Annotated in this window: 47 protein-coding genes and 2 tRNA genes; 33 read left to right on the top strand and 16 right to left on the bottom strand. The window is 61.9% G+C overall.

The annotated features are described in order from the left end of the window. Positions 1-184 precede the first annotated feature (184 nt). The 3 genes from IAE40_RS22605 to IAE40_RS22595 all read left to right on the top strand — a co-directional run bounded on the left by IAE40_RS22605 (position 185) and on the right by IAE40_RS22595 (position 1,675). Positions 185-261, top strand: a tRNA-Val gene (locus IAE40_RS22605). Positions 262-414: 153 nt separating this feature from the next. After that, positions 415-984, top strand: a complete 570-nt coding sequence (locus IAE40_RS22600) for an SPOR domain-containing protein (RefSeq protein WP_200603903.1) — start codon at positions 415-417, stop codon at positions 982-984. A gap of 265 nt (positions 985-1,249) precedes the next feature. Continuing rightward, entirely contained in the window at positions 1,250-1,675 is a 426-nt protein-coding gene (locus tag IAE40_RS22595; protein WP_063545318.1) for a hypothetical protein, read from the top strand. 48 nt (positions 1,676-1,723) lie between these two features. On the opposite strand, the gene IAE40_RS22590 is transcribed toward IAE40_RS22595, so the two are convergent. Beyond that, a complete protein-coding gene (locus tag IAE40_RS22590; protein WP_054892065.1) occupies positions 1,724-2,182 on the bottom strand; it encodes a MarR family winged helix-turn-helix transcriptional regulator in 459 nt (152 codons plus the stop codon). Positions 2,183-2,287: 105 nt separating this feature from the next. On the opposite strand from IAE40_RS22590, the gene IAE40_RS22585 reads away from it, so the two are divergent. Further along, complete coding sequence (locus IAE40_RS22585; protein WP_200603902.1) at positions 2,288-3,271, top strand: aldo/keto reductase; 984 nt, start codon at positions 2,288-2,290, stop codon at positions 3,269-3,271. A gap of 48 nt (positions 3,272-3,319) precedes the next feature. On the opposite strand, the gene IAE40_RS22580 is transcribed toward IAE40_RS22585, so the two are convergent. From IAE40_RS22580 to IAE40_RS22570, 3 genes are all read right to left on the bottom strand, one after another. Then, positions 3,320-4,285, bottom strand: a complete 966-nt coding sequence (locus tag IAE40_RS22580) for an endonuclease (RefSeq protein ID WP_200603901.1) — start codon at positions 4,283-4,285, stop codon at positions 3,320-3,322. Between the two features lie 51 nt (positions 4,286-4,336). After that, entirely contained in the window at positions 4,337-4,576 is a 240-nt protein-coding gene (locus tag IAE40_RS22575) for a DUF1654 domain-containing protein (protein WP_054892062.1), read from the bottom strand. Positions 4,577-4,716: 140 nt separating this feature from the next. Continuing rightward, positions 4,717-5,805 carry an asparaginase gene (locus IAE40_RS22570; RefSeq protein ID WP_054892061.1) on the bottom strand — a complete coding sequence of 363 codons (1,089 nt, stop codon included), beginning with the start codon at positions 5,803-5,805 and terminating at the stop codon, positions 4,717-4,719. 399 nt (positions 5,806-6,204) lie between these two features. On the opposite strand from IAE40_RS22570, the gene IAE40_RS22565 reads away from it, so the two are divergent. The 7 genes from IAE40_RS22565 to IAE40_RS22535 all read left to right on the top strand — a co-directional run bounded on the left by IAE40_RS22565 (position 6,205) and on the right by IAE40_RS22535 (position 13,233). Beyond that, positions 6,205-7,158, top strand: a complete 954-nt coding sequence (locus IAE40_RS22565; RefSeq protein WP_054892060.1) for a sugar ABC transporter substrate-binding protein — start codon at positions 6,205-6,207, stop codon at positions 7,156-7,158. Between the two features lie 94 nt (positions 7,159-7,252). Continuing rightward, entirely contained in the window at positions 7,253-8,806 is a 1,554-nt protein-coding gene (locus IAE40_RS22560; protein WP_200603905.1) for a sugar ABC transporter ATP-binding protein, read from the top strand. Next, on the top strand, positions 8,803-9,798 hold the full coding sequence (locus tag IAE40_RS22555; protein WP_063545314.1) for an ABC transporter permease: 996 nt from the start codon (positions 8,803-8,805) through the stop codon (positions 9,796-9,798). Before IAE40_RS22560 ends, IAE40_RS22555 begins: the two co-directional genes overlap by 4 nt. Positions 9,799-9,801: 3 nt before the next feature. After that, positions 9,802-10,824, top strand: coding sequence for a LacI family DNA-binding transcriptional regulator (locus tag IAE40_RS22550; protein WP_063545313.1), 1,023 nt, complete (start codon positions 9,802-9,804; stop codon positions 10,822-10,824). A 9-nt stretch (positions 10,825-10,833) separates the two neighbouring features. Further along, a complete protein-coding gene (rbsK, locus tag IAE40_RS22545; protein WP_197891282.1) occupies positions 10,834-11,742 on the top strand; it encodes a ribokinase in 909 nt (302 codons plus the stop codon). After that, entirely contained in the window at positions 11,739-12,143 is a 405-nt protein-coding gene (rbsD, locus tag IAE40_RS22540; protein WP_200603900.1) for a D-ribose pyranase, read from the top strand. Before rbsK ends, rbsD begins: the two co-directional genes overlap by 4 nt. 115 nt (positions 12,144-12,258) lie before the next feature. Next, entirely contained in the window at positions 12,259-13,233 is a 975-nt protein-coding gene (locus IAE40_RS22535) for a nucleoside hydrolase (protein WP_234465219.1), read from the top strand. Here the strand turns inward: IAE40_RS22535 and IAE40_RS22530 are convergent. Continuing rightward, a complete protein-coding gene (locus IAE40_RS22530; protein WP_200603898.1) occupies positions 13,205-13,417 on the bottom strand; it encodes a hypothetical protein in 213 nt (70 codons plus the stop codon). The genes IAE40_RS22535 and IAE40_RS22530 overlap by 29 nt on opposite strands. 291 nt (positions 13,418-13,708) lie before the next feature. On the opposite strand from IAE40_RS22530, the gene IAE40_RS22525 reads away from it, so the two are divergent. Continuing rightward, on the top strand, positions 13,709-14,032 hold the full coding sequence (locus tag IAE40_RS22525) for an I78 family peptidase inhibitor (protein WP_200603897.1): 324 nt from the start codon (positions 13,709-13,711) through the stop codon (positions 14,030-14,032). Positions 14,033-14,121: 89 nt separating this feature from the next. Here IAE40_RS22525 and IAE40_RS22520 read toward each other — a convergent pair whose 3' ends face one another. Together IAE40_RS22520 and IAE40_RS22515 are read right to left on the bottom strand one after the other, a co-directional pair. Next, the gene (locus tag IAE40_RS22520) at positions 14,122-14,334 is read right to left on the bottom strand and encodes a cold-shock protein (RefSeq protein WP_012313861.1); all 213 of its coding nucleotides are present in this window, start codon (positions 14,332-14,334) and stop codon (positions 14,122-14,124) included. Between the two features lie 163 nt (positions 14,335-14,497). Continuing rightward, positions 14,498-14,800, bottom strand: coding sequence for a hypothetical protein (locus tag IAE40_RS22515; protein WP_054892052.1), 303 nt, complete (start codon positions 14,798-14,800; stop codon positions 14,498-14,500). A 330-nt stretch (positions 14,801-15,130) separates the two neighbouring features. On the opposite strand from IAE40_RS22515, the gene thrS reads away from it, so the two are divergent. The 9 genes from thrS (at position 15,131) to IAE40_RS22470 (ending at position 22,618) form a co-directional block, all read left to right on the top strand. Continuing rightward, positions 15,131-17,053, top strand: coding sequence for a threonine--tRNA ligase (gene thrS, locus IAE40_RS22510; protein ID WP_054892051.1), 1,923 nt, complete (start codon positions 15,131-15,133; stop codon positions 17,051-17,053). Further along, a complete protein-coding gene (gene infC / locus IAE40_RS22505) occupies positions 17,053-17,604 on the top strand; it encodes a translation initiation factor IF-3 (RefSeq protein WP_172964767.1) in 552 nt (183 codons plus the stop codon). The genes thrS and infC overlap by 1 nt, the downstream gene beginning before the upstream one ends. 61 nt (positions 17,605-17,665) lie before the next feature. Then, complete coding sequence (gene rpmI, locus IAE40_RS22500) at positions 17,666-17,860, top strand: 50S ribosomal protein L35 (protein ID WP_003250667.1); 195 nt, start codon at positions 17,666-17,668, stop codon at positions 17,858-17,860. Positions 17,861-17,888: 28 nt separating this feature from the next. Then, a complete protein-coding gene (rplT, locus tag IAE40_RS22495) occupies positions 17,889-18,245 on the top strand; it encodes a 50S ribosomal protein L20 (protein ID WP_003250671.1) in 357 nt (118 codons plus the stop codon). 110 nt (positions 18,246-18,355) lie between these two features. Continuing rightward, complete coding sequence (pheS, locus tag IAE40_RS22490) at positions 18,356-19,372, top strand: phenylalanine--tRNA ligase subunit alpha (RefSeq protein WP_054892050.1); 1,017 nt, start codon at positions 18,356-18,358, stop codon at positions 19,370-19,372. Between the two features lie 33 nt (positions 19,373-19,405). Further along, positions 19,406-21,787, top strand: a complete 2,382-nt coding sequence (gene pheT / locus IAE40_RS22485) for a phenylalanine--tRNA ligase subunit beta (RefSeq protein ID WP_200603896.1) — start codon at positions 19,406-19,408, stop codon at positions 21,785-21,787. A 4-nt stretch (positions 21,788-21,791) separates the two neighbouring features. After that, positions 21,792-22,094, top strand: a complete 303-nt coding sequence (gene ihfA, locus IAE40_RS22480) for an integration host factor subunit alpha (protein WP_003250679.1) — start codon at positions 21,792-21,794, stop codon at positions 22,092-22,094. Beyond that, positions 22,075-22,431, top strand: a complete 357-nt coding sequence (locus IAE40_RS22475; protein ID WP_054892048.1) for a MerR family transcriptional regulator — start codon at positions 22,075-22,077, stop codon at positions 22,429-22,431. Before ihfA ends, IAE40_RS22475 begins: the two co-directional genes overlap by 20 nt. A 110-nt stretch (positions 22,432-22,541) precedes the next feature. After that, positions 22,542-22,618 (top strand) — tRNA-Pro (locus IAE40_RS22470). Between the two features lie 133 nt (positions 22,619-22,751). Here IAE40_RS22470 and IAE40_RS22465 read toward each other — a convergent pair. Beyond that, positions 22,752-23,786 carry an HNH endonuclease gene (locus IAE40_RS22465; protein ID WP_200603895.1) on the bottom strand — a complete coding sequence of 345 codons (1,035 nt, stop codon included), beginning with the start codon at positions 23,784-23,786 and terminating at the stop codon, positions 22,752-22,754. Positions 23,787-23,912: 126 nt separating this feature from the next. On the opposite strand from IAE40_RS22465, the gene IAE40_RS22460 reads away from it, so the two are divergent. The 3 genes from IAE40_RS22460 to IAE40_RS22450 all read left to right on the top strand — a co-directional run bounded on the left by IAE40_RS22460 (position 23,913) and on the right by IAE40_RS22450 (position 27,179). Next, on the top strand, positions 23,913-24,821 hold the full coding sequence (locus tag IAE40_RS22460) for an NAD synthetase (protein ID WP_200603894.1): 909 nt from the start codon (positions 23,913-23,915) through the stop codon (positions 24,819-24,821). Positions 24,822-26,198: 1,377 nt separating this feature from the next. Further along, the gene (locus IAE40_RS22455; protein ID WP_200603893.1) at positions 26,199-26,549 is read left to right on the top strand and encodes a hypothetical protein; all 351 of its coding nucleotides are present in this window, start codon (positions 26,199-26,201) and stop codon (positions 26,547-26,549) included. Between the two features lie 105 nt (positions 26,550-26,654). Then, entirely contained in the window at positions 26,655-27,179 is a 525-nt protein-coding gene (locus IAE40_RS22450; protein WP_197891303.1) for a GNAT family N-acetyltransferase, read from the top strand. Between the two features lie 12 nt (positions 27,180-27,191). On the opposite strand, the gene IAE40_RS22445 is transcribed toward IAE40_RS22450, so the two are convergent. Both IAE40_RS22445 and IAE40_RS22440 read right to left on the bottom strand, forming a co-directional pair. Then, complete coding sequence (locus IAE40_RS22445) at positions 27,192-28,355, bottom strand: AAA family ATPase (RefSeq protein WP_200603892.1); 1,164 nt, start codon at positions 28,353-28,355, stop codon at positions 27,192-27,194. Between the two features lie 208 nt (positions 28,356-28,563). Beyond that, complete coding sequence (locus IAE40_RS22440; RefSeq protein ID WP_200603891.1) at positions 28,564-29,259, bottom strand: type 1 glutamine amidotransferase domain-containing protein; 696 nt, start codon at positions 29,257-29,259, stop codon at positions 28,564-28,566. 261 nt (positions 29,260-29,520) lie between these two features. On the opposite strand from IAE40_RS22440, the gene IAE40_RS22435 reads away from it, so the two are divergent. The 3 genes from IAE40_RS22435 to IAE40_RS22425 all read left to right on the top strand — a co-directional run bounded on the left by IAE40_RS22435 (position 29,521) and on the right by IAE40_RS22425 (position 34,859). Beyond that, positions 29,521-32,919, top strand: coding sequence for a type III effector HrpK domain-containing protein (locus IAE40_RS22435; protein ID WP_200603890.1), 3,399 nt, complete (start codon positions 29,521-29,523; stop codon positions 32,917-32,919). Between the two features lie 278 nt (positions 32,920-33,197). Next, entirely contained in the window at positions 33,198-33,506 is a 309-nt protein-coding gene (locus tag IAE40_RS22430; protein ID WP_153772772.1) for a DUF3077 domain-containing protein, read from the top strand. A 114-nt stretch (positions 33,507-33,620) separates the two neighbouring features. After that, positions 33,621-34,859 carry a hypothetical protein gene (locus tag IAE40_RS22425; protein WP_200603889.1) on the top strand — a complete coding sequence of 413 codons (1,239 nt, stop codon included), beginning with the start codon at positions 33,621-33,623 and terminating at the stop codon, positions 34,857-34,859. 11 nt (positions 34,860-34,870) lie between these two features. Here the strand turns inward: IAE40_RS22425 and IAE40_RS22420 are convergent, their stop codons facing one another. Continuing rightward, positions 34,871-35,878 carry a 5'-nucleotidase gene (locus IAE40_RS22420; RefSeq protein ID WP_153772770.1) on the bottom strand — a complete coding sequence of 336 codons (1,008 nt, stop codon included), beginning with the start codon at positions 35,876-35,878 and terminating at the stop codon, positions 34,871-34,873. A gap of 341 nt (positions 35,879-36,219) precedes the next feature. Between IAE40_RS22420 and codB the strand changes: the two genes are divergently transcribed. The 3 genes from codB to codA are packed head-to-tail and all read left to right on the top strand — an operon-like array spanning position 36,220 to position 39,939. After that, on the top strand, positions 36,220-37,479 hold the full coding sequence (codB, locus tag IAE40_RS22415) for a cytosine permease (RefSeq protein WP_200603888.1): 1,260 nt from the start codon (positions 36,220-36,222) through the stop codon (positions 37,477-37,479). Further along, a complete protein-coding gene (locus IAE40_RS22410) occupies positions 37,476-38,693 on the top strand; it encodes a PucR family transcriptional regulator (RefSeq protein ID WP_200603887.1) in 1,218 nt (405 codons plus the stop codon). The genes codB and IAE40_RS22410 overlap by 4 nt, the downstream gene beginning before the upstream one ends. 4 nt (positions 38,694-38,697) lie before the next feature. Then, positions 38,698-39,939, top strand: a complete 1,242-nt coding sequence (codA, locus tag IAE40_RS22405; protein WP_200603886.1) for a cytosine deaminase — start codon at positions 38,698-38,700, stop codon at positions 39,937-39,939. 35 nt (positions 39,940-39,974) lie between these two features. Here codA and IAE40_RS22400 read toward each other — a convergent pair whose 3' ends face one another. Further along, positions 39,975-40,463: an Lrp/AsnC family transcriptional regulator gene (locus IAE40_RS22400; protein ID WP_063545292.1), complete on the bottom strand. Its 489-nt coding sequence runs from the start codon at positions 40,461-40,463 to the stop codon at positions 39,975-39,977. Positions 40,464-40,609: 146 nt separating this feature from the next. Between IAE40_RS22400 and IAE40_RS22395 the strand changes: the two genes are divergently transcribed. The 3 genes from IAE40_RS22395 to IAE40_RS22385 all read left to right on the top strand — a co-directional run bounded on the left by IAE40_RS22395 (position 40,610) and on the right by IAE40_RS22385 (position 42,859). Further along, on the top strand, positions 40,610-41,245 hold the full coding sequence (locus tag IAE40_RS22395; RefSeq protein WP_197891317.1) for a LysE family translocator: 636 nt from the start codon (positions 40,610-40,612) through the stop codon (positions 41,243-41,245). 48 nt (positions 41,246-41,293) lie between these two features. Further along, positions 41,294-42,037: a sulfite exporter TauE/SafE family protein gene (locus tag IAE40_RS22390; protein WP_200603885.1), complete on the top strand. Its 744-nt coding sequence runs from the start codon at positions 41,294-41,296 to the stop codon at positions 42,035-42,037. 81 nt (positions 42,038-42,118) lie between these two features. Further along, positions 42,119-42,859, top strand: a complete 741-nt coding sequence (locus IAE40_RS22385) for a hypothetical protein (protein WP_153772765.1) — start codon at positions 42,119-42,121, stop codon at positions 42,857-42,859. 51 nt (positions 42,860-42,910) lie between these two features. On the opposite strand, the gene glcF is transcribed toward IAE40_RS22385, so the two are convergent. The 4 genes from glcF to IAE40_RS22365 form a co-directional block, all read right to left on the bottom strand. Then, positions 42,911-44,131: a glycolate oxidase subunit GlcF gene (gene glcF / locus IAE40_RS22380; protein ID WP_197891319.1), complete on the bottom strand. Its 1,221-nt coding sequence runs from the start codon at positions 44,129-44,131 to the stop codon at positions 42,911-42,913. Between the two features lie 9 nt (positions 44,132-44,140). Continuing rightward, positions 44,141-45,193, bottom strand: a complete 1,053-nt coding sequence (glcE, locus tag IAE40_RS22375) for a glycolate oxidase subunit GlcE (protein WP_197891321.1) — start codon at positions 45,191-45,193, stop codon at positions 44,141-44,143. Further along, the gene (gene glcD / locus IAE40_RS22370) at positions 45,193-46,692 is read right to left on the bottom strand and encodes a glycolate oxidase subunit GlcD (RefSeq protein WP_197891323.1); all 1,500 of its coding nucleotides are present in this window, start codon (positions 46,690-46,692) and stop codon (positions 45,193-45,195) included. Before glcD ends, glcE begins: the two co-directional genes overlap by 1 nt. A gap of 70 nt (positions 46,693-46,762) precedes the next feature. Then, positions 46,763-47,803 carry an AbrB family transcriptional regulator gene (locus IAE40_RS22365; RefSeq protein WP_200603904.1) on the bottom strand — a complete coding sequence of 347 codons (1,041 nt, stop codon included), beginning with the start codon at positions 47,801-47,803 and terminating at the stop codon, positions 46,763-46,765. Between the last annotated feature and the right edge of the window lie 31 nt (positions 47,804-47,834).

Genomic DNA, 47,834 nt, shown 5'->3' with positions numbered 1-47,834 from the left:
TTGACATGGTGGGGGTCGTTGGTTCGAGTCCAATTGTGCCTACCAAATCGAAGAAAAGGGGCGATCCGCAAGGGTCGCCCTTTTTTGCGTCCGGGCATAGCTCCAGCCTGCAAAGTTTTTGATTTTTTTGAGAAAAAACGCTTTACAGGTGTGCATTCGATCACTAATATGCGCACCACACGACAGGCACATAGCTCAGTTGGTTAGAGCACCACCTTGACATGGTGGGGGTCGTTGGTTCGAGTCCAATTGTGCCTACCAAATCGATGAGAGGGGCGATCCGCAAGGGTCGCCCCTTTTGTTTTGGCCTCAGGCAATGCCGGCTTGGCTGCGACACGCCCTGCGACAGCCTGGCCGTCGGCGCTCTGTATCCTCCATGCTAGAATCCGGTCCTTCAAATCAGGAGATAGGTGCGTGCGCAAACTGGCGGTGGTAATGGCGGTGCTGGCCCTGGCTGGCTGTGAGAACGAGGTCGAGGGCGTGCACAACCAGGTGGCCGAACACCTGCACAATCCCAAGACGGCCAAGTTCGCCAACGTGCGGATCGACACTCAGGGTTCGATCTGCGGTCAGGTCCGCGGCAAGGACGACGTCGGCCAGTATGAAGCCTATCGCAGCTATGTGGCGATCAAGCACGATGGCCAGTACGAGATCCTGGTCGACGATAGCGGCAACAATCTGCGCATCCGTGAGATCTGCGGCGGTGCCGAGCTGCAGCGCCGTGCCGATGCCCTGGCTGGCGAACCGGCGCCGGAAGGCTGGGATGTCGAAGTCGTGCAGGGGCCCAATATGGGCGCACTCACCGACATGACCGCGCGCCTGATCGAAAAAGGCATCCCTTCCTGGGTCGAATACCGCGACGGCAAGCCTGTCGTGCTGATGGGGCCTTTCCCCACCAAGGACGAGGCCGATGCGCGCAAGGCCGACGTCATGGCACGCCTGGGCACGGATTCGATCGTCATTCAGCACGGCGTCAAGCGCTGATACTCCCGCGCCCGGGCAGGGGCGTTGCATAGCCTCGGTCATAGCCTCCTGTATTGCGGCCTCTACTGCCAAGGAGGCCGATCACGCCCGCCTTACCATTCGATAGGCCACGATACAGCGACAACGAACCGGCACTGATCTTGTACAAGCGCCATGGCTTTGAAGTCGAAGGACATTTACTGGACTATGCTTTGCGTGACGGCATCCTTGTCGATGCTGTTGCAATGGCGCGTGTGCGACGACGTGCGGGATGAAAGGAGGGGTCATGTCTAGCCTGGAACGAGCAATCGTGGTGGCGACCAGAGCCCACGAAGGGCAGATCGACAAAGGCGGCGCCGCATACATCCTGCATCCGCTGCGGGTGATGGAGCGGGTCTCGACGCCCGAGCAGCGAATCGTCGCGGTGCTTCACGATGTGCTGGAGGATACGCCGCTGACCCTGTCCGACCTGGCCCGCGAGGGCTTCACTCTGAAAATCCTGGCGGCGCTGCTGGCGTTGAGTCGGCGTGAGGGTGAGCGCTACGAGGATTTCGTCGTGCGGCTGGGCAGTGATCCGCTGGCGCGCGAAGTGAAGCTGGCCGACCTCGCCGACAACAGTGACCTCTCGCGAATCGTATGTCCGGGGCCCGCCGATATCGCCCGGCTGAGCCGTTATCGAGAGGCCAGCGCCTATCTGCAGGCGCTGGCGTGATAGCGCACGCCCTTGGCGGGGGCGTCTGGTCACGATACGGGGCCGACTCTACAGGGAGTCAGCTGCTTCAGCCTCCGGGTCATTGAGCGTGGTCATGCACGCATCCATCAGTACATGCAGCGCGCTGATGCGCTCCAGCCCCAGCGCGTCCTGCAATGAGTCTTGGGCCGCCTGCCACGCCTGACTGCCTTCCTCGCGTTTTTCTATCCCGGCCTCGGTGATCTGCACCGCACGGCTGCGCGCGTCGCCGCCTGCCGAAATGGTCAGCCAGCCCTGGGCTACCAGTGGTTGCATGTTGCGCGTCAGGGTCGAAGGTTCCATCTGCATGGCCTTGGCCAACTCACCTGGACGCAACGGGCCGAGCCGCAGCACATGGGAAAGCAGGGCGTACTGGGTGTTCTTCAGGCCTATGGCAGCCAAGTGCTGGTCGTAGTGGCGGGTGACCATGCGCGTCAATTGGCGCAGTTTGAGGTTTGTGCAGCCGGAGGGCTTGATTGATGTGTTCATGTGAAATATTGTACCTGCAACATTTGTATATGCAAATGTTCTGTTGGCCGGGGGCGATCCACCCTGGCGCCTGTTGGAACGGTATTCATCGGCTCAGGAGCATCCATGCGCTACACACCCTTTGGCAAGACCGGATTACAACTGTCCCAGCTGGCATTGGGTACAGGCAACTTTGGCACCGCCTGGGGTCATGGCGCCGACCCCGATGCATGCAAGGCGATGTTTGACACCTATCTTGAGGCTGGCGGCAATCTCATCGATACGGCGGACATCTATCAGTTCGGTGAGTCTGAAACGCATCTGGGGCGCTTGCTGGCAGGGCGCCGCGATGAGGTGGTGCTGTCGACCAAGTTCACCCAGGGCGCCTCGCCCACTGCGGGCGTGCTGGCCACCGGCAATAGCCGCAAAGCCATGGTCACGTCTTTGGAGGCCAGTCTCAAGCGTTTGAACACGGACCGTGTCGATCTGTACTGGGCTCACTTCCCCGATCATGTGACCCCGACCGAAGAGCTGCTGCGTGGTCTGGAAGACCTCTCGCGATCAGGCAAGGTGCTGTATGTCGGCCTGTCCAATTTCCCTGCCTGGCGTGTGGCCCATGCGGCCACCTATGCCCAGCTTGCTCGCGCCGTGCCTATTGCTGCTGCACAGTTCGAACACAGCCTGGTGCGCCGCGAATGCGAGCTGGACCTGCTGCCGACCTGTCGAGCATTGGGGTTGGGCATGATGACTTTCTCGCCCTTGGGCGGCGGCATGCTGACCGGCAAGTACCGCCAGGGCGAGGCCGGGCGAGCACAGGGCCTGGGCGGCAAGGTGTTCCAGGCAGAGAATTCGCCGCAGCGCAGCGCGATCCTCGATGCGCTGCTAGGTGTGGCGCAGGAGCATGGCGTACCGGCAGATCAGGTGGCGATCGCCTGGGCCGCCAGTCACGACACATTGCCGCTGATAGGGCCGCGCTCGCTGGCGCAGTTGCAATCGAACCTGGCGGCGCTTGAGGTGAAGCTCAGCAGCGAGCATTTGCAGCGCCTGGATGACGTCAGCCAGCTCGTGTCGCTGCAGGTCGAGCGGACTGCTCGCATTCCGGTGGCATGACTGATCTTGCTTCTGGGGCGCCGTAAAAGCGCTCCCGGTTCATGAGGCTCAGCGGCAGTTGCCGGCCTTGCGGTAACCGGCCGCTCGGGCTTGCGACTCGGACTCGAAGCTGACCTGGTTCTTGGCCGACACCTGATTGTAGCCAGGGCAGCCGCTGGGCAGATGGTAGACGTGGCTGTTCTGGTTGCCGATGATCGTGCCCGTCATGCTGGCCTTGGCCAGGGTGGGTTGAGGTGTGGCCTTGGCGGGTTTGGCGGCAACGCCACTGACCACACCGTCGCCGACGGGCTTGTAGCCGACTGTCCAGCGCCGCTCGCCGCTCACGAACGGGTTGGCGTGCCCCATGATGCCGGCGATGCGACGGTCGCGCTCGCGCTCCCAGGGGGTGACCGGATACTGCTTGTCCCAGGCCATCAGTAGTTGTTGCTGCTGGCGAGACATGTTCAGGCCATAGCGATCGAACATATAGAAGGTGGTGCGGGCGACCAGGCCCTTGACTTCATCGCGCGGCTCGGCAGCGCGCTGGTTGAAATCGACGCGGGTCTTGCACTGGCCGTACTGCTGCCCCACACCCGACGCCATGCCATAGTTGAAGTTGCTGCGATCGCCATTCACCTCGCCCACAGCCGGGTACAGGTTGAACAGGTCGGCTTCCATGGCACGGAATACCGGGTCGTCGTCGGCGCAGTGCTCGCGGCCACCGTTCTTCCAGCATTGACGCTGATGACCCAGGGTCCAAGCCGGCACGATGTGTTCCCACTCGGTGCGGTCGGCGCGGGTCTGTTGCTTTCGGGCTTGCAGGCCGCAGGAGGCGGGGTCGATGCGCCCGCCGGACTTGCCCACCCAGGTCCATTTGCAGCCGCAGTAGAGCTCACCCATGGCGCTGCTGGCCTGGTCGAGATAGATCTTCTGTTTGGCCACGACCTTGGCTTCGGCAAAGGTGGCGGGAGGGTTGGCGAGCGCTGGAGTGGCGACGGACAGGAGCAGGGCAACGGCAGACAGCAGTTTTTTCATGGGCGAGCGCAAATCATCTTTCGGTGGAAGAGGCGGGGCGGGGAGGAAGGATCAGTCTTCTTTGGGGACGGTCCAGAAGATCTGGATGCCGCCATCGTCACGGTGGGCGAGGGTGACGTTGTCGTTCTCGGCGATTTCTTCGAGCAGGGTTTCCCAGTCGTCGGGTGACTCGTGCTCCAGGCGGAAGATCAGTGCTGCGCGGCTGCGCTGGGCGGTGGGGCTGTTGATGATCTTCTGGATGCGTACGCCCAGTTGTTCATAACTGCTGGGCGCTGCGGCGGTGCTGGCCATGGAACTTTCCTTGTTTTGCTGTATGTGCGTACAGTATTTCACTGTCAGTTTTTTCGCAACAGCATGTCAGGCAAAAAGCATCCAAAGGCTAATGCGGTTGTAGCAGGAGCGGCACAGGGCCGCTCCAACTCAAACCTGAATCAATATTCCCAGAAGATCCGCTGCAATTCTTTGCTGTCCTGGGTCTTGGTCATGGCGACCATTGCCAGGATCCGCGCCTTCTGCGGGTTCAGGTCATGGGCCACGACCCAGTCATTCTTGTCGTCCGGCTGTTCGGCGTTACGCAGCACGAAACCGCCCTGGTTGACGTGCGAGGAACGAATGATCTGCACGCCTTCCTTGCGCAGTTCCTGCAGTGCCGGGACTACGCGCGACGACACCGAGCCGTTGCCGGTGCCGGCATGGATGATCGCCTTGGCGCCACCCTGGGCCAAGGCCTTGTAAGCGGTATCGGTCACGTTGCCGTAGCCATAGGCGATGTCCACTTGGGGCAGGCTGCTGATCTGCTTGATGTCGAACTCGGAGTTGCTGGTGTGGCGCTTGGCCGGCAGGCGGAACCAGTACGATTTGCCTTCAACGACCATGCCCATCGGACCCCAGGCGCTCTTGAACGCCTCGGTCTTGATGTTGACCGACTTGCTGACGTCACGACCGGACTGGATCTCGTCGTTCATGGTCACCAGTACGCCCTTGCCACGTGACTGCTTGTCGCCAGCCACGGCCACGGCGTTGTACAGGTTGAGCATGCCGTCGGCAGACATCGCGGTGCCCGGACGCATCGAGCCGACGACCACGATCGGCTTGTCGGTCTTCTCGACCAGATTGAGGAAGTAGGCTGTCTCTTCCAGGGTGTCGGTGCCGTGGGTGATGACGATACCGTCGACATCCTTGCTGTCGGCCAGCTCTGCGACACGTTTGGCCAGCTTGAGCAGGTCGTCGTTGCTGATGCTTTCGGAGGCGATCTGCATCACCTGTTCGCCACGTACATTGGCGATGTCGGCCAGTTCCGGCACGCCGGCAATCAGCTTGTCGATGCCCAACTTGGCAGCTTGGTAGGTCGCGCTGTTGGCAGCGCTGGCGCCGGCCCCGGCAATGGTGCCGCCAGTGGCGAGGATGACCACATTGGCGAGCTTCTGCTGTTGTTCTGCTTCCTTGGCGGAAACGGTCATTGGCAGTGCAAGCAGCAGGGCGAGTGCGCCCGGTGCAAAGGTTTTCAGTGCGGTGTTCATTATTTTTTCTTCTCTCTTCCAAATGAGATGTTTATTCGCACAGGGTTGTAGGCAGGTTCCGTACCAAGGGGGCGGCAGTGGTGAGGCGCAGGGAGAATTGAGTCGGATTTTTCACGGCCAAACCCGCTCCCAGCAGTGTGTGGAGCACTCAACGACGGCGCTGCCATGTTAGGCACGGGTTTTCCCGCGAGGCGGGTTGCAGAGGGTTTTGCTATTCGGAAATCCGAACAATCTCTACAGTAGCTATTCGGTTTTCCGACTATTTGCCGGATAATCTCCGAGCAGTACGACGGGAGCTGGAACCCCGGAAAGTCATTTGACAAAACCTGTTCCTGTTCCCATAGTAAGGCAGCGCAAACGTTTGCGGTCCGATAAAAACCACAAGATTCGGAGTTATCCATGAAGCTGCCGTTCCCAGGTCGTCTGCTGGCTATTGCCATTCTCTCCTCCCTGTCTCTCGCCATCCCGCTGTCCCAGGCCCATGCCGAGGACAAGCCCAAGGTTGCGCTGGTCATGAAGTCGCTGGCTAACGAGTTCTTCCGCACCATGGAGGATGGCGCCAAGGCCTACCAGAAAGAACATCCCAACGATTTTGAACTTGTCGCCAACGGCATCAAGGACGAAACCGACACCGGCAACCAGATCCGTATCGTCGAGCAGATGATCGCCACCGGCGCCAAGGCCCTGGTCATCGCTCCGGCCGACTCCAAGGCTTTGGTGCCCGTGATCAAGAAGGCCATGGACGCGGGCATCACCGTGGTCAACATCGACAACCGCCTCGACCCCGAAGTGCTCAAGAGCAAAGGTATCAGCGTGCCGTTCGTTGGCCCCGACAACCGCAAGGGCGCGCGTCTGGTTGGCGATTACCTGGTGAAAGAGAAGCTCAAGGCCGGCGATCAGGTTGGCATCATCGAAGGTGTGCCGACCACCACCAACGCCCAGCAGCGCACCGCGGGCTTCAAGGATGCGATGGAGGCTGCCCAGATGAAGATCGTTTCGGTGCAGTCTGGCAACTGGGAGATCGACAAGGGCAACGCCGTTGCTGCCTCGATGCTCAACGAATACCCCGATCTCAAGGCGCTGCTGGCGGGTAACGACAGCATGGCCCTGGGCGCGGTCTCGGCTGTGCGTGCTGCCGGCAAGACCGGCCAGGTACAGGTGGTCGGCTACGACAACATCAACGCCATCAAGCCGATGCTCAAGGACGGCCGTGTGCTCGCCACGCTCGACCAGGCAGCCAGCCAGCAGGCCGTGTTCGGTATCCAGGCGGCGCTGAAGATGGTCAAGGGCGAGAAGCCTGATGTCGATGCCGACAATGTCATCCAGACACCGGTAGAACTGATCACCAAGTGATGCTGGCAGTGCGCTGAGTCCGATGCAGCGGTGGTTCGCCGCTCCCGCAGAGTCAGCGCCAGTTCAAGCAGTTGCAGCGCGTTCCATGAGAGAGGTGGCCATGTCGGCCCATGAATCCGTGCTCAGTGTCACCGGCCTGGGCAAGACGTACGCCCAGCCCGTGCTCGGCGATGTCACGCTAGACCTGCGCGGTGGCGAGGTGCTCGCCCTGACTGGCGAGAATGGCGCCGGCAAGAGCACCTTGTCCAAGCTCATCAGTGGCCTGGAAACCCCCACCACCGGGCAGATGACCTACCGCGGCCAGCCTTATAGCCCCGCGAGTCGCAGCGAGGCTGAGCGCCTTGGTGTGCGCATGGTGATGCAGGAGCTCAACCTGCTGCCCACGCTCACCGTTGCCGAGAACCTGTTCCTCGACAACCTGCCCAGCCGCGCCGGCTGGATCAGCCAGAAGCGCCTGCGCCAGTTGGCCACCGCGGCCATGGCCCAGGTCGGGCTGGACGCCATCGATCCGGACACCCCGGTCGGCGAGCTGGGCATTGGCCATCAGCAGATGGTCGAAATCGCCCGCAACCTGATCGGCGACTGCCACGTGCTGATCTTCGACGAGCCCACTGCGATGCTTACTGCGCGCGAAGTGGAGCTGTTGTTCACGCAGATCGAGCGCCTGCGCCAGCGCGGCGTGGCCATCGTCTATATCTCGCACCGGCTCGAAGAGCTGCAGCGTGTCTCGCAGCGCATCGCCGTGCTGCGCGACGGCAAGCTGGTGTGCGCCGAGCCGATTGCTCGCTACAGCAGCAACGAATTGGTCAACCTGATGGTCGGTCGCGAAGTCGGCGAGCATATCGACCTTGGCCGCCGCGAAATCGGTGCGCCGTTGCTCAAGGTCGAACACATGACCCGTGGCGACAAGGTGCGCGATGTGTCGTTCGAGGTCAGGGCAGGGGAGATCTTCGGTATCTCCGGGCTGATCGGTGCCGGGCGTACCGAGCTGTTGCGGCTGATCTACGGTGCCGATCGCGCCGACAGTGGCAGCATCCAGCTCGGACGCCCGCTGCAGCCGGTGGTCATCGACTCGCCCAAAGCCGCTGTGCGCGCCGGTATCGCGCTGATCACCGAGGACCGCAAAGGCGAAGGCCTGCTGCTGCCGCATTCGATCAGCGCCAATGTCGCCCTGGGCAACCTGGGTGCGGTATCGCGGGCCGGGATCCTCGACGCCACTGCCGAGCGTGAGCTTGCCGAGCGGCAGATCAGCGCCATGCGTATCCGTAGCGCGAACCCCGCCCAGGCGGTCGGCGAGCTGTCTGGTGGCAATCAGCAGAAGGTGGTGATCGGTCGCTGGTTGGAGCGCGATTGCCAGGTGCTGATGTTCGATGAACCCACCCGCGGCATCGACGTCGGCGCCAAGTTCGACATCTATGGGTTGCTGGCCGAGCTTGCCCGCCAGGGCAAGGCCCTGGTGGTGGTGTCCAGTGACCTGCGCGAGCTGATGCTGATCTGCGACCGCATCGCCGTGCTTTCTGCTGGCCAACTGATCGAGACCTTCGACCGTGATGGCTGGAGCCAGGACCAGATCCTTGCCGCCGCCTTCGCCGGTTATCAGAAACGTGACGCACTGCTGCACGACGCAGCTCCCAGGATGGATGTATGAAGACCCCCTCCCTCGACTCCGCCGGCAGCACGCCGGCCCGCCGCAGCGGCACCTATTTCGGCCTGGGTACCTACCTGGGGCTGGCCGGCGCCTTGCTGGCGATGATCGTGCTGTTCTCGTTCCTGAGCAGCCACTTCCTCTCGTACGCCACCTTCAGCACCCTGGCCAACCAGATTCCCGACCTCATGGTGTTGGCCGTCGGTATGACCTTCGTGCTGATCATCGGTGGTATCGACCTGTCGGTCGGTTCGGTACTTGCCCTGGCCGCCTCGACCGTCAGCGTCGCCATCCTCGGCTGGGGCTGGAGTGTGCTGCCTGCCGCGCTCCTGGGCATGGCCATCGCCGCCCTGGCCGGTAGCATCACCGGTGCGGTCACCGTGGCCTGGCGCATTCCGTCGTTCATCGTCTCGCTCGGCGTGCTGGAAATGGCCCGCGGCCTGGCCTACCAGTTCACCGATTCACGCACCGCCTATATCGGCGACGCATTCTCCTGGTTCTCCAACCCGATCGCCTTCGGGATCTCCCCGGCATTCATCATCGCCTTGCTGGTGATCGTGCTCGCCCAGCTGGTGCTGACCCGCACCGTATTCGGTCGTTACCTGATCGGCATCGGCACCAATGAAGAGGCCGTGCGCCTGGCAGGCATCGACCCGCGTCCGTACAAGATCGGCGTGTTTGCTCTGATGGGGTTGCTGGCCGGTCTTGCCGCGCTGTTCCAGATTTCCCGCCTTGAGGCTGCTGACCCGAATGCGGGCTCGGGCCTTGAGCTGCAGGTGATTGCCGCCGTGGTGATCGGCGGCACCAGCCTGATGGGCGGGCGAGGCTCGATCATCAGCACGTTCTTCGGTGTGCTGATCATTTCCGTACTGGCTGCGGGCTTGGCGCAGATCGGCGCTTCCGAGCCAACCAAGCGCATCATCACTGGCGCTGTGATCGTCATCGCCGTGGTCCTCGATACCTATCGCAGCCGACGTGCGACCCGGCGGAACTGACCCATGGCAACCATCAAAGACGTCGCGGCACTGGCGGGTATTTCCTACACCACTGTGTCCCATGTATTGAACAAGACCCGTCCGGTCAGCGAGCACGTGCGGCTGAAGGTCGAGGCCGCCATCGCCGAACTGGACTATGTTCCAAGCGCCGTGGCCCGCTCGCTCAAGGCGCGCAGCACCGCGACCATCGGCTTGCTGGTGCCCAGCAGCGTCAACCCGTACTTCGCCGAGCTGGCGCGCGGTATCGAGGACGGCTGCGAGCGCAACGGTTATTGCGTGATCCTGTGCAATTCGGACGATGATCCGAAGAAGCAGCGCAGCTACCTGAGGGTGCTGCTGGAAAAACGCATCGATGGCCTGATCGTCGCCTCGGTGGGCGAAGACCGTGACCTGCTCGAAAGCCTGGCTGCCGTGCGCACGCCAATGGTCATCGTCGACCGAGCCCTCGAAGGTGTCGATGCCGACCTTGTGCGTATCGATCACGAGCTGGGGGCCTATCTGGCTACGCGCCACCTGCTTGAGCTCGGCCATACCGACATTGCCTGCATCGGGGGGCCGGCCGAGACTGGCGTCAGCCAACTGCGTGTGACCGGTTTTCGTCGCGCCATGGCCGAGGCCGGGCTGGACGTGGCCGCCGATCGCGTGCTGCATAGCGACTTTACCAGCCCTGGTGGGCACGCAGCGGCTGCGCAGCTGCTCGAAGACAGGCCGCCGACGGCGATCTTTGCGGGCAACGACATGATCGGCTTCGGTGTGTTGCGTGCTGCGGCCGAGCGCAATATCGACGTCCCTGGCCAGCTCTCGGTAATCGGTTTCGATGACATCGAGCTGAGCCGCTATGTGTATCCGCCGCTGACCACTGTCGGCCAGTCGATCCGCGAGCTGGGCGACAGCGCTGCGCAGTTGCTGCTGTCGCGCATCGCTACACCGCGCCGCGATACGGCGCAGCAACGTATCGTCGCGCCGCGTATCGTGCTGCGCGAATCCACCGGGCCGCGCCCGGACCTGTTCAATGATTACCGCTAAGGAAGACCCATGCATGCCAAGGTCGTAGTGGTCGGCAGCCTCAACATGGACCTGGTGGCCCGTGCCGAGCGTCTGCCGCGTGGCGGCGAAACCCTCGCCGGCGACAGTTTTTTCACCGTGCCCGGCGGCAAGGGTGCCAACCAGGCCGTCGCTGCCGCGCGCCTGGGGGCGAGCGTGGCCATGGTCGGCAATGTCGGCGATGACGCCTATGGCCAGCAGTTGCGCCATGCCCTAGAGAGCGAAAGCATCGATTGCCAGGCGGTGGGCGTCTGCGCGGGCGTGTCCAGTGGCGTGGCGTTGATCGTGGTGGATGCCGCCAGCCAGAACGCCATCGTCATCATCCCGGGCGGCAATGGCCTGTTGACCCCCGAGTCGGTGCAGCGCTTCGATGCGTTGCTGCAGAACGCCGAGGTGATCATTTGCCAGCTCGAGGTGCCACCTGCCACCGTGGCGTGGACTCTGGCTCGCGGTCGCGAGCTGGGCAAGACGGTCATTCTCAACCCGGCCCCGGCGACGGGTCCGCTGCCCAGAGCGTGGTTCGCCCATATCGACTACCTCATCCCCAACGAGAGCGAGGCCGAGGCCTTGACCGGCCTGCCGGTGAACGATATCGACAGTGCTCGGTGTGCCGCCGAGCGCCTGCGCGAATGGGGTGCGGGCAAGGTGATCGTCACCCTGGGCGCTGAAGGTGCATTGTTCGTCAGCGAGCATGGCAGCCGTCATTTCCCGGCGACCAAGGTTAAGCCGCTGGACACCACGGCTGCAGGCGATACCTTCGTCGGCGGCTTCGCGGCTGGGCTTGCCTGTGGGCTGGAGGAGGGCGAGGCGATCGTACGGGGGCAGCGCGCTGCAGCCATCTCGGTCACCCGTGCAGGGGCGCAGCCATCCATTCCTTTCCTCAAGGAGTTGGCGCCATGAAGAAGACCGCGCTGCTCAATATCGCCCTGTCGCGCACCATTGCCGGCTTGGGGCACGGCGACATCCTGGTGATCGGCGACGCCGGCCTGCCGGTGCCACCAGGGGTGGAATTGATCGACCTGGCATTGACGCCGGGCATTCCGGATTTTGCCAGCGTGTTGCGCGTGGTGCTCAGCGAGATGCAGGTGGAGCGGCACGTGTTGGCCGACGAGATTTTCAGCGCCGCACCGTCCGGGCTGGTGGAGGTCGAGGAGCAGCATGCGCTGGGCTTGCTCGGTGAGCGTGAGCGCATGCCTCACGAGGCGTTCAAGGCCTTGAGCCAGCGGGCGCGGGCGGTGATCCGCACCGGGGAGTGCAAGCCCTACAGCAATATCGCGTTGATCGCGGGCGTCACGTTCTAGGTAGAGGGCGCCTTTACCGGCCCGCCCACCCGAAACAGACCAAACAACAAAAGCAAAGGAGTGAAGCAGGATGTTGATCAACAAAGCCAAACGTTTGCTACAAGGAGTCGTGCTCATGTCGACGATGGCCGCCGTCAGTGCATTCGCCGCCCCGCGGGACCTGATCATCGACACTGACCCCGGCGCCGACGATGTCGTGGCCTTGTTTCTGGCCATGGCCTCGCCCGAGGAGTTGAAGATCCGCGCCATCACCACCGTCGCCGGCAATGTGCGCCTCGACAAGACCTCCCGCAACGCACGCCTGGCACGCGAATGGGCCGGCCGTGAAGACATTCCAGTCTACGCCGGGGCAGGGCGCCCCCTGGTGCGCACGCCGATCTACGCCGCCGATGTCCATGGCGAGGAGGGCTTGACGGGTGTCGCGGTGCATGAGCCCAAGCAGCCTCTGGCCAAAGGCAATGCCGTGCAGTACCTGGTCGACACCCTCGATGCCGCCGAGCCCCACAGCATTACCATCGCCATGCTCGGCCCGCAGACCAACCTCGCTCTGGCGCTGATCCAGAAGCCGGAAATCGTCAAGGGCATCAAGGAAGTGGTGATCATGGGTGGCGCCCACTTCAATGGCGGCAACATCACCCCGGTGGCCGAGTTCAACCTCTACGCCGATCCGCATGCTGCCGAAGTGGTGTTGGCCAGTGGCGTCAAGCTGACTTACCTGCCGCTTGACGTGACCCACAAGATCATCACCAGCGACGCTCGTCTCAAGCAGCTCGCCGCTGTCGGCAACGACGCCAGCAAGAAGGTGGTGGACATTCTCAACGCCTACATCAAGTACGACATGGACAAGTACGGCATGAGCGGTGGCCCGGTGCACGACGCCACGGTCATCGCCTACCTGCTCAAGCCAGAGCTGTTCAGTGGCAAGCAGATCCACATGACGGTCGACAGCCGCGAAGGCCCGACCTTCGCCCAGACTGTCGCCGACTGGTACGGCGTGCTCAAGCAGCCGGCCAACGTGATGTGGATCGAGAACGGCGACGCCCAGGGCTTCTTCGACCTGCTCAGCGCTCGCCTGGCTCGATTGAAATAGCGGCGTGCAGCGCGTAGCGCTCGAACACTTGGTCGATGAAGCTGCGCGCCGCTTCACTGCCCCGATCACGGACCAGCAGGTCGATGGCGATCAGCAGTAATTCTTCCGGAGTGCCCGGGCTGTAGGCGCTCTGGCCCTCGGCCCATTTGACCTTGATGTCGGCGTCTATGCTGTGGGTGTTCATGGGGGTACTCGCGACTGTGCCTGGTGCCTGGGGTCGAACACCGGCTCCTGGCGTTCGCGGGGGAGGCGAGACGCACTCCACGTCTGCCAAGTAAATCATGCCTTTGCAGCCGTTGCGCTGCGACTTAAGCATAAGCAGGCCCCCCGCCCTAACCAATCGCCACGGTGCAAAATCCGGTCACGATTGCTTTTGGCCTGATCGGGCGAGATCAGGCAGACTTGAGCGGTTTTGCAACAAACTGTGAGCGGAGCGGTCGCATATGACAGTTCCCGAGATCGATTAGGAGGATTCATGTTTCGTACCCGCGCTTCCCTGGCGACCTTGCTGATGGCTGCCGTTCTGGCTGGTTGCAGCACCGGTGGTTCGTCTGATGGCGGCAGCGCCGCGCCGGCGACCCCTGCTGGTGGTGATGGCCGTTGCGGCGCCGGCGGTGCCGATTTTGCCGTCGGCAAGCAGGGCACGCCCGAGCTGCTCGAGCAGGCCCGCAAGGCAACAGGTGCGCAGACCGCCCGCATCCTCAAGCCCCATGATGTCGTCACCTTGGAATACCGCTCCGATCGTTTGAACCTGAACGTCGATGAGCAGGGCAAGGTCATCCGCGCCAACTGCGGCTGATCGCCCGAGGGAGATGGTTTGTCCGGATAAATCCGAATCCATGAAAAAACCCGCCGGTGAAGGCGGGTTTTTTTACTGCGGTATCCGAATTACTCCGGACGAACCTGAGCAGCCTGCATGCCCTTCTGGCCTTTTTCGGCAACGAAGGAAACAGTCTGGCCTTCTTTCAGGCTCTTGAAGCCGTCGGATTCGATGGCCTTGAAGTGTACGAACAGGTCGTCGCCGCCGCCTGCTGGGGTGATGAAGCCGTAGCCTTTCTCATCATTGAACCATTTGACGGTGCCTTGTTGGCGATTGGACATGAGGTGAATCTCCAGAACATTTAGTTTTTCAGTGGTGCAATGCGGCCGAGGCTACGGAGCACCGGCAACATCATAGTCTAATTCTGCTTATGTAGCGCTGTTTACCTTAGCCGGATACTGATCTGGCGCAAACAATGCGCGATCGGTGCGGCTCGGCGGGTCATCATTTTGGCTTGCAGGCGGCCTGTACCACGCTCTGGGCTTTCGCCATCAACTTGGCGTCGACGCCGTCCGTGCTGTCGAGGTCCTGGATCTCCTTATCGGTGAAATTCTTTTTGATGGCTTGGGCGCCGCAATCGCAGTGCTTCTTCGCCGTTGCCGCGTCCACGCCCTGGCCGGTCGCGACTTGCTGGCACTGGGTCATGTAGGCTGCCTCCTTGCCGGCGGGGAAGTTACCTGCGGTGGCGGCCAGTGGCAGCAGCAGGACGCTCGCGGCACACGCGGCCAGAAGAGACTGAACTCGCATAACCAGACACTCCTTGGGTTAGGTCTCATCAAGAGTAGGATGCTTCAGAGGGTCTGATAGGAATTTTTCCGTACAAGTTCACCGCTCCGGCGTAAATTCCAAATATTTCTGCGTCACGCGCAGGCCGCGTGCTAGCATGGTCGGCTTGCAGCTGTTCACGTCCAGCGCGCAAGTTATCTTTCCAGTCACTCTGGTTCGCCCCTGACAGGCCGAAAGGCTTCTGCCGCTGTGAGGCAGGCTTTCCCCCGGGAAAGGCAGGTCGGATCTTGTACTGGCTCATCCCAACCCACGTGACCTTTGGTAGGGGTCACCACTAGGAGAGGAGGCGCCATGCCCACCATTACTCTTCCCGATGGCAGTCAACGTTCGTTCGACAAGGCCGTAACCGTAGCTGAAGTTGCCGCATCCATTGGTGCAGGCCTCGCCAAGGCCACCTTGGCCGGCAAGGTCGACGGCAAACTGGTCGATGCCTGCGACCTGATCGAACACGACGCCACCCTGCAGATCATCACCCCCAAAGATGAAGAGGGACTGGAGATCATCCGTCACTCGTGCGCCCACCTGATCGGCCACGCGGTGAAGCAGCTGTACCCGACCGCCAAGATGGTGATCGGCCCGGTGATCGACGAAGGCTTCTATTACGACATCGCCTACGAGCGTCCTTTCACCCCCGAGGACCTCGCTGCGATCGAACAGCGTATGCACCAGCTGATCGACAAGGACTACGACGTCGTCAAGAAGATGACCCCGCGCGCCGAAGTCATCGATGTGTTCAGCACCCGTGGCGAAGACTACAAGCTGCGTCTGGTCGAAGACATGCCGGACGAGCAGGCCATGGGCCTGTACTATCACGAAGAATACGTCGACATGTGCCGTGGCCCGCACGTGCCGAATACCCGCTTCCTCAAGGCGTTCAAGCTGACCAAGCTGTCCGGTGCCTACTGGCGCGGCGACGCCAAGAACGAGCAGCTGCAGCGCGTGTACGGCACCGCCTGGGCTGACAAGAAGCAGCTGGCGGCCTATATCCAGCGCATCGAAGAAGCCGAAAAGCGCGACCACCGCAAGATCGGCAAGCAGCTCGACCTCTTCCACCTTCAGGAAGAAGCCCCAGGCATGGTGTTCTGGCACGCCAACGGCTGGACCGTCTACCAGGTGCTCGAGCAGTACATGCGCCAGGTCCAGCGCGAGAACGGCTATCAGGAAATCAAGACCCCGCAGGTCGTCGACCGCATCCTCTGGGAGCGTTCCGGCCACTGGTCCAACTATGCCGAGAACATGTTCACCACTTCGTCGGAAAACCGCGACTACGCGGTAAAACCGATGAACTGCCCGTGCCACGTGCAGGTGTTCAACCAGGGCCTGAAGTCGTACCGCGATCTGCCGCTGCGCCTGGCCGAATTCGGTGCCTGCCACCGCAACGAACCGTCTGGTGCTTTGCACGGCATCATGCGCGTGCGTGGCTTCGTGCAGGACGACGCCCACATCTTCTGCACCGAAGAGCAGGTGAAGAAGGAAGCGGCCGACTTCATCAAGCTGACCCTGGACGTATACAAGGACTTCGGTTTCACCGACGTTGCCATGAAGCTGTCCACTCGTCCGGCCAAGCGTGTCGGTTCCGAAGAGCTGTGGGACCGCGCTGAAGGTGCGCTGGCCGACGCCTTGAACGAATCCGGTCTGGCCTGGGAATACCAGCCGGGCGAGGGCGCGTTCTACGGTCCGAAGATCGAGTTCACCCTGCGCGACTGCCTCGGTCGTAACTGGCAGTGTGGGACGCTGCAGTACGATCCGAATCTACCGGAACGTCTGGATGCCAGCTATATCGCGGAAGATAACGCTCGTAAGCGTCCAGTAATGCTGCACCGCGCCATCCTCGGCTCTTTCGAGCGTTTCATCGGCATGCTGATCGAGCACTACGCCGGTGTGTTCCCTGCGTGGCTGGCGCCGACCCAGGCGGTGATCATGAATATCACCGACAAGCAGGCCGATTTCGCCCTCGAGGTGGAAAAAACGCTGAATGGAAGCGGTTTCCGTGCCAAGTCCGACTTGAGAAATGAGAAGATCGGCTTTAAAATCCGCGAGCATACGTTGCTGAGGGTCCCGTACCTTTTGGTTATAGGGGACCGCGAAGTCGAAACGCAAACCGTCGCTGTGCGTACTCGCGAAGGCGCAGACCTGGGCTCCATGCCCGTCGCGCAGTTCGCTGAGCTTCTGTCGCATGCGGTTTCCCGGCGTGGTCGCCAAGAATCGGAGTAATGACTATTAAGCGTGAAATGAGAAACGATAAACGAACTGCACCTAAGGCACCGATCAACGAGAATATCTCGGCACGCGAGGTTCGGTTAATTGGCGCTGATGGCGAGCAGATTGGCATCGTCTCGATTGATGAAGCGCTTCGTATCGCTGATGAAGCGAAGCTGGATCTGGTGGAAATCTCCGCTGACGCTGTCCCGCCTGTTTGCAAGGTGATGGACTACGGCAAGCACCTCTTCGAGAAGAAGAAGCAGGCCAACGAAGCGAAGAAGAACCAGAAGCAGATCCAGATTAAAGAAATCAAGTTTCGTCCAGGGACGGAAGAAGGGGATTACCAGGTAAAACTACGCAACCTGGTACGTTTCCTTACCGATGGGGACAAGGCCAAGATCTCTCTGAGATTCCGCGGCCGTGAGATGGCCCACCAGGAGCTGGGTATGGAACTGTTGAAGCGGGTCGAAACCGACCTCGTCGAATACGGGACCGTCGAACAGCATCCTAAGATGGAAGGACGCCAGCTTATGATGGTCATCGCTCCCAAAAAGAAGAAGTAATCTCCCGGGCACGGCAGGCCTGATGATTATTGTGTAATTTTATCGAATGCGGAGTTCCAACATGCCAAAAATGAAAACCAAGAGCGGTGCTGCGAAGCGTTTCCTGAAAACAGCTTCCGGCTTCAAGCACAAGCACGCTTTCAAGAGCCACATCCTGACCAAAATGTCGACCAAGCGTAAGCGTCAACTGCGCGGTGCCAGCTTGCTGCACCCGTCTGACGTGGCAAAAGTCGAGCGCATGCTGCGCGTACGTTAATTTCGGTCAAAGATAGAGGAAGTTACTCATGGCTCGTGTAAAGCGTGGCGTCATCGCTCGTAAGCGTCACAAGAAAATTCTGAAACTGGCTAAAGGCTACTACGGTGCACGCTCGCGCGTATTCCGCGTTGCCAAGCAAGCGGTCATCAAGGCAGGCCAATACGCCTACCGCGACCGTCGCCAGAAGAAGCGTCAGTTCCGCGCTCTGTGGATCGCTCGTATCAACGCCGGTGCCCGCACCAACGGCCTGTCCTACAGCCGTCTGATTGCTGGCCTGAAAAAGGCGTCGATCGAAATCGACCGCAAGGTTCTGGCCGACCTGGCAGTGAACGAAAAAGCGGCGTTTGCTGCGATTGTCGAGAAAGCTAAAGCCGTCCTGGCTTAAGTACCCGCGACAATCATCCGCTGGCGCTCTGTGTCGGCGGGTGTAAAACGTCATCGATAGGGGAAGAGCCTTCAAAGCTCTTCCCCTATTTTCGTATCTGGAGTCTGTACATGGAAAACCTGGACGCGCTGGTCTCCCAAGCCCTCGAGGCCGTGGAGCGCGCTGAAGACATCAATACCCTGGAACAGATCCGGGTCCAATTTCTCGGCAAGAAGGGCGAGCTGACCCAGGTGATGAAGACCCTGGGCAACCTGCCAGCCGAAGAGCGCCCCAAGGTCGGTGCGCTGATCAACGACGCCAAGGAACGCGTCACTGACGTGCTCAACGCACGCAAGGCCGCCTTCGAAGAGGCTGAGCTGAACGCTCGCCTGGCTGCCGAATGCATTGATGTCACCCTGCCAGGCCGTGGCCAGGCCACCGGTGGCCTGCACCCGATCACCCGTACCCTCGAGCGCATCGAGCAGTTCTTCACCCACATCGGCTACGGCATCGCCGAAGGCCCTGAGGTCGAAGACGACTACCACAACTTCGAAGCGCTCAACATCCCCGGCCACCACCCGGCCCGGGCGATGCACGACACCTTCTACTTCAATGCCAACATGCTGCTGCGCACCCACACTTCGCCCGTTCAGGTGCGGACCATGGAAAGCACCCAGCCGCCGATCCGCATTGTCTGCCCGGGTCGCGTATACCGCTGCGACTCGGATATCACCCACTCGCCGATGTTCCACCAGATCGAAGGCCTGCTGGTCGACCGCGACATCAACTTCGCCGACCTCAAGGGCACCATCGAAGAGTTCCTGCGGGTGTTCTTCGAGAAAGAGCTGGCGGTGCGTTTCCGTCCGTCGTTCTTCCCTTTCACCGAGCCGTCCGCCGAAGTCGACATGGAGTGCGTGATGTGCTCCGGCAAAGGCTGCCGCGTGTGCAAGCAGACCGGCTGGCTGGAAGTGATGGGATGCGGCATGGTCCACCCGAACGTGCTGCGCATGTCCGGCATCGACCCGGAAGAATTCTCCGGCTTCGCCTTCGGCATGGGTGTCGAGCGCTTGGCCATGCTGCGCTATGGCGTCAACGATTTGCGTCTGTTCTTCGACAACGACCTGCGGTTCCTGGCGCAATTCCGCTAGGCCACACCTCGACGCAATCTTCAGGAGAACAGCATGAAATTCAGTGAACAGTGGCTGCGCGGTTGGGTAAACCCGCAAGTCTCCCGTGACGAACTGGTCGCCCGCCTGTCCATGGCCGGTCTGGAAGTCGACAGCGTCACCCCGGCGGCTGGCCAGTTCAGCGGCATCGTGGTGGGTGAGATCCTCGCCACCGAGCAGCATCCGGACGCAGACAAGCTGCGCGTCTGCCAGGTCAGCAACGGCCAGGAAACCTTCCAGGTGGTGTGCGGCGCTCCCAATGCGCGCCCCGGCATCAAGATCCCGTTCGCCATGATCGGCGCCGAACTGCCTGGCGACTTCAAGATCAAGAAGGCCAAGCTGCGTGGCGTCGAATCCTTCGGCATGCTGTGCTCGGCCGCCGAGCTGCAGATCAGTGAAGAGAACGACGGTCTGCTGGAGCTGGCAGCCGACGCACCGGTGGGTGAGGACATCCGCCAGTACCTCAACCTGGACGACGCCAGCATCGAAATCGGCCTGACCCCCAACCGCGGCGACTGCCTGTCGGTGGCGGGCCTGGCGCGTGACGTCAGCGCCCTGTACGACGTCCCGGTTACCCGCCCGGTGGTCCCGGCCGTCGCACCTGCCCACGATGAAGTGCGCCCGGTGGACGTCAGCGCTCCCGCTGCCTGCCCACGCTACCTGGGACGCGTCATCCGCAACGTCGACCTGAGCAAGCCGACCCCGCTGTGGATGGTCGAGCGCCTGCGTCGCAGCGACGTACGCAGCATCGACGCAGCCGTCGATATCACCAACTATGTGATGCTCGAACTCGGCCAGCCGATGCATGCCTTCGACCTCGCCGAAATCAACGGCGGCATCCGTGTGCGCATGGCCGAGGAGGGTGAGAAGCTCGTCCTGCTCGACGGTCAGGAAGTTGCCCTGCGTAGCGACACCCTGGTCATCGCCGACCACACCCGCGCCCTGGCCATCGCCGGCGTCATGGGTGGCGAGCACAGTGGTGTCAACACCGAGAAGACCCGCGACCTGTTCCTGGAGAGCGCCTTCTTCGAGCCCGTTTCCGTTGCTGGCAAGGCCCGTTCCTACGGCCTGCACACCGATGCCTCGCACCGTTACGAGCGCGGTGTCGACTCGCAACTCGCCCGCGAAGCCATGGAGCGCGCTACCGCCCTGGTGCTCGAGATCGTCGGCGGCGAAGCCGGCCCGATCGTCGAAGCCGTGAGCGAGCAGCACCTACCCAAGGTTGCTCCGGTCACCCTACGCGCCGAACGCGTCAGCCAGATGCTCGGCATGGACATGGCCCCTGCCCAGATCGAACAATTGCTCGACGCCCTGGAGCTTAAAACCAGCGCCAATGGGGCAGGGGTGTGGACTGTCGAGATCCCGAGCCACCGCTTCGACATCAGCCTCGAAGTCGATCTGATCGAAGAGCTGGCGCGCCTTTACGGCTACAACAATCTGCCGGTTCGCTACCCGCAAGCCCGCCTGGCCCCCAAGGCTCGTTCGGAATCGCGCGGCGAACTGCCGATCCTGCGTCGCCTGCTGGTCGCCCGCGGCTACCAGGAAGCCATCACCTACAGCTTCATTGATCCCAAGCTTTTCGAGCTGTTCACCCCTGGCGTCGAGCCGCTGATGCTGGCCAACCCCATCTCCAGCGACATGGCCGCGATGCGCGCCTCGCTGTGGCCGGGCCTGGTCAAGGCGCTGCAGCACAACCTCAACCGCCAGCAAGACCGCGTGCGCCTGTTCGAAAGCGGCCTGCGCTTCGTCGGCCAGTTGGGCGACCTCAAGCAGCAATTGATGATCGCCGGCGTGATCACCGGCAGCCGCCTGCCGGAAGGCTGGGCCAACGGCCGTGACAGTGTCGATTTCTTCGACATGAAGGCCGACGTCGAAGCCCTGCTGGGCTACTCCGGCGCGCTCGCCGACTTCAGCTTCAGCGCAGGCAAGCACCCAGCCCTGCACCCTGGCCAGACCGCCCGCATCGAGCGCGACGGCAAGGAGGTGGGCTACCTGGGCGCCATCCACCCGGAACTGGCCAAGACCCTCGGCCTGGAGCGTCCGGTGTTCGTCTTCGAGCTGGTATTGGGTGATGTGGTCGAAGGTCGTCTGCCGAAATTCAGCGAACTGTCCAAGTTCCCTGAAACCCGTCGTGACCTGGCGTTGATCGCAGGACGTGATGTGGCGTCGAGCGCCGTGCTTGAAGTAATTCGTGACAATGCAGGGGAATGGCTCACAGACCTCAGGCTGTTTGATGTCTACCAGGGTAAAGGTATTGATCCTGATAGAAAAAGCCTCGCGGTCGGCTTGACCTGGCAGCATCCATCGCGCACTCTTAACGACGATGAGGTGAACACCACCCTGCAAAATATCCTCACCTCGCTCGAACAAAGGTTGAACACCACGTTAAGGAAATAACGGCATGGGTGCTCTGACGAAAGCTGAGATGGCCGAAAGGCTGTACGAGGAGCTGGGGCTTAACAAGCGCGAGGCCAAGGAACTGGTCGAGTTGTTTTTCGAGGAGATTCGTCACGCGCTTGAGGAGAACGAGCAGGTCAAGTTGTCCGGATTCGGCAACTTCGACCTTCGCGACAAACGCCAGCGGCCGGGCCGCAACCCCAAGACAGGGGAAGAGATCCCGATTACCGCACGGCGCGTCGTCACCTTTCGTCCAGGGCAGAAACTGAAAGCCCGGGTTGAGGCCTATGCTGGAACCAAGCCATAACGACGAGCTGCCCCCCATTCCGGGCAAACGCTACTTCACCATCGGTGAAGTCAGTGAGCTCTGTGCGGTAAAACCGCACGTGCTGCGTTACTGGGAGCAGGAATTCCCGCAGCTCAACCCGGTCAAGCGCCGCGGAAACCGGCGTTATTATCAGCGCCAAGATGTGCTGATGATCCGCCAGATCCGCGCCTTGCTGTATGACCAGGGCTTCACTATCGGCGGTGCGCGCTTGCGCATGTCCAGTGATGAGGCCAAGGATGACACGACCCAGTACAAGCAGCTGATTCGGCAGATGATTGCCGAGTTGGAGGATGTGCTGGTGGTGTTGAAGAAGTGACCTGATTGGCGATGAATGGATTTTTTTGAAAAAAAGCTTCCATTAATCAAAAGGTTAGGGTACATTTCTTTTCGTTCTCAGCAGTATCGAGAACATGCTTCAAGCCCAGTCGGGGCGTAGCGCAGCCCGGTAGCGCACTTGCATGGGGTGCAAGGGGTCGAGTGTTCGAATCACTCCGTCCCGACCATTATATTGAAACGAAAAAGCCCAGTCAGAGATGACTGGGCTTTTTCGTTATAGCGTCGAAGACGCTGGGCATCTATGCAAAAATTTATACCCGAAGAGAGGAGGTATGAAGGCCTATAGGGGTTCTATCTCTCTCAAATATTTTTCAGTAGATCGTTTCGTATTGCCCCGTCCATCCTGTAGTGAATTTCTCGGTGGCACGTAGGGCATACAGCACCAACGTAGCATGGATGGTCTAGCCCGCTGTCTGAGAGTCTATTTACATGATGCGGCTCCAAGTAGGGCGTGCCATCTTTTTTCACGAAGGGTGCTCGTTCTCCACAGCTCTCGCATTTACCTCTTGCGCGCATCATTACATAGTGCGCGACCTTATGGCTGCGCTGGAAGAGCGTGCGCGGTGCAGATTTTTTCGGGTCCTCAATTGCGGGCTTGCATGCTGCTAGTGCGGCTAGTCGTGCCGTTGATAGTGAGTCTGCAAAATTAACAATACTCTCTTCATTATTCTCGCTTCGGGCAGGACCGACTGGCATCAACCGAAAAACTAGTGCTTTACGATCTTTGCCAGTGACGTCAGGTAAAGTTTTTTCAATTATGTCAGCACAGGAAAATTTACCCTCATATCTGTAGCCTTTACTTTTTCCGAGGGACTCAAAGAGATGCAAAGTACGGCCATCCAGTGCGTGCTCAGCAATAGCTTGATTGCCGCCTTTGAGTACCATATCGTCACGTTGTCCCTGGCCGGTATAAAAATATACGCCGCCATTCCAGCCATCGTCGTAGCCGAACTGCTTACCACTTTCGCCAGAGAATATAAAAATCGTAGCGTGGGAGGCTGATACTGATATTCCGTTTTGCAGGCTGCCGCCGAATGGTCCGTTAATCTCGGTGGGGCGGTCGTAAACAGCACCTATCTTGAACTGCAACGCAGGTGTGCGTCCCTCTGGCAACGATTCGATAATTGGCAAGCGTAGCTTCTGTAGAACCCTGTTAAGTGGATGACCGCCTCGAAGGTCGTTCACGGCAACGCCAGTCGCAAGAGAGATGATTTTCTTTACTGGATACAGTGTGCCGTTCACGTTGATGGCATAACGGTGAGTTGGGCCGTTTTGCCAGTTCATCCACTCGAGTGAGTTTTCCTTGAAGGAAGCGGCTTTTTCTTTGTGTGGCAAATATCAGGGTGAGCCAGGACGGCTGAACTGAATTTTCGGAAGCGTCCGACATACTCACGGGCACTGACTCCGTACGTTGCGAGCTTCACGCATCAGCGCGTTTGCGCAATCGGAACAGGATGTCCCATGAGCTCCCCAGATCTCAGTCAGCTAGGCGCCAAGCCTTCGAGCTACTTTTTACGGCAGCGCATTGAGAGTCTTGTCGATCTTCAGAAATTATACGCCGCAATTGATCGTGATCCGGTGATTGTGGGCGCTGCTGTAGTATATATCGACATTGACTACAATAGACTAACTCTACGTGAGTTCCTTCCACTCTGTAGGACGTCTCCTTTAAAGGTCGTGCTTCAAGAACAGAGTGCTCTCATCACCGCCGAAGCCTACGTCGAACAAACTTACGAGAGCGGGCGGCCATCGGAAGTGTTGACCGAAGCTCTGAACATGGGGGTAGCGTGTTCAACTGTAATCATCAGTGGGTTTGTTTTCATCTTGGGTGGTTCTCTGACCCCCTTCTCTGGCGGAACGTCAATGTTTCTCGCGTCCATTGGAGCCGCTGGGGTCATGGCTAGCACAGGTCAGTGTGGTTTCGGTGTGGCTCGGACCTATTGGGAGGTAACGGAACCGTCGAAGAATGACACCCTTGATGATCAACTTTGGTTTACGCTGCTCGGGCAGTTGCTGGATGTTGTGTCGTTGCTATCCGTTGTGGGCTCGTCATTTAACACGATCAAGACCATTTTGGTCAGAAAAGCCGCTACGGGGGCGTCATGGTATCGGTTGCTTAGCCCGCTTAGCAGGCAGCAGCGACGCTCATTGACTATAGAGATTCTTAAGCTTCGGCATCCATCGTTATCAGCCAAGCAGCTAAAGCTTAAACAAAGGAACGGGCAAGTTCGAAAGCGGTATACACCTCGTGAGCTCAATCAAGCCACTAAAGCCATGTTGCTTGAAACGTTGGGCGGTGTTTTGGGCATAGCAGGGAGCGGGTCGGTTCGGGCGCTCGCGGTCAGTGTAATCCAGGTGGGAGAGGACTAATGTTTCCACAATGGCGATTGACTTATCCACGACGGTACTTGCCCTGCTTTTTGTGTGCGGCTGTCTTTGCGGAGATGGCATATGCGACGGCAGTAGTCCAGCTCGAGGTGCTGATATCTCGTGTGGCTACATTAAATATCGGGGCTGTCGTGGCTGCGATTATGGTGGCTTCAGGACTTTTGGGAGGCCTCATTGTGGGCCTCTCTTATGGACGCATTTCTGCGCTTCGTTATTTGGTCGGTGGCCTAATAATTTGTTTGGCTATCGCTGGTATAACCTTGATGACCAGTCAGCATAGGCTTCCGGATCTGATTGCCTCCTTTCCTGTTCTTATGTCCCTTTACCTAGTTAATACTTATCGGTTTCAAGGGTTTTGTCGGAAAATGGTGGTTTTTCGAATTCATCGTGCACACGAGACTCGTGTGCATTCGATATCGGCGAAGCGAGAGTTACGGCGTAGACGAAATAGCGAGCGACGGTAACTTGAAAGGTGGTGGTGTTTCGTTAGATTCGACTATTCAGGCAAACTCTTTCAGCCTTGTGCAGGTAGAGAAAGAATGATCTTCCTTCGATGGCGAACTACCTATGCACGACGTTATTTACCCTGCTTCGTGGTGGTCTTCGGCTTTACGCAAGTGGCAGGAGGTGTGGCTGTAGTTCAGTTATACCAACTGATTTCTGCGTTGTTGGCCATCAGTGTGCTGACCCTGTATTTCTGGATGATCGCTATATCAATCCTGCTGAGTATTGCGACTTTCGCATTGGCATTTGGGCGTCCAGCCGCCGCTCGCTACTTAGCCACTGCGTTATTGCTATTTTTCGCAATAGGATGTGTTACTAGAGTTCGAGACGGTGGTGCGATGTTCGAGCATGCGTTCATGCTTCCGGCCCTAGGGGCTCTCTGGCTTATGAGTACTCGGCACTACAGGGTTTTTTGTCTGAAATTGGCAGTACTACGGCGTCGGCGGATTCAGTACCGGATCACTTCGTTAGGCCACAAGATTAAACGCAAAGCTTCATCGCAACGCATGCGAAAGCACGAACGGCAGTGACTCGAAGGACGGACGCCTTTCGTTAAGGATTCTCCGGTTGAGTCTCAGCATCGGCCGGTCTGACCTGTGCTCAAATAGCCCTCTGTTCAGCTAGCTCAACAAGCCTTGCCCGTGAGTAAGATGAGCTTTTCCCATTTCGAGTACGCCGGTAAGCGCAAGCAAACGCGCTTGGGTTTGCGCTTCATCTTCTCTTAGTCCTTTTTTAGCGCGGTGACCGTGATCCGCATCATGCCGCCGCTCAAGTAGTGCCGCTCGCTTGACGACCACCACGCACGCCTTTAATGTCCCGGCGCGCCCATCCGGATTAACCTCAAAAGGAGTTGTAATGAACACGATGTCACTGTGCACCGGTGCCTTGCTCGGGCTTTTCATGGTCGGTTGCGCGGTGCAGGACAAGCTCGACACCAGTCGCCTGACCCGTTTCGATGAGTACCACGCCAACCTTGAGGCCAATGGTGCGCGCTATACCCTCGATGCCTACATCATTCCGTTCTACCAGCCGTTTTTCATCACCGTCGAACGTGACGATGGCAAGCCGATGGAGCTCGCCGAAGCGGCTGCGGTCGCCCAGCCGTACATCGTACCGCGCGGCTGTACCCAGCCTGCCGTGCGGCGCCCTGATCTGGACCGCAGCAATGCGGCCAAGACCCAATGGATCGTTGGCATCGAATGCTAACGCCAGTGGCAGCGCCACTTCCGAAGCGGCGCAACAAATGGTCAAAGCCTTGCTGATACTAGGGGGCTCCAGGCTTTCATCCAGCGATCCAGATTTCGGGTAGCTATGTTTACGACTGTCCGCGTTGCTGTGCCTGAGGATGCGAGCCTCTTACTCTCAATCGAGCGTTCTGCCGCGCAAGCCTTTCGTGCACTTGAAGGGTTAAGCTGGCTCGCTGATTCTCCTCCTATGCCCGTTGAACGGCATCTTGAGCTCATCGAGCGCTCGACGTGCTGGGTGGCCATCGATGCTGAAAATCGCCCGCAAGGATTTCTCAGTGCCGATATCTACGGTAGAGACCTTCATATCTATGAACTTTCCGTTCGACACACGCTGCAAGGGCAGGGCATAGGGCGACAACTCGTTCAAGCGGCGCAGGCTTATGTTGAGATCAGTGGGCTGCATGCGCTGACTCTCACAACCTTCAAACACGTACCGTGGAATGCTCCATTCTACTCTCGTCTCGGTTTTCAGATTGAATCCGACCAATACGTCGATGAAAGGCTGTCAACACTGTTGAATGAAGAGTATGAACACGGATTTCCCGTGGGAAGCAGGTGTGCGATGGTCTGGAGAGCGGGCGAACGGTGATGCCTCGAAGGCTCAGTCCACCCACCGCCACAACGGCTCATCCAGCAACCCGACCCCGCGCAACTGCGTCTGTCCCTGATCCTTCTCAAGCTCCAGCACATTGCACCCTTCACACGCCGTCAGCGCGTCGATCAGCGGCCTGCTGTGCGACACCACCCACACCTGGCTACGCTGCGACGCGCGGATGATCAAGCGCGCCAGCGCTGGCAGCAGGTCGGCATGCAGGCTGGTTTCCGGTTCGTTAAGCACCATCAGTGACGGTGGTCGGGGCGTCAGCAGGGCGGCCATCAGCAACAGATAACGCAAGGTGCCGTCCGAAAGCTCCGTCCCGCCCAGGGGCCGCAGCAGCCCGTGCTGATAAAGCCTTACGCTGAACAGCCCGCCGGGTGGTGCATCGATCTCCAGGCGGCTGCCGGGAAATGCGTCATCCAGCGCGGCAACCAGATCTTCGACGTCGCCAATTTCGATGATGGTCTGCAGTGCCGAGGCGAGGTTGCGGCCGTCGTGGTGCAGTACGGGCGAGCGGGTGCCGAGCTGCGGCTGGCGGCAGGGGGCGTCGCGATCGATGCGGAAGTGATCGTAGAAACGCCAGCTGTTGATGAACGCGCGCAGCTCGCCGATCTCCGGGGCCTGGCGGGGGCGGCCGACGATGTTGAAGAAGCTTTCGCTGCTGTCGGCATGCTGGTCGAGTACGGACCAGCTGGTGCCTTCGCGGGCACGTACCAGGGCGTTCTTGCGCTCGACCAGCAGGGAGGAGGGGCGGTAGGCGCCGGCGCCCCAGATCGCTTCGCACTTGATCTCGGGGTCGAGCATGAATGCGCTCGGGTAGGGCAACGGGATGGGCAGGCCGAGGGAGATGGCGAAGCCGAAGTCTTCGGTGGCGAAGCCCAGGCGCAGGCGTCTGACGTCGGTCGGGTGCTGGCCTTGGATGGGCACTTCACCGCGCTTCATGCGGGCGCTGGTTTCCGGGCCGGCCCACCAGGTCGAGTCCAGGCCGCCTTCGCGGGCGAGGGCTTCGATCACGCCGCCTTGGGCGGTTTCAGCCAGTAGGCGCAGGGCTTTGTACAGGTTGGATTTGCCGCTGCCGTTTGCGCCGGTCACCAGGTTGAGCTGGCCTAGCGGCATGACGAGGTGCTTGATCGAGCGGTAGTTGCCGATGGCGAGGGTGGTGAGCACGCGGGGCGTCCTGGCTTGGGCATGTGGGGCGATTGTCAACGATGCTGGGTGGGGTTGCCAGCCGCCGGGTGCTCGGGGTTGGTTGGTGATGTGAGTCCGTCTGTATCGGTGATGGGGATGGCACCGGCTTTGCCGGTGATCGCGGGACGAGCCCGCTCCTACAGACATCGTGCATCTGAGGGAGCGGGCAACGCCTGTGCCATTCGTCTCAAGCGCCTGGTTCGTGCGCCAGACGTTTGAGCAACGCGTGCGCCGCCGCCTCGGACGACGCCGGATTCTGGCCGGTAATCAGGTTGCCATCCTCGACCACGTAGCTCGCCCAATCGGCTGCCTTGGAGTACTCACCGCCGTTGACCTTGAGCATGTCCTCCACCAGAAACGGCACCACATCGGTCAACCTGACAGCCTCTTCCTCACTGTTTGTGAAACCGGTGACGCGCTTGCCTTTCACAACCGGCTGGCCATCGGCTGCCTTTACGTGCTTGAACACCCCCGGTGCATGGCAAACCGCACCAATGGGTTTGTTCGAGGCGTACAGGGATTCGAGCAGGGTGATCGAATCCTTGTCCTCGGCCAGGTCCCACAACGGCCCATGACCACCTGGATAGAACACGGCGTCGAAGTTGTAAGGGTCGATCTCTCCCAACGGAATCGTGTCGGCCAGGGCCGTCTGTGCCTTGGTGTCTTGCTGGAAGCGGCGCGTGGCGTCGGTCTGGGCGTCGGGTTCGTCGCTCTTCGGGTCCAGCGGTGGCTGGCCGCCTTTGGGGGAGGCGAGGGTGATCTGGGCGCCGGCGTCGCTGAACACGTAGTAAGGGGCGGCAAACTCTTCCAGCCAGAAGCCGGTTTTCTTGCCGGTGTCACCGAGCTGGTCGTGGGATGTCAGCACCATCAGGATCTTTTTCATACAGGACAAGCCTCCGGATCTTCATGGGCAGCGCGCCTTTCGCCCTGCGTTAGTGTGGGAGGCCCAAGACCGACAGATGTTCCATTGGATGATTTTCACAACGTTTCACAGGCGCGATCCGCCCAATGATCACGGGCGTGCAGCTGCGAAAAGCGGCTGATCGCCAGCACGGCTGTCATCGTTCAGTCATCTCGCTGCTTTTCCCTGCACTCACACACTTCGGGCCCGCCAACCCGGCAGCCACCTTCAGGGAGAACGCGCATGTCAGCTCCGGTCACCAACGCCCCCGATATCAAGACGCTCACCAAAAAGGACGCCAGTGCCGAGTGGGGCGATGCGGTCGATCGTGCCAAGGCCAAGGACGCCGGCATCGAATGGCAGCGCCCGAAGGACGACAACCGTTCGGCCCAGGAAATCATCGACGACAGTCCGCTGTTGAAGAACCTTGGCAACCAGAGTGGGGTGAAGGACAAGCTGCGCGAGCGGGTCGGAGATTTCGAGCACGACGCCGATGCGGCCTACCGCGCCACCCAGGTACTGGACCACATCGAACGCTTCGACGAGGGCGGCTCGCGGCTGGTCGGAGGTGATATCGACAACGGCAAGGTCGATGGTTTCACCAAGGGTGGTGATGCCAAGCACGGCACCGAGGCCGGGCGCCTGCAGGACTTTGGCAAGTACGGCTGGGAAAACCTCAAGGGTGAGCTCAAGCACATCGAGGCGGCCAACGACGACCCCGAGGCACGCAGCAAGGCGGAGGCGGCGGGTATCCGTTGGGAGCGCCCCGAAGGCGATGAGCGCTCGGCGCAGCAGATCATCGACGACAGCCCACTGCTCAAGAACCTGGGTAACCAGAGCGGGGTCAAGGACATGCTCAAGGAGCAGGTCGGCGACTTCGAGCACGATGCCGATGCGGCCTACCGCGCGACCCAGGTGCTGGACCACGTGGTGCGCTACGACGAGAACGGCGAGCGCCTGGCCGGCAAGGATGTCGACAACACCAGCATCGACGGTTTCACCAAGGGCGGCGATGCCAGGCATGGCACCGAAGCCGGGCGCCTGCAGGATTTTGGCAAGTACGGGTTCGAAAGCCTCAAGGGCGAGCTGCAGCATGTCGACGACGTCGGCAAGGATGACAAGCGTCGCGAGGCGGCGGAAAAGGCCGGTATCGTCTGGGAGCTGCCCGAGGACGACAAGCGTTCGGCGCAGGACATCATCGATGACAACCCGCTGCTCAAGAATCTTGGCAACCAGAGCGGGGTGAAGTATGCGCTGAAGGAGCAGGTCGGCGATTTCGACAAGGATCCCAACGCCGCCTTCCGGGCCAGCCAGGTGCTCGACCGAGTGGTGGGCTATGACGGGGACGGCAAGGCGCTCACCGGCAAGGATGTGGCCAACAGCAGTGTCGATGGCTTCACCAAGAGCGGCGAGGCGCGTCACGGCACCGAGGCCGGGCGCCTGCAGGACTTCGGCAAGTTCGGCTTCGAGTCGCTGGCCAAGCCGCCGGCCAACGATGAGATCGGCAGCTACAAGGAGTTCCTCAAGACCAACCCGGACGCTGACGCGGGCTCCAGGCAGATCGCCCAATATGGCGCGATCTTCGATGCCAAGTACGACTCGATCCGCGGCAAGACTGGCGCCGACGGTGCGGTCACCGCAGACAACATCAAGGACTACCTCAAGCAGAATCCGCAACTGAGCAAGCAGGAGCAAGAAGCGCTGAACTTCTTCGCCCAGCCAGGTGCGTTCCGCAAGGTCGATACCGCCAGCAACAACATCGGCGACAAGCCCGATGGCAAGGTCAGCCGCGAGGACGTGCAGACCTGGCTGAAGAGCGGCTCACCCACCGATGCCCAAGGGCTGGCCAGCCTGATCACCGATGTCGCCGCCGGCAATGTCACCGGCAAGGTCGACACCCGCAAGCTGGGCGAGGATGTCTTCGCCCACCCGGAAAAGTACAGCGCCGAGGAAAAGGCCGCCGTACTGCTGGATCTGCAGGAGGCGCAGAAACTGGTGGTCGATGGCGCCAATGCCGGGGTGTGGAACAGCGACTACGGCAAGGTCGCCATTGCCAACCGTTCCGGTGCGATCTGGGAGCCGCAAAAGCTGCTGGAAGACATCAACGACCATATGGCCATCCTGCAGAACGACAAGGAAACCGCCGACTATCTCAAGAGCGCGGGCGATGAGGCGGTGAAGACGCTGTTCGAGGAAAACCCGGGGCTCAAGGACGCCGTCAGCAAGACCTACGAAGACGAGGTCAAGTCTGGCAAGGCGCTGGACGCTGCCTGGGACGCCAACACCAAGGATGGCAAGACCGACCAGCACACTGCGCTGGCCAGCTTCTATGCCACCGCCACCAGCCTGCAGTCGATCCTCGGTATCGACGACGCCAAGGCGATCCAGGGCGCGGTCGGCAAGTCGTCGCACAATGAAGATTTCAAGACCTTCTACAAGGATCAGCTGGCCACCGGCGAACGCATGCGCGAACTGCTCAAGGACAACTCGCCCGAGCAGGCCGCCTCGGAGTTCAGCCTTGAGGTGGCGCTCTACAACTCGGCACTCGACCCGCAGTTCACCGCCGAGTATGACAAGCAGCTCAACGACAACTTCTCGACCATCACCCAGGAGAATTTGTTCAAGGACGCCAGCTTCGACGACCTCAAGACCGCGTTCGGCAAGGACGGTGGCGAAGAGCTGGACGAGGACAAGGTGCGCAAGCTGATCGACCAGATGCGCGACGAAAGCCCCGAGCTGTTGCTCAACCAGGACGGCACCGTGGCCACCACCGACCAGGTGCTGGCGGGCTTCCGTGGCAATTGGGACCTGTTCCGCCAGGGCACCAAGGCCCTGGACAAGATGGGCAAGCTGTCGGACTTCGACCCCAACGGCAACGCCAAGGGCGCTTACGGCAGCGGCGTGCTGCACGGGGTGAGCGGGCTGTTCCTGGCAGGTGTCACCATCGCCCGCGGCGCGCAGAGCGGCGGCAAGCTCACCGATCGCAACATCGTCGACATCACCACCGGGTCGGTGCAGACCACCACGGTCTTGATCGAGGGCGGTTCCAAGGGTTACCAGGAGCACTTGACCAAGGCGATCAAGAACGGTGAGCAGACGCTGACCGACATGAAGGACGGCAAGGTGATGCTCGACCTGCTCGATGAGGTCAAGGCCAACGTCAAGGATGGCAAGCACGCCAAGGTGGTGGCGAAGAACTTCGAGGAAGCTGCCAAAGGCATCGGCGGGCTGGCCGGTATCGTGGCCGGGGCCTATGGCATCTTCGATGGTGTGAACGCGCTGCGTCGTGGCGACAAGCTGGCCGGTGGCTTCGGCATCACTGCCGGCTCGCTGGGCGTGCTGGCGGGCAGTGCCTCGGCGGTGGAGGGCGGCCTCGGCCTGCTCGGCGCCAACCTGCCACGCTTCCTTCCGGGCCTGGCGGCCACGGCCGGGGTGCTGGGTTTCCTCGGCGCGGGCGTGGCGGTGCTGGCGGCGATCATCCCGGGCCTGGTCAAGGAAGGGCAGGAGCAGGTCAAGTCAGACAAGTTCGGCTCGTTGCTGGGCGATTCGATCGAGCGCTACGGCATCGACGGGATCAAGGATGGCACCTTGGCCGATATCCCCACCGAAGACTGGCCGGGTGGTGAGGAGTGGACTTCCTGATGACGCGCCGTGGTCGGCACATGCCTGCGGGTTGCGACCGACCTAGGGGCTATTTCGCGAACCTTCCTAATACGTCGTAGGGCATTTCCGGGGATACCATTTCCCCGGGTTTTGCCGTTGTGTGGCGCCGTCCGCGCTTCTACTCTCCCGGGGCCGGTCGCACATCGTCACCGCGTTTTCAGCCGACGGGCAGAGACACACGCCAGGTTCGCGTGGGTCGGGCTGGAACACGGGCGAGGGTGTGCGACGGGCGCTTTTCAACCAACGCTGGGGGAGCCATGGACAACGACGACCAATCGAATGAGCGCGGGAGCCTGAAACTGGTCAGCGCACCCGCACGTATCCGCCGCGAGCCACGCATGGCCTGGGTCCAGGCAATACCCGGGCTGCCGCCGAAGGAAACGCTGATGGAAATTTCCACGCTGCTCGGCTGCGTGACCGAACTCACCCGACGAGCCATCGACAAACCACAGGATGCCGAACCGCTCATGCGCGCCACCCATTACCTGTGCGGCATGAGCAAGGCGATGATCGACGGCCAACTGACCATCGTACGCGGTGAGGCGCCGGTCGAGGAGGGGTCCTAGCGATACCGCAAGCCCTTGATGCAGGACGCATCGGCAAGCAGACACCGGGATTCACGCGGGCAAGCGTGATAGATTCCCGGGCCTCGTAGTTGCAGACCATGGACAGGCCTCGAAATGAGCAGGACCTCGCAATCCGCTACACCCCGGGTGCGCCGCGTGCGCCCGACCTTCGCCCAGGTGTTTCGCAAGAACCTCAAGCGGGTGCTGACGCACTGGACGCCGTTCACCGTGACGCTGGTGTTCCTCGGGACCTTCCTCGGCAGCGTGAGCCTGTACATCTACACCCGGGCCATCGGTCGCGCCGACCTGTTCATGTCGGCGCTGGATTCCAAGTCGTCACTCGCCGCCTGGATGTTCGTGGTCGTCGCGGTGATGTTCTCGCACCTGATCATCCTGATGGGCTCGTCGTGGCTCTACGGCACGGCGGTATCGCTGTTCGGCAGGGTGCGCTGGCTCACCCGCCATGTCGCGCTGTGGCTGGTGATTCCGTTGGCGGTGGGCTACGCCGCCTTCATCGTCCTGGGCTTCTTCTACCACCGAATGCTCAGCCCCGGCGTTGCCATGCTGTTGATCTCGGCAGCCACCTTGCTGGCGTTTGCCGCGTTGTTCTTCTCCCGGTCGTTCAGGTCGTTGTTCGTTCTCGCGGCGCCGAAGAACAAGGGCAAGGCCGATCGCTGGTTTCTTGGGATATTCCTGTCGTTCACCCTGGTGTTCGCCGTCATCGCCAGCTCGTTGTCGATGCTGTTGATCATCGACACTTACGTCGGGCGGGATAACGAGGCGGCGGTATCGTTCGTGGCAGGCTTTTCACTGTTCACGCTGCTGATGAGCCTGCTGCCTTCGATGTTGTACTTCGTGTTCAAAGGCGATATCTACCGCAAAGTCGCCGCGGGCATCGGCGGCGCCTTGCTGTTCTTCGTGATCTTCCTCACCACCGCCAAGGGCGCGATGTCGAGCATCACCTATTCGGTGGCCGGCAGCCTGGAAGTGCGCCAGGGCTTCTCCCAGCGCTACGTGTTCGATCGCCAGGTGACACTGGCCGATATCGATCCGCTGCTCTGGCACAGCCGTCTGCGTCACGATGGCAAGGTGCAGGTCAGGGCCTACCAGTTGTTCGCGTTCGGCGACCTGCTGCTGTTGTGCCCACACAGCCTGCTCGGGGCCAAGCTCCACCAACTGCCTGACTACACCCGCCTGTGCATCTTCACCCGCAGCAGCCAGGTGGAGCGCTTGCCGCCGCTGCTGTTGCCAATCGTGCAGCGCGAGCCGCAACGGGCGCATTGGCAAGAGGCGGCGGACCGGCAAATGGGCTGGGAGCAAATACGTGGGCAAATGTTGCAGGACAAGCGCTAGGCATGCGGCCTTTATCGGCCTGTCGCCTGTTCACCCGTTGCCTCGCCAATGCCCTGAGTCATCACCTCCATCTGCGCAGGCGGTTTGGCGACGTTGCGGTTCGCCACCCCGAACGGCACATGCACCATCGGCAGGTTGCCCGCCGCCGAGCTCAGGTGGCTGCGCTGGTCATCGAAGAACATGTGTGGCTTGAGAATGGACAACACTCGGTCCTTCTCCATCCCACCCAGAAAGAACGATTCATCCGGCGAAACGCCCCAGTCTTTCAAGGTGGTCACCACGCGCTCATGGGATGGTGCGTTGCGCGCTGTGACGATGGCAATGCGCAGGATGCGCTTGTAGTCAGGGTCTTGCGCAAGCTTCTGGTCTTCGAGGGTGCGGATGTGCGAGAGCTTGCGGTACAGGTCCGCCAGCGGCCCCGGCTGATGCGGGATGGCTTTGCGCGCGAACTCGTGGGCCTGGAAGTCGTGGAGGTTGTTGTGCTGCTTGTAGACCGTCTCGGCTTCGTCGTCGGCGATCACGCCGTCGAAGTCGAAGGCCACGCGCAGCTCGGTGTCGATCTCGTCGTCGTAGATGCGTGTGGGCAGCACCAGGCCGGCGGGATAGTCGGCGTCGATGGCGCGCTGCACGTCTTCTTCGTTGGCGCTGAGGAACAGCGAAGCATTGAAGGCCGGGATGTATTCGTAGGGCGAGCGGCCAGACATGAAGGCCGCGCGGGTGATGTCCAGGCCGTAATGCGTGATGGAGCGAAACACCCGCAGCCCGGTTTCCGGCGAGTTGCGCGACAGCAGCACCACTTCAACCGGCAGTTGCCCCGGGAAGGCCTTGTTGATGCTCAGGAAGCGGCGGATGAACGGAAAGGCCACGCCCCTGGGGAACGGATTGTCGAGGTTCGCTTCATGATGCTGGCGATAGGCTTCGACGCCTTCACTTTGATAGATGTCGTCGGATTCAGCGAGGTCGAACAGCGCACTGGAGGCAACGCCGACGACAAGTTTCTGTTCGATGGGGTAGGGCATTGAGAAGTCCTGAACCGATAGGCATCACCGAGACTTGGCGCGGTGCGGCCATGATTGTACTGCCATAAAAGGATAGCTGTGATGTTCAAGGTGTTCGTCAGCGCAAAGCGCTGGAAATCCCCCGGCGCGCAGGCGCAAGTCCGCCACCCAAAGGTGCACGCGTGCATCAAAATGAGATATAAAGCCCACAAATTTTCACCGTGATCAGCAATTTGTGTGCGCATTGCACATTAATGGATATCGTTAAAGCCCAATTCCCAGTCTGAACATCGTCTACTCTGGATCCGGCCCACTTATTGCTCCGCCAGCGCCACCCCCCCCAACACTGGAACACTATAAAAATGAGCTCACCCGGCGAATTCCCCCTGACCGAAGCCCCCCGGCACGCCCGCAAGGGCCTGCTGCCGATTGCCATGGTCCTGTTCAGCTTCACCTTTTTCACCGGCACCATGTTCGCTGGCGGCAAGCTGGGCATGGCCTTCAACTTCGTCGACATGCTGTGGATCGCCACCATTGGCAACACCTTGCTGGCGATCTATGCGGCAACGCTCGCGTTCATCGCCTCGCGCAGTGGCCTGAACACGGTGCTGATGGGGCGTTTCTGTTTTGGTGAGTCGGGCAGCCGGCTCTCCGATTTTCTGCTGGGTTTCGCTGAGCTGGGCTGGTACGCCTGGGGCACGGCGACAGTGGCGATCGTGCTGGTCAAGCTGCTGGGGCTGGCCGAGGGCCTGACCATTCCGCTGATGGTGTTGTTCGGATTGGGCTTCAGCATCACTGCGATCATTGGCTTCAAGGGGCTGGATTGGCTGTCGCGGCTGTCGGTGCCCCTGATGTTCGTGCTGCTGGTGATTTCGATGGTCATCGCCACCCGGCACGTGGGTGGTTTCGAAGGGCTGATGGCCGTGGTGCCGCACGAGGCGATGAGCTTCTCGGCAGCGGTGACCATGGTCTTCGGCACCTTCGCCAGCGGCGCGACCCAGGCCACCAACTGGACACGCCTGTCGCGCAGTGGCCGGGTGGCGGTCACGGCCAGCGTCGTGGCGTTCCTGGTGGGCAACGGCCTGATGGTGGTGGCCGGCGCCTGGTGCGCGATGGTCTACCAGCAAGCCGACATCGTCGAAGTGATGATGCTGCAGGGCCTGTCGTTCGCCGCCGTGGTGATGCTGTGCCTGAACCTCTGGACCATTCAGGGCCCGACCATCTACAACGTCGCGGCGGCAACCTGCCACCTGGTGCGCAGCGAGCGTCGTCGTACCGCGACGCTGGTGGCGGCCGGCGTGGGCATCGTGCTGGCGATCGGTGGCATGTATGAATGGCTGATTCCATTCCTGGTGCTGCTGGGTTCGATCATTCCGCCGGTCGGCGGGGTGATCATGGCCGACTTCTGGTACCGCCACCGTGGCAAGTATCCGGCCCTGGCTTCTGTCAGCCTGCCGCGCTACAACCGCGCCGGCCTGTTCGCCTACGCAGTGGGGGCGGTGCTGGCCTACAGCTCGCCGTGGGTCGCCCCGTTGGTGGGTATCGGTGCTTCGGCGCTGTGCTACATCGTCCTGCTTGAAGTCGTTGCGCGCGTGCGCCCCGTGGCACAGGCCAAGCCGTGAGCCTGGCACTCGATGAGCTGCTGGGGCTGCCCGGTCTCGAAGAGATGACCGTGCGGGCCGGTGCACGCAACCTGCAGCGGCGGGTGCGCTGGCCTTACGTGGCGGAGAACGAAGGCATTGCCGAATGGGTGATGGGCGGCGAACTGGTATTCGTCACCGGTATCAACCATCCGCGTGGCGAGGCCAACCTGCTGAGCCTGGTGGAGGATGGCGATGCTGTCGGTATTGCCGGCATGGTGATCCTCACCGGCGGCACCTTCATCCAGCACATCCCGGCGGCGGTGGTCGAGCGTGCCGAACAGTTGGGGCTGCCGCTGATCGAGCAGCCCTACGCCTTGAAGATGGTGGTGGTCACCCACCTGATCGGCACGGCGCTGGTGCAGATGGGCCAGGTGCGGCGCTCGCGTGACGACATTCTCGGCCAGCTGTTGACCGGCGACTACCCAAGCCTGGCCATTGCCCGCCAGCGCGCTGCACACCTGCAGTTGGCGCTGGACGAGCCCCGCCGTGTGGTCGCGCTGCGGCTGTCGGCGGTTGATGGCCTGTTCGAGCGGCATCGACCGGAGCAGGCCGAACGCCTGTGGCAGAACACCCGCCAGGCGCTCGAAGAGCAACTGGAGACCTGGTGCCGTACGGTTGCGGGGGCGGTCATGGCGCAATTGCCGGGTGACCTCTTCGTGCTGCTGCTGGCCGACGCACCGGACTTGCGCCCGGCGCTCGCAGCCTTGTATCGGCAACTGGCCGAGGTGACCGGCGAGATGGCGTTGTTCATGGGCCTGTCGTGCCTGGCCGAAGACTGCGCCCACTACCGTCAGGCCCTGTGCGAGGCGCGCCAGGCTCTCGAAGTGGCACAGAACATGCGCCCGGCTACTGGCCTGTGCGATTTCAGCGAGCTGGGTGTGTTGCGCCTGCTGCAGGGGATTGCCGACCGTTCGCTGATCGACAACTTCGTCGCCCAGACCCTCGGCCCGCTGATCGAAGCCGGGCGCAAGCATCCCTACGCCCTGGTGCACACCCTCGATGTACTGCTCAAGGAAAACGGCAACGGCGCCCAGGCGGCGCAACGCCTGGGCGTACACCGCAACACCATCATCCAGCGTATTCAACGCATCGAGCAGTTGAGCGGACAGTCGCTCGATGACTCGCTTTTCCGCATGAACGCTTCCGTCGCGCTGCTGATCTGGCGCATGAGCGAAAGCCAAGGCAAGGAGTAACCCCATGAATATCATCAACGCCCGCCTGCGCGGCAAGACCGGCCTGTTCCGGATCGAGCTCGATGGCGATCGCATTGCCGCCATCGAACCCCAGGACGCGGCGGTTGCACTGAGCAACGCTGCGGACATCGACGCTGCGCAGAACCTGGTGATCCCGCCCTTCATCGAGCCGCACATCCACCTCGACGCCACCCTGACCGCCGGCGAGCCGCGCTGGAACATGAGCGGCACGCTGTTCGAGGGCATCGAGTGCTGGGCCGAGCGCAAGGCCATCACCACCCACGAAGACATCAAGGTCCGTGCCAAGAAGACCATCGGCGCATTGGTCGACCACGGCATCCAGCACGTGCGCACCCACGTCGATGTCACCGACCCGACCCTGGTCGCCCTCAAGGCGATGGTCGAGGTGCGCGAAGAGGTCCGCCACCTGGTCGACCTGCAGATCGTCGCCTTCCCCCAGGAGGGGATCGAGTCGTACGCCAACGGTCGCGAACTGATGACCGAAGCGGTCGCCCTGGGCGCCGATGTGGTCGGCGGCATTCCGCACTTCGAAAACACCCGTGACCAGGGCGTTTCGTCGGTGAAGTTCCTGATGGACCTGGCCGAGCGCACCGGTTGCCTGGTGGATGTGCACTGCGACGAAACCGATGACCCGCAGTCGCGCTTTCTCGAAGTACTCGCCGAAGAGGCGCGGGTGCGCAACATGGGCGAGCGCGTCACTGCCAGCCATACCGTGGCCATGGGTTCCTACGACAATGCCTACTGCTACAAGCTGTTCCGCCTGCTGAAGATGTCTGGCATCAACTTCGTATCCTGCCCGACCGAGAGCATTCACCTGCAAGGGCGTTTCGACAACTTCCCGAAACGCCGCGGCGTGACTCGGGTGGCTGAGCTCGACCGCGCCGGCATGAACGTGTGCTTCGGTCAGGATTCGATCGTCGATCCGTGGTACCCGCTGGGTAACGGCAACATCCTGCGCATCCTCGAAGCGGGCCTGCATATCTGCCACATGCTCGGCTATGAAGACCTGCAGCGCGCGCTGGACCTGATCACCGACAACAGTGCGCGCACCCTGAACCTGGGCGAGCGCTACGGCATTGAAGTGGGGCGCCCGGCGAACCTGCTGGTGCTGTCGGCGCCGGATGACTACGAGATGATCCGTAGCCAGGGATATGCGCTGGTCTCGGTGCGTGGCGGCAAGGTGCTGATGCGCCGTACCCCCGCGCAGATCGAGCGCTTCGCCTGAGGCGCTGTGTGGGGGCAACTGCGTGCCCCCACACATCACTGTTCACCCACCGCCTGCGGCAGGTGCCCGAGCGGCAATCCCGTCTGTTCCTTCACCGTGGTAATCGCAAAATTGCTGCGGATGTCCGTCACCCCCGGCACCTTGAGCAGCGCCTCCATCAGGAACCGCTCATAGGCCCGCAGGTCCGGCACCACCACCTGCAGCAGAAAATCCGACTCGCCCGACACCAGGTGGCATGAGACCACTTCGCTCAACGCCGAGACCGCCTGGCGAAAGGCGGCGGACGATGCCTCGGTGTGCCGCTCCACCTTCACCCCAACGAATACCGTCAACCCCAGCCCCACGCCATCGCGGTCGATCTGTGCCTGATAGCCACGGATGATTCCAGCCTCTTCCAGCAGGCGTACGCGGCGCAGACAAGGGGAGGGTGACAGGCCTACTTCCTCGGCCAGTTGCACATTGGTCAGGCGTGCGTCGCGCTGCAGCGCCGCGAGAATCCGGCGGTCAAGGTTGTCGAGTTTCATTTTTGGCATTTATCCGTTTCTTTGAAATCGTGATTGGCACGATATGCCAATAATCCTCTCGCGTGTAGTGAACTACGCAACGCACGCCGGCGCGCTGCTCGTTAAGCTTTCAAGCCAGTGATCCCTTGCAGGCAGGAGAGGCGAAGATGGCGAATCTGGAGCTGTTCATAGGTGCGCTGGTCGCGGTATGCCTGGTCCCGGGGGCGGACATGGTGCTGGTGCTGCACACCTCGAGTACCCAGGGCCGCGCTTATGCAGTAGCGACCGCAGTAGGCCTTGCGATTGCGCGAGCGGTACACGTGACTCTGGCTGCATTGGGGCTGGCGGTACTGCTCAAGACGGTCGGTTGGGCCTTCGAGCTGGTGCGCGTGGTGGGCGTGGTGTACCTGATTTGGGTGGGTCTGCGCATCGCTCGTGCGCCCAGCCTGGTGCCTGATCTCAACGATGCAGACATGCCAGTGGCCCGACGCGCCTACGGCACGGCGGTGTGGCGTGGGCTGCTGACCAATATCAGCAATCCCAAGGCGTTGTTGTTCTGTTCGGTCCTGCTACCGCAGTTCATCGATGCCAGTGTCGGCGAGGTCGGTGGGCAGTTCTTGCTGCTGGGTGTGGTGCTGGTGATCGTCGGGCTGTTGTTCGACCTGTTCTACGCCATGATCGGCGCTGCGTTGGGCTACTGGATGGCGCGCAATCCGAAGGTCGAGGTGGTGCAGCGCTGGACCTTCGCCAGCCTGTTGATCGGCTTTGGCCTGCGCCTGGCGTTGATCGGCCGCCCGCAGTGAGTGCAGCTTGGTCTAGAATGCCGCTTTCCTTCGCTCGACGGACTGGCCATGGACCCGCTCTACCTCATCGCTCTGGGCGCTTGTGTCGCCGGTTTCGTCCAGGGGCTTTCCGGTTTTGCCTTCGGCATGGTCGCCATGTCGTTCTGGGCTTGGGGCCTGGAGCCACGCCTGGCGGCGTCGCTCACGGTGTTCGGCAGCCTCACCGGGCAGTTGATTGCGGTGTTCACCGTTCGCCGCGGTTTCAGTTGGCGGTTGCTATGGCCCTTTGTGTTGGGTGGGCTTGCGGGTATCCCGCTGGGTGTGTGGGTGCTGCCCTACCTGGACATGCTCTGGTTCAAGGCAGTGTTCGGCACCCTGCTGGTGCTGTGGTGCCCACTGATACTGCTGGCGCCGCGCCTGCCCAGGGTGCCGGGCAATCGCCTGGCGGACGGTGCGGTGGGTATGGTTGGCGGTGTGCTCGGTGGCATCGGTGGTTTCACCGGCACCGTACCGACCTTGTGGTGCACGGTGCGCGGCTTTGACCGCGACACCCAGCGCGCGGTCATTCAGAACTTCAACCTGTCGATGCTGGCGGTGACCATGCTCACTTACCTGGGCACCGGTGTGGTGACTTCGGCGATGCTGCCCTGGTTCGGCGTGGTGGCCCTGGCCATGCTGATCCCTACGGTACTGGGCACACGGGTCTACCTGGGCATCAGCGAAGCGGCGTTTCGCCGGCTGGTGCTCGGGCTGCTGACCTTGTCGGGGATAGCCATGCTGGTGGCGTCGGTGCCGGTGTTGCTGGGGCGCTGAACGCTTGCCTATGGGCGGTTTACTTGGCACGCTTGGCCCCGGTCTGCAAACGCACATGCCGCGATACAAGGAACCGCCAAGGTGAGCTGGGAAAAAGTCGGGAAAGCCCTCGCGGGCCTGCTGGTCATCGTCGTCGCCGGCGCCGCGCTTTATGCGTCGCTCAAGGACGATCGTGGCCTGAAGGCCTATGTCGCCTACGAGGCCCTGACCTACCCCAGCCAGTTCAACGAGCGCATCGGCCAGGCCCGCGAGCAACTCAAGTACGAGCGGCTGTTCGCAGGTGTCGAGGCGCTGGCCAAGGGTGCATTGAGCCGCGATCAGGTCGAGGCCCTGGTGGCCCAGGCGCAGACGCCCTACATGCAACTATTCGCCAAGCCCTTCGAGGCGGGGCTGGTGGACCATCGCACCGGGTTGTTCATCACCTTGCGCAATACGCGTGACGAACCACTCAAACAAGTGCACATCCGCCTGCCAGCCAAGGGCCTGGTGCAGGTGCGCGATGACGCCGGGGACGACAGCATTCCCGAGAACGCCACCAACATCATCGAGATCCCATCCATCGAGGCCGGCGGGGTGTGTCGGGTGTGGGTGTACTTCGATGCCGACATCTCGCAGATCACCCAGGGTGGTATCAGCATCGTGCATGCCGAGGGGCCGGCAGATATCCAGGTGATACGCCAGGTCAGCGGTTTCCAGGCGCTGATGGCCCGTTATGGCCAGGTGCTGATCGGCCTGGTGGTGGCGCTGGGCTCTCTGGTGCTGGGGCTGACCTGGGTCATGCTGCGTCAGCGCCATCGCTTGCGGCAGCTGCGCAACTGCTGACGACGGGGCAACCTTCATTTGCCCCTGGTGGGGCTGGCCATGGCTGATGTCTCAATCGGGGAGTGCCTCGTCTACCAGTTCGATCCAGTGCCGCACCGGTGTTCGCCCGGCACTGGCCAAGTGGTTCTGACAACCGATGTTGGCGGTGACGATCACCTCGGGATTGCCGCTTTCCAAGGCGCTCAGGCGGTTATCGCGCAGTTGCTGCGCCAGTACAGGTTGGGTCAGTGAATAGGTGCCCGCCGAGCCGCAGCACAGATGGCCGTCGGGCACGGGTGTCAGGTTGAAGCCCAGGCGCTCGAGCACAGCCTCCACGACACCCCCCAGCTTCTGTGCATGCTGCAACGTGCAGGGGCAATGGAAGGCCAGACGCTGGTCGGCTCGAATACCCAGGCGCTCCAGCGGCGCATCGCGCAATACCTCCACCAGGTCCCGGGCCAGTGCGCCGACCCGCGCGGCCTTGGCGGCGTAGGCCAGGTCCGCCGCCAGCAGGTGCCCGTAGTCGCGCACGAAGGCGCCGCAGCCACTGGCGGTCTGCACGATGGCTTCGGCACCGGCTTCGATGGCTGGCCACCAGGCGTCGATGTTGCGTCGAGCGCGATCGAGGCCGGCGGCCTGCGCGTCGAGATGATAGTCCACAGCGCCGCAACAACCGGCCTCACGGGCCGCTATCACCGAGATTCCCAAGCGATCCAGCACCCGCGCTGCCGCCGCGTTGGTGTTGGGCGACAGCGCCGGTTGCACGCATCCTTCGAGCATCAGCACCCGACGCGCGTGCTGTACCTTGGGACGCGGCTTGAGTACAGGCTCATGGCGCGGCAGCTTGGCCTGCACCGGCTTCGGCAGCAGTGGCCGAAAGGCCCTGGCTGTGCGGGTCAGGGCCTTGAACAACGCAGGCCTGGGGACGAACAGGCGCAATCCGTGGCGTAGCAGGCGCTCGCCCAGCGGCCGCGGCACCTGCGCGTCGACCACGGCACGACCGATGTCCAGCAGGTTGTGATACTCCACCCCGGACGGGCAGGTGGTCTCGCAGTTGCGACAGCTCAGGCAGCGGTCCAGGTGAGTCTGGATGCTGGCGGTGGCCGGTTGCCCTTCGAGTAGCAGCTTGATCAGGTAGATGCGCCCACGCGGCCCATCCAGCTCATCGCCCAGCAGTTGATAGGTCGGACAGGTGGCGGTGCAGAAGCCACAGTGCACGCAACTGCGCAGGATACGCTCGGCCTCGTCGGCCCGTGGCAGGCGCTTGGCCTGTTCGCTCAGGTTGGTCTGCATGGCTGGCCCTCATATGTCGGCATACAGGCGGCCGGGGTTGAAGATGCCGCGAGGATCGAGTTGTCGCTTGAGGTTGCGCTGGTAACGCAGCAATGGCTCGGGCAGCGGATGGAACCCGGCGCTGTGGCAGGCATGCAGCGTGGCATGGCCGCCAAGACCTGCGACCGCTTCGCGGATGACGCTGGGCGAGGCGGCGGATTTCAGCCAGCGTTGGGCGCCACCCCAGTCGAGTAACTGGCGGCCGGGCAGGCTGAGCGGCGGGCTGTTATGCGGCAGTGACAGGCACCACAGGGGCTCGTCAGCGGCGAAGAAGGCCAGGCGTTGTTCACGCAGGTCATGCCAATAGCGGTTGTCCAGCAGCGCGCCGCCCAGGCGCTCGGCGGCAGAGGCCACCGAGCCTTCCCCGCCTTCCAGGCGCAGGTACAGGGCGTCGCCGTCATGGCAGGCGGCTGTGATCGGCAGCGCTTGCTGACCCCAGGCTGCCAGCTCGCCCAGGGCTTGCCGAAGATCCATCGACAGGCGCAGGCTCTGGCAAATGCGCGGTCGCGGCAGCACCTTCAGCGATACCTCGGTCAATACCCCCAGGCAGCCGAAACTGCCGGCCAACAGGCGCGACAGGTCGTAGCCCGCGACGTTCTTCATCACCTCGCCACCGAAGCGCAACAGCTTGCCGTGCCCGGTGATGACTCGGGTGCCGAGCACATGGTCGCGTACCGAGCCTGCCCAGGGCCGACGTGGCCCTGCCAGCCCGGCCGCGACCATCCCGCCCAGCGTGGCGCCGTCGCCCAGGTGTGGTGGTTCGAACGGCAGCATCTGCCCGGCCTCGTACAGCACAGCCTCGATCTCGCGCAGCGGCGTCCCGGCGCGTGCCGTGAGCACCAGCTCGGTGGGGTCGTAGCTGACGATGCCGCGATGGCTGCGGGTGTCGAGGGTCTGGCCGTCGACCGGACGACCGAGCATGGCTTTGCTGTCGCTGCCCTGGATACGCAATGGCGTACGCTGCTCGAGGGCCTGGCGCACCTGCTCCAGCAGGTCGGCGCTGGCATCGTGATCCTGATCCATCAGAAACGCTCCAGGTCGGGGAAGGGTAACTGGCCGTGGTGCACGTGCATCGCGCCGAATTCGGCGCAGCGCTGCAGGGTCGGGATGTTCTTGCCAGGGTTGAGCAAGCCCAGCGGGTCGAAGGCGTGCTTGACCGCATGGAACAGCGTCAGCTCGTCGGCGTTGAATTGCGCGCACATCTGGTTGATCTTCTCGCGTCCCACGCCGTGCTCGCCGGTGATGCTGCCGCCCACCGCCACGCACAGTTCCAGGATCTTGCCGCCGAGGACCTCGGCACGCTCCAGCTCGCCGGGCTGGTTGGCGTCGAACAGGATCAAGGGGTGCATGTTGCCGTCGCCGGCATGGAACACGTTGGCCACGCGCAGGCCATGCTCGCGCGACAGCTCACCGATGCCGTGCAGCACCCCCGGCAGTGCCCGGCGCGGGATGGTGCCGTCCATGCAGTAGTAGTCGGGGGAAATGCGCCCTACCGCCGGAAAAGCGTTCTTGCGGCCTGCCCAGAAGCGCACGCGCTCAGCCTCGTCACGCGCCAGGCGTACCTCGCTGGCGCCGGCTGTCTTGAGCACGGCCTCGACGCGCAGGCAGTCGTCCTTCACGTCTGCGTCCACGCCGTCGAGCTCGCACAGCAGGATGGCGGCGGCCTCGGCCGGATAGCCTGCATGGATGAAGTCTTCGGCGGCCCGTAGCGACAGGTTGTCCATCATCTCAAGGCCTGCGGGAATGATGCCTGCGCCGATGATGTCGGCCACCGCACGAGCGGCCTTTTCCACGCTGTCGAAACTGGCCAGCAACACCCGCGCCACCTGTGGCTTGGGCAGCAGCTTGACGGTGACTTCGGTGACGATGCCCAGCAAGCCTTCGGAGCCGGTGAACAGCGCCAGCAGGTCGAAGCCTGGGGCGTCCAGGGCATCGCTGCCCAGCGTCAGGTATTCGCCCTCGATGGTGAGGACTTCGACCTTGAGCAGGTTGTGCACGGTCAGGCCGTACTTCAGGCAATGCACACCCCCGGCGTTCTCCGCGACATTGCCGCCGATCGAGCAGGCGATCTGTGACGAGGGATCGGGCGCGTAGTAAAGACCGTGTGGCGCCGCTGCCTGGGAGATCGCGAGGTTGCGTACGCCCGGCTGGACACGGGCGAAGCGACCTGCTGGATTGATCTCAAGGATGCGATTGAACCGCGCCATCACCAGCAGAATCCCCTGCGCCAGCGGCAGAGCTCCGCCCGACAGGCCGGTACCGGCTCCGCGGGCCACCACCGGCACCTGGTGCGCGTGGCAGATCTTCAGCAGCGCCTGAACCTGTTCCAGGTGTTGTGGCAGCACCACCAGCAATGGCACCACGCGGTAGGCGCTGAGGCCGTCGCATTCGTAGGGGCGCAGGTCTTGCTCGGTGTGCAGGATGTCGAGGTCGGGCAGGGCGCTGCGCAGGGTATCCAGCAGCGCGGCCTTGTCGACCGTGGGCAGTGCGCCGTCCAGGCGCTCGTCGTACAGGATGTTCATGGGGCGGACTACCAGGCACTTGTCGTTGTTGTGCGGGGAAGGATAGCTACCCCTCGGCCTGGTGCACCCTTCAGTGGGCGTTCTGGGTGAGGCGAATGATCTGCCGGGCCAGGTACGCACCGGTCAGGATCACCCCGAACAGGCGCAGCGTCTGCATCGCCAGGACCATGCCGACATCGGCGTGGGTTTCCACCGCGATGATCGCCATCGCATCCAGGCCGCCGGGGCTTGTGGCCAGGTACATGGACAGGAAGTCGGTGCCGGCGAGCCGCGCCAGCAGCCAGGCACAGCCCGCGCAGAGCAGGATCAGCACCACGGCGCCGGCGATCATGGTCGGCAGGCGCTTCCACACATAGCGCACGGTCTGGCGGTCGAAGCGCAGGCCGATGTAGCAGCCGATGGCGCCGTAGGCGATGGCCAGCACTTCGCTGGGCAGACTGACGTGCAACACCCCTGTGAGTTGCAGCACTGCGCCAAGCATCAACGGCATCAGCAGGGCGCCGGCGGGCATCTTCGAACCGGCGGCAACGCCCACCAGCACCACGCCAAGACCAAGCAGCAGGTTGCCCAGTTGCATGCTGTCGGCGACCACCGCGGCCTGGGCCGCGTCGCCAGCAACGCTGGTGGCGCCCAGTAGGTGACTGACCAGCGAGCCGATCATCACCACACACACCACACGCACGTACTGCATGGTGGCCACCACGCGTCCGTCGGCGCCGTTGTCTTCGGCCATCGACACCATGGCCGAAGCCGCGCCAGGCGCAGTACCCCAGGCAGCGGTGCTGCCGGGAATGTCACCGAAGCGCACGGTACCCAGGCCGACCAGCGCGCTGAGCGCGACAGTGGCGAAGGTGGCGAACAGCATCAGTGGCCAGGCGTCGGCCAGCGAGGCGAGCACCGGCCAGGTCACCGAATGGGCCACCAGCAGCCCGACACAGCCCTGGCCGAAGCGGAACACCTGGCGATGCAGGCTTAGTTGCGCGCCGGATACACCGAAGACGATGGCCACCAGCATGGGGCCGAGAAAAAGCCCGGCCGGCACGGCGAGGGCGTGGAGGATCTGCCCGGCGGCGCCCGCACAGAGGATCAGCGCGAGCCATTGCAGGATCAGGGTGGGGGATGGGTGCTTTGTTGCTTGGGGG

Source organism: Pseudomonas sp. S44 (assembly GCF_016624805.1).
Lineage (GTDB): Bacteria > Pseudomonadota > Gammaproteobacteria > Pseudomonadales > Pseudomonadaceae > Aquipseudomonas > Aquipseudomonas machongensis.
Note: the sequence above shows the minus strand (reverse complement) of the source record. Positions and strands in the feature narration are given on the sequence as shown.

Excerpts from the sequence above, each read along its gene's own strand:
- rbsD (WP_200603900.1), top strand. The coding sequence starts at position 11,739 with ATGAAGAAGACCGCGCTGCTCAATATCGCCCTGTCGCGCACCATTGCC.
- thrS (WP_054892051.1), top strand. The coding sequence starts at position 15,131 with ATGCCCACCATTACTCTTCCCGATGGCAGTCAACGTTCGTTCGACAAG.
- IAE40_RS22430 (WP_153772772.1), top strand. The coding sequence starts at position 33,198 with ATGGACAACGACGACCAATCGAATGAGCGCGGGAGCCTGAAACTGGTC.
- IAE40_RS22530 (WP_200603898.1), bottom strand. The coding sequence starts at position 13,417 with ATGAACACCCACAGCATAGACGCCGACATCAAGGTCAAATGGGCCGAG.
- glcD (WP_197891323.1), bottom strand. The coding sequence starts at position 46,692 with ATGAACATCCTGTACGACGAGCGCCTGGACGGCGCACTGCCCACGGTC.
- IAE40_RS22400 (WP_063545292.1), bottom strand. The coding sequence starts at position 40,463 with ATGAAACTCGACAACCTTGACCGCCGGATTCTCGCGGCGCTGCAGCGC.
- IAE40_RS22565 (WP_054892060.1), top strand. The coding sequence starts at position 6,205 with ATGAAGCTGCCGTTCCCAGGTCGTCTGCTGGCTATTGCCATTCTCTCC.
- IAE40_RS22425 (WP_200603889.1), top strand. The coding sequence starts at position 33,621 with ATGAGCAGGACCTCGCAATCCGCTACACCCCGGGTGCGCCGCGTGCGC.
- codB (WP_200603888.1), top strand. The coding sequence starts at position 36,220 with ATGAGCTCACCCGGCGAATTCCCCCTGACCGAAGCCCCCCGGCACGCC.
- IAE40_RS22440 (WP_200603891.1), bottom strand. The coding sequence starts at position 29,259 with ATGAAAAAGATCCTGATGGTGCTGACATCCCACGACCAGCTCGGTGAC.
- codA (WP_200603886.1), top strand. The coding sequence starts at position 38,698 with ATGAATATCATCAACGCCCGCCTGCGCGGCAAGACCGGCCTGTTCCGG.
- IAE40_RS22535 (WP_234465219.1), top strand. The coding sequence starts at position 12,259 with ATGTCGACGATGGCCGCCGTCAGTGCATTCGCCGCCCCGCGGGACCTG.
- IAE40_RS22595 (WP_063545318.1), top strand. The coding sequence starts at position 1,250 with ATGTCTAGCCTGGAACGAGCAATCGTGGTGGCGACCAGAGCCCACGAA.
- IAE40_RS22585 (WP_200603902.1), top strand. The coding sequence starts at position 2,288 with ATGCGCTACACACCCTTTGGCAAGACCGGATTACAACTGTCCCAGCTG.
- IAE40_RS22575 (WP_054892062.1), bottom strand. The coding sequence starts at position 4,576 with ATGGCCAGCACCGCCGCAGCGCCCAGCAGTTATGAACAACTGGGCGTA.
- ihfA (WP_003250679.1), top strand. The coding sequence starts at position 21,792 with ATGGGTGCTCTGACGAAAGCTGAGATGGCCGAAAGGCTGTACGAGGAG.
- IAE40_RS22520 (WP_012313861.1), bottom strand. The coding sequence starts at position 14,334 with ATGTCCAATCGCCAACAAGGCACCGTCAAATGGTTCAATGATGAGAAA.
- IAE40_RS22555 (WP_063545314.1), top strand. The coding sequence starts at position 8,803 with ATGAAGACCCCCTCCCTCGACTCCGCCGGCAGCACGCCGGCCCGCCGC.
- glcF (WP_197891319.1), bottom strand. The coding sequence starts at position 44,131 with ATGCAGACCAACCTGAGCGAACAGGCCAAGCGCCTGCCACGGGCCGAC.
- IAE40_RS22570 (WP_054892061.1), bottom strand. The coding sequence starts at position 5,805 with ATGAACACCGCACTGAAAACCTTTGCACCGGGCGCACTCGCCCTGCTG.
- rpmI (WP_003250667.1), top strand. The coding sequence starts at position 17,666 with ATGCCAAAAATGAAAACCAAGAGCGGTGCTGCGAAGCGTTTCCTGAAA.
- IAE40_RS22450 (WP_197891303.1), top strand. The coding sequence starts at position 26,655 with ATGTTTACGACTGTCCGCGTTGCTGTGCCTGAGGATGCGAGCCTCTTA.
- IAE40_RS22550 (WP_063545313.1), top strand. The coding sequence starts at position 9,802 with ATGGCAACCATCAAAGACGTCGCGGCACTGGCGGGTATTTCCTACACC.
- IAE40_RS22460 (WP_200603894.1), top strand. The coding sequence starts at position 23,913 with ATGAGCTCCCCAGATCTCAGTCAGCTAGGCGCCAAGCCTTCGAGCTAC.
- IAE40_RS22455 (WP_200603893.1), top strand. The coding sequence starts at position 26,199 with ATGAACACGATGTCACTGTGCACCGGTGCCTTGCTCGGGCTTTTCATG.
- IAE40_RS22515 (WP_054892052.1), bottom strand. The coding sequence starts at position 14,800 with ATGCGAGTTCAGTCTCTTCTGGCCGCGTGTGCCGCGAGCGTCCTGCTG.
- IAE40_RS22395 (WP_197891317.1), top strand. The coding sequence starts at position 40,610 with ATGGCGAATCTGGAGCTGTTCATAGGTGCGCTGGTCGCGGTATGCCTG.
- IAE40_RS22420 (WP_153772770.1), bottom strand. The coding sequence starts at position 35,878 with ATGCCCTACCCCATCGAACAGAAACTTGTCGTCGGCGTTGCCTCCAGT.
- pheT (WP_200603896.1), top strand. The coding sequence starts at position 19,406 with ATGAAATTCAGTGAACAGTGGCTGCGCGGTTGGGTAAACCCGCAAGTC.
- glcE (WP_197891321.1), bottom strand. The coding sequence starts at position 45,193 with ATGGATCAGGATCACGATGCCAGCGCCGACCTGCTGGAGCAGGTGCGC.
- IAE40_RS22390 (WP_200603885.1), top strand. The coding sequence starts at position 41,294 with ATGGACCCGCTCTACCTCATCGCTCTGGGCGCTTGTGTCGCCGGTTTC.
- IAE40_RS22590 (WP_054892065.1), bottom strand. The coding sequence starts at position 2,182 with ATGAACACATCAATCAAGCCCTCCGGCTGCACAAACCTCAAACTGCGC.
- infC (WP_172964767.1), top strand. The coding sequence starts at position 17,053 with ATGACTATTAAGCGTGAAATGAGAAACGATAAACGAACTGCACCTAAG.
- rbsK (WP_197891282.1), top strand. The coding sequence starts at position 10,834 with ATGCATGCCAAGGTCGTAGTGGTCGGCAGCCTCAACATGGACCTGGTG.
- IAE40_RS22475 (WP_054892048.1), top strand. The coding sequence starts at position 22,075 with ATGCTGGAACCAAGCCATAACGACGAGCTGCCCCCCATTCCGGGCAAA.
- IAE40_RS22580 (WP_200603901.1), bottom strand. The coding sequence starts at position 4,285 with ATGAAAAAACTGCTGTCTGCCGTTGCCCTGCTCCTGTCCGTCGCCACT.
- IAE40_RS22525 (WP_200603897.1), top strand. The coding sequence starts at position 13,709 with ATGTTTCGTACCCGCGCTTCCCTGGCGACCTTGCTGATGGCTGCCGTT.
- pheS (WP_054892050.1), top strand. The coding sequence starts at position 18,356 with ATGGAAAACCTGGACGCGCTGGTCTCCCAAGCCCTCGAGGCCGTGGAG.
- rplT (WP_003250671.1), top strand. The coding sequence starts at position 17,889 with ATGGCTCGTGTAAAGCGTGGCGTCATCGCTCGTAAGCGTCACAAGAAA.
- IAE40_RS22435 (WP_200603890.1), top strand. The coding sequence starts at position 29,521 with ATGTCAGCTCCGGTCACCAACGCCCCCGATATCAAGACGCTCACCAAA.